The organism is Nocardiopsis sp. NPDC055551, from assembly GCF_053619415.1.
Genome location: NZ_JBSHJJ010000016.1, coordinates 56,873 through 113,333, shown reverse-complemented (window position 1 = coordinate 113,333; position 56,461 = coordinate 56,873). Strand labels below are relative to the sequence as shown.

The following is a 56,461-nucleotide window of genomic DNA, read 5'->3' as shown; positions in this document are numbered from 1 at the left end:
TTCGAGAGTGCCCGCCTCGGCCCGCTGCGCGCGTTGGGGCGCGCCCTTATCCAGGCGTAGTAGGGGGAGCGGGCCAGACCCGGAATCCGGCACAGCCGCCGGACGCCAAAGACGAAACCGAAGCGGCTCACGGTTTCGTCTCCTGCGCGAAATAGGCGGCTGCCTTGCGCAGGATCTCGCCGTTGATGCCGAGTCCGGCGACCCGGGTGCGGAGCCGTCTGTTGACGTCCCGGTCCCGAACTCCGGAGCACGAACGGAGCACGCGAACCGGGGAGGCGTCCGATGGTAGAGGGCGAGGTTCCCGGACGATTGCTCGTAATTCCCACGCGGGCGTGCTCCCTGCGGGTCTTGTGCCGGTCAGGCCTCGAAGAGGGGTTGTCCGATGAATTCTCCTTCCCCGCAGCCCGGGGGTATGGCGAAGACCGCTGAGCCGATGTGGGTGATCCATTCATTGAGCAGGTCGAGTTCGTCCAAGCGGCGCTGGATCGGGACGAACTGCCTTTCCGGGTCCTGCTGGTAGCAGGCGAACAACAGCCCGGCGTCGCCCTCGGTGCCGGACTCGTAGTTGTAGGCCCGGCGGAAGATCCTCTCGCCGGGGTCTTCGGAGCGGGCTCGGCGGATGTGGGCATACTCGGCGATCACCGGGAACCCCAGCGGGGTCACGGCGTCCAGATCCGGTTCGTCGTGCTCGTTCTCACAGGTGAGAGGCGCCCCGTTGTCGAGGCGGCGACCCACGGAGTCCTCGCGGCCTGGACGATCGAGACGGTCCCACTCGTCCAGGTCCATGGAGATACGGCGCAGGACCAGGGCGGTACCGCCGCGGAGCCAACCCGGGGCGTCCTCCCCGCACCAGACCAGTGGGTCGAAGTCGTCGTCGGGTGGCTCGGGGTTCACGGTGCCGTCGACCTGCCCCATGAGGTTGCGCATGGTCGTACCTTCGGGTTCGGTTCCGTGGGAACGGCGGAAGCCGTCCTGGGACCAGCGCACCGTGGCGAAGGCCCGGGTGTCCTTGATCAGCATCCGGGCGGCATGGGAGAGGGTGAGCGGGTCATCGCAGCACACCTGGAGCAGGAGGTCCCCATGAGACCAGCGGTCCTGCAACCGGTCGGTCTCGAAGTCCGGCAATGGCCCCAACCATGGGGGGAGTGACCGCGGGTCGACCCGTTCGACCAGCCCTGGTCCGAAGCCCAGGGTGATGGTCAACCCGGCAGGGGAGAGCGCGAGTTCGGGTTCGGTGTCGGCCAGGGCGGATCGGCCCTGGGTGAGCCGGGTGGCGTCGTCGGTGAGCAGGGACAGCAGTCGGCGCACGCCGTCGGCGTCGACGTCCCGATCCAGGTCGAAGCCGATGAACCGGGCATGCGCCTGGGGTGGGGTCGTGATCCCCGCCTGGTGCGTGCCGTGGAAGGGGTGGGTGCGGTCACCGTGCACCGGTTCCACATCGGGCGCGGCCTCCTCGGAGGGGCGCAGGGAACGGACCAGGGCGTCACCGCCGCTGAGGGCCACCGCGCCCGCGCCGGCGGCCGCGGCACCGCCCAGCAGGACACTTCGGCGTGAGGGACGGGAGGTGTCTTCGGTGGACTCCGGCATCAGTGTTCCTCGTCCTGCCCGGTGTCCCCATGGTCGCCGTGGTCGCCGTGGTCTTCGGAGTCTCCGTGGCCCTCATGGTCATCGTCGTAGTTCTCGTTGGCTCCCTCGAAATCCTTCACCGGAGCGGTGAACTCCTGAGTGGAGCCGTCCTCGAACTCCAGGGTGATGGTGATCTCCACACCGGGTTCCAGGTCTTCGGTCAGACCCATGATCATGATGTGGTCGGCTCCGGGGGACAACTCGTGCTCGGCCCCGGCGGCCACGGAGAACCCGCCGTCCTTCTCCTGCATGACCATGTTGCCGTCGTCCCCGCTGACGACCTCGTGGAGCTCCACCATGTCGGAGACCTCTTCGGCGTGGGCGGCGGTGATGGTCGCGTCCTGGTCGCCTTCGTTGGTCAGTACGCCGAAGGCGGCGGTCATCCCCTCGTCGGCCGCGGCGGCCTTGACCCAGGGGTCGGAGACGGTGATCGCTTCGGCTTGGAGGGCTGACTCCTCTTCCTCCGAGGGTGAGGCGGAGGAGCACGCTCCGAGGAACAGCGCGGCGCCGACGGCGGCCGGGAACAGAAGGAATCGGGTGGTCAGGGCGGTCATCGTGTTTCCGTTTCTTCTGGGGTGTGCTGCGTCGCAGGTCGACGCTCTTGACCGTTCGTGCGTCGCACGCGCAGGGCGCCCGCGTACAAAACGAGTCCGACCAGGGCTCCGATCAGTGCGAGTAACGCACTGCGCAGAAGACCGTTGGCGATTGCGCGCTCCCCCGCCTCACCGGAGGCGACCTCTTCGTCCTCGTCGGGCTCCTCTGCCGGAGCCGCGTCCAGAGACGGTGGCGGGGGCCCGCCCTCTCCCACGTGGAAGGTGAAGGTTCCGCTGATGGGGTGGCCGTCGCTGGAGACGACGCGCCAGCGCACCGCGTATCCGCCGTCCGTCAACTCGCCGAGCGGTTCGACACTGACGTCCGTGCCGTCGACCAGCGGCTCGGTCGTGTCCACGGTCTCGGCCTCAGAGTCCAGGACGACCACCGTGGTGGAGACGTCCATCACCTCCCCGCTGAAGTTCAGGACGATCTCTCGCGGTGAGGAGCCCAGACGCTGCTCGTCCTCAGGGCTGGAGGAGAGCAGGGTGTCGTGGGCGAACGCCGGTGCCGGTGTGAGCAGCACGAGGGCGGCGATAGCACCGAGTAGGCGTGGGATGCCCCGCATGAAACCTCCTGGACGATTGCGACGGGACGGTCTTCATCAAGAGAAGTCGTCCAAGAGGCGAAGGTGGTTCCCGGTGGCTTTTCGACATCGCCCCGGGCATCCGTTCACCGCGTGGGTCAAACCCGCAGACCGGTTCCCTGGCCGGAGGAGACGGCTCTGTGGCGTTCACGGTGGATCGGCGCCGACGGACCGGAGGGCTCCCCTCGGCCCATCGCCCCGGTTCCGAACCATCGATCGAGAGATGGTCGGAGACGGCCGCCTCACGCAATGACAGTCGTCTCGGAGAGTGGAGTGGGTCCCCCTCTTGGCATCCTCGGCTCTCTTTGGTACTCACTCGTGGCGGTGCGCTGTGGTCGGCGGGAACTTCGGGGCCTTCGAGGGCGACTGGTGAGGTAACGGACATCGGCGAGTGCTTTTCGACGGACCGAAGGCCGTTTCCCAGATGCCCAACCGAGGAACCCACGACCATGGCAGACACCACCCCACCACCCGACACCGCGCAGGCGCGGCCCAACACATGGGCACTCCTGCGACCCCTGATCCTGCGCCTGCACTTCTACGCCGGTGTCTTCGTCGCGCCCTTCATCCTGGTCGCCGCGGTCTCCGGGCTGTTGTACGTATGGACTCCGCAGTTGGAACAGGCCCTGTACACCGACCAATTGCACGTGGAACAGCAGGGCGAACCGATCACGCTCCAGGAACAGGTGTTGATCGCCCAGGAGGAGTTGCCCACGGGTGAGCTGAACGCGGTGCGTCCGGCCACGACCGCGACCGATTCGACCCGGGTGCTGTTCGACCTGCCAGAGCTTGGGGAGAGCCACCGGATGGCGGTCTTCGTCGACCCCTACGACGGTGACGTCCTGGGGGTGATGGAGTCCTACGGAACCAGTGGCGCACTGCCCGCACGGACCTGGATCGACCTGTTGCATCGAACCCTGCACCTGGGGGACGTCGGTCGTCTGTACAGCGAACTCGCGGCCAGTTGGCTCTGGGCCGTGGCCGCTGGTGGAGCCGTGATGTGGATAGCCCGAAACCGGCGCCGACGTGGGCTTCGCCGGGCGCTCGTACCCCAGGTCACCTCGTCGAGGGGCCGTGCCCGCTCCCTGTCGGTTCACGGGACCATCGGTCTGTGGGCGCTGATCGGCTTGTTCTTTCTCTCGGCGACCGGGCTCACCTGGTCTCAGCACGCCGGAACCAACATCACCGAACTCAGGGAACGGCTGGCCTGGACCACACCTTCGGTCTCCATCGAGGCGATCCCACAAACGCCCGGGGTCGATCTGGGGATCGACCGCGCGCTCGACACGGCACGTGATCACGGCTTGGACGGTCTGGTGGAGGTGGCCGTGCCACAGGACAGCACCTCCCTGTACACGGTGACCCAGATCGATCGGAGCTGGCCCTCCAGCGTGGAGGCGGTGGCCATCGCTCCGGACACCGGAGAGGTCACCGACACGGTGCGCTTCGAGGACTACTCCCTGATGGCCAAGCTGAGCCGGTGGGGGATCGACGCCCACATGGGGGTCCTCTTCGGGGTGCCGAACCAGATCGTGCTCACGGCTTTGGCGCTCGCTCTGATCACCGTGGTGGGCCTGGGATATCGGATGTGGTGGCAGCGGCGACCGACCCGGTCGAGCGCGTGGAGTCTGGGCCGCCCCTATCCCCGGGGGAGCTTTCGTGTGTTGCCCTGGTGGCTGAAGGGTGTCGTGATCGCCGTTGTTGTCGGGGTCGGCTGGGCTCTGCCCCTGCTGGGGCTCTCGCTCGTCGTGTTCCTCCTGGTGGATCTTGCCGTCGGCGCCTACCACCGTCGGCGAGGCTCCACAGGAACCCCGACCGGGGATGCGCCGGCCTCGGTCGAATCGAAAGTGTAGGTCTCTCCGCGAAGGCGGGGGTGGAACCGAAACCCGGTTCCACCCCGCGTCGTTGTGCCCCATGCGCCAAGGTGCGCGCCCGGGACGGAGCCGACTGAAGAGCACGAAGTCGGCGTCGGCGACGGCGGCCGGATCCGAGGTCACGGGCGGCGTCCCGGGCCGCGGAGTGCGCACCGGGACCGTCCACGGCGATCATCCCGCTGATGTTCCGGCGCAGACCCAGAACGGCGCGCAGCGGGGTGGACGTCGGGGGTTTTCGCTCGGGCACGGCCGACGATCACGTTCGGTGCTCCGATGCGGCCTCGTGGAGCATGTCGGCCAGGTCCCGCCTGCCGCGGGCGACCCGCGAACGGACGGTTCCTATCGGTGCTCCGGTCAGGGCCGCGGCCTCGGCGTAGGGCAGGCCGCAGATCTGGGTGAGGGTGAAGGCGGTACGCCGTTCCTCGGTCAGGTGACAGACCAGCGATAGGAGAGCCAGGTGCTCGTCGAATCGGCCCACGGCGGCCATGTCCCTGCTCCGTAGGGCGTGTTCCAAGGGTTCGCAGACCGGCCGACGGCGCTCGGCGCGGTATCGGTCGGCCACGGTGTGTCGGGCGACGGAGAACAACCACACCAGGATCGGTGCGCGACCGGTGTAACGGGACAGCCCGGTCAGGGCACGGGTGAAGGTCTCCTGGGTCAGGTCCTCGACCCAAGTGGCGTCGACGCGCACGGCGATGAACCGCGCCACGTCCGCACGGGTTCGGGTGAACAGCGTGTCCAACGCTCCGGGTACTCCTGCTCGGGCCCGTAGGGCCAGCACGGTCAGCTCGTGGTCCTTCGAATCGCGTTCGTCCACTGGAGAGGGAGAGCCGACCTGATTCGAGGCAGGGGAGATGGGGGTGGGTCGGGGGGAAGGCATACGGGTTCCTTCTGTCTTGCCCTCGTCGCACGACAAGGCCGATCCGCGACGGGACCGGCTCATCCGGTCGGTCCGGACAGGGCGCTGCGCGCTCGCATGGGCGATCAGCGGGGAAGGGGGAACGCACTCGGATGCGCGCATGGTGGAAGAAGCCGTATCGACGGCGCCTTCCGACCCGGTCCGTCACGAAGGGAAACAGGCAGGAGAGATGGCCCTCGACAAGCCGGCGCCGTCCGGGGCGGTACTCAGATGGTCACGGTGCTGGGCGGCCCGCGCAGAACGCGCACGTACCGCAGACAGGTACCGCGCGAGCCGGTGCCCCGCTCGTCTTTCGGTAGGGGTGATGCCGGTGCCCGGCGACGGGGAAGAACTCCGATGACGACGAGGAGGAGGCCGACGGTCGCCATCGCCATGAAACGCAGGAAGGCGAAGAGCCGCGTTTCCCCGGCCCCCAACCACCAGGCGCTGAGCACGGCCACCAGGACGTGAGCGGCCGGCATCGTCCAGGTCGGTGCGGATGCGGCGGCCTCGGTAGAGATCTGGTGGTGTCCACCGCCGGAGGAGGTGTAGCCGTAGGTGAGGTGGAGGGCCAGTTGGCTCCACAACATCCATGCGATGAGCGTGCCTCGGCTCTGCGGCCGGTTCGAGGCGGCCCAGGCGATCCCGAACACGAGCACCATGCCCAGGAGCAGACCACCGAGGGGGACCTCGTCCCCCGAACTCGAGCGATGGGAGTGTGCGGACACAGTGGCGCACACCAGGGTGAACATCCCGGCGCGTAACAGGCGGCACGGTTGTCGGTCGGTCATCGCACACGTATCGTGCCACTCGGTGACGATCGGGCCAAGAGTGGTTCTGGCTCGAACTTCTCAGCCGCCCTCATTCAGCGTCGCGGGAGAAACCGAGGCGAGTTCGGCCCGCCGAGGACCGTCCCGGGAACGAAGTCTCGGCGGCGAGGGCAAGGCCCCACCGCCGATTCCTGGCCGATCAGCTGCCGCAGGGCGTCGCGGTCGACCTTCCCGGCGGGGTCGATCGGCGATCCTGAGCACCATCGAACACGCTGACCACCCCCGACCCGGACGTGGGACCGAATCAGAGAACTTCTCCGTGTTTCTCCGATCTTCGATGGCCGGAAAGGGTGAGCGGGGGTGCCGACGGGTTCCCCGGACGTCCCGTCATGTGACTCGGCTCGCGTCATACTCTCTCGCTCCCTCCCGTCGAGGGTCGGCCGCCGCACGGTCTGCGGTCGGGGCCGATGAGGAAGGACCGAGGGGGCGTTCGGGACCGCGCTTGCCCGAACACCCCCATGAAATCCGACCATCGTCCACACACCTGTTCCGGTGGCCGCATGCGGTGGACCGAGGTGACCGCGGTGCCGCGACCGGGCTGGTGGAGCAGACCGGATCTCGGATCGATTCGAGTGTGTCCAGCGGCGGAGGCTCCGTGTTTCCTCGATGCCGCGGGATTCGGTACACCGGACCGTCCTCTGTGGCGAGCGCAACCGAACGCTCACAGTAGAAGTCGTCCCTGTCGGTGAAGAGGTTCCCGACCAACGGAAGTTTTCCCGGACTTCGTTGGTCGGCATCGCCGTGGTGCCCATCCCTGTCCGTGTGCGGGGCCTTCCGGGTCCAGGATCAGGAGGTCCAGGAGTTCCACGGCCAGGGGCCGGAGCCGGTACAGGAACACCGTCCCTCCCCGTGGTGAGCCCACGAGAACGGCCGTGCGCAGCCGCCGTAGACGATGGGAGGCCAGGTTCTGCCGGATCGAGCAGATCCACGTCAGAGCGCTGACGCGGAACTCGTCGCCTCCGCGATGGCTTGCGCGCGGAAGCGCTACCCGGCGGTTGTTCAGTGGTGCCCCCCGTGCCCGTGATCCGTGTCGTCGTGACCGTCACCGCTGCCCAGCGGCTCGACCGGTACATCGAACTCGACCACCGCACCGCTGCCGAACCCAAGGGTCACGGAGATCTCCTCTCCCGGTTCGAGTGGAGCGTCGATGTCATTGATCATGATGTGGTGACCGCCGTCCACGAGCTCGGTCGACCCTCCCGCGGGAAGGGGGATCTCCTCGACCACTCGCATCTGCGCGGCCCCCGATTCCGTGGTCTCGGTACTGCACAGGTCGGCGTCCTCCGAGGCGCTCGTGGACACGTCCACGATCGGGTCGTCGGACTCGGAGGTGTTGTGCGCCCGTAGATAGAGCACGCCGACCTCGGGATTGGCCGGTTCGGGGATCCACGCCTCGGTGATCCGGATATGTTCCTGTTCGGCTTGGCCCCTGTCACTGTGCTCAGATCCCTGGGCTTGGACCTCGTCGGGTGCACCACACGCGGTCAGCCCCGCAACGAAAAGGGACGCCGTGGCGAGCGCGACAGCCCAGCGGCCGCCGGTGAAGGTGTGACCGTTCATGTGTCTTCCGTTTCTGCGGGAGCATCTCTTCTCCCCTATCCAGTCGTTCGCACGCGGTCCGAAGTTCCGGACGAGGGGCCACTCACCGAACAACTCCTGACCGAGCCGGGCCTCCCGGTCTTCGAGCGGCGGGATCGCGAAGAGCCGCGCCGCCGACCGGGCCGACGGTGGCGCGGGCGGTCGGACCGGTCGGTAAGGCCAAGCCCAGAGCCGCCAGGAGCGTTTTCGTCGCGGTCACGTGGTTCACGTCGGGTCTCGCTCTCACGTCGGGTACGGGAAGGTGTTCACTCCGCGGCACGGAGCATCTCGATCAGGTGCTGTCTGGCGCGTGCCACCCGTGAGCGCACCGTCCCCACCGGGACCTTGAGCAGTTCGGCCGCCTCGGCGTAGGGCAGGCCCTCGACCTGGGTCAGGACGAAGGCACGCCGCCGGTCGGGAAGGAGCTGATCCAGCAGGGACCACAGGGCCAGGTACTCGTCGAACCGGCCGTTCTTCGCGAGGGAGCGCGGGTCCTCCAGAGGAGGGAAGGACTCCGCCCGGGGGGTGCGTGCCTGGAGGCGGTAGCGGTCGGCCACGGTGTAGCGGGCCACGGAGAACAGCCAGGAGCGCACCGAGGAGCCCGGCGAAGCGCGGCAACCCCCGCAGTGCCCTGGAGAACGTCTCCTGGGTGAGGTCCTCGACCCATTCGGAGGTGACCCGCCCCGCGATGAAGCGGGTGACGTCCGTTCGGGTCAGCGTGAACAGGGACTCCAAGGCCTCGGCGTGCCCGGATCGCGCCTGGGCGACCAGAAGGCCCGGCACATCGGCGGACGGGGGCGAGTGCGGAACGGTGTCCGGGGCGGTTTCGTCGACGTGGTGGTCGGTTGGCCACATTCCTCGGGAACCGGCCCGTTCAGGGAAACGACTCCGATGGTGTGGCGGATAGGTGGGAGGACGTCGATCCGGAGCGGGGGTCGGTGGAGGTGACGCCCAAGAGCGCGGCGGAACGCACGGCCTCGTTGGTGTTGCGGGAAGCGGATCAGACGTCGTTCTCGCGCACGAGATGGGTGAGCTTTCGGCCGAAGAACACCACGACGGTCAGAGTGACCACGCTCACCAAGGCATAGGGGGCGCGAAGCGCGTCCGCCTGGCTCATGTGCGGGGACAGGAAGGACACGATCACGCCGCCGAGCGCCATGCCCACAGCGCTCATGCCCCAGGTGACGGTGCGCATCGCGGCGTTCACCCGGCCCAGCAGGTGATCCGGCGTGATCCTCTGGCGAATGGAGGTCATGGAGACCCCGTATCCCAACACCAGACCGCCCGCGAGGAAGTACACCCCGGCCACCACCGGCGTGACCGGAAACAGCGCCACGGCCAGGTACAGGAGTCCGCTTCCGGTCAGGCACACCACCGGCAGGGTGCCGTATGGGAGAACCGAGCGCAGCCACGAAACGATCTGGCCGCCGACGATCCCCCCGATCGCCGCGAAGGCCATGAGCAGCCCGAAGCCGGCCGAACCGAGGCCCAGGGTGTCGCGGACGAACAGGACCTGTGTGGAGAGCATGGTCGCGAAGGCGGTGTTGACGAACACCGCCACAACCGCCACGGCTCGCAGAAGCGGCTGATTCCACAGAGCCCGCACACCCTCGACCAGGTCCGACCCCGCACTACGGAGCCCTCGTGGGCCGGGGAGCGCGGTGAGGGAGGCGCCGGCCGGAGGAGCGGTGGCGCGCACTCGCAACAAAGCCACGACCGACACCGCCAGCGCACCGATGTTGCACAGGAACGGGACGAACAACCCGAGCGTCAGCACGAAACCGCCCAGAGGACGGCCACCGAACTCCTGCGCCACCAGGGCCCCGGATCGGAGGTTTCCGTTCGCACGTTCCAGCCGCTCCTTGGCCACCAAGGAGGCCACCGTGGTCTCGGCCGCCGTGTCGTAACAGACTTCGAGTGCACCAAAGGCCAGTGCGAACACCGCCAGGAGGGGGACGGACACCCAGCCGAAGAACACCACGACGGCGAGAAGTACCCAGAGCAGCATGCGCAGGGAATTAGCGGCGACCATCAGCGTGAACCTGGGTACTCGGTCCACCAGGACCCCGGCGGGAAGCGCCAGAAACAGCCAGGGCAGTCGCCCGAAAGTAGCCACTAATGCCACGAGAGCGGCATTATCTGGAGCCAATGAAGACGCGAGCCACGGTATCGCGACCATCGCCACGCCGTCGCTGAGATTGGAGGTCAGCGACGCGGCCCAGAAGGCCCAGAAACTTCCACCGAGTGGCGCCGTCGACACCTTGCTCGGGGAGCCGGGCATGGATTCAACACCGATCTTCCTGGCGAACAGGTGTTTCGGGTCGATCCCGAACAGAGGCACCGGAACGCCGCGTCAGGTTAACAGAGAAGTCATGCTGATCAAGGTCGTCGAACTTATCCGGGGGCAGGTCAGAGAGCGCTCGTGCAGGCCGGGAACGGGTGCCCCTGATCGAATCGGTGGACATCTGTCACGGGAATGTCCAGTGGATGGATCGGGTATCGTTCATCAGCGAAAAGCGATTCACCGTGGAACGCTATGACGAGATCGATAGCGGATATTCCGTCGCCGCCGAGGTGATCCCAACGATTTTCAGGTCGGGCTCCCATGCTCGAAATGAGTAAGTACAAGGGCGGCTCCGGCGACATCCCCGATCTTGCCGGGGCCGGCGGTGATGGGCTGGAGCAGCCGCCATCGCTGGGTGACCAGCGCGAATCCGTGCTCGCCCAGACGACGCACACCCCACTGGAGCTTGTTGAGGGTGCGGTTGTCCAGGGTCGACAGTGGGCCCTGGCACGCCCGCCTCGTGACATGGTGCAGGTCCGGGGCCTGATCGGCAAGGACGGCGGTGGCTTCGTCGATGTGGCGATAGCCGGTGGATCGGCCGATGCCGTGATCGCGAGCGGTCGGTCCCCTCACGGAGGTGGCGCAGCGCCATGAACGCCTGGTGGTGGCAGGACGGGGCACGGGTCCCCTCGCGGGTGCCGCGCGGCTTGTGTTCGGTGGCCACAAGGCGGGAGAGGAAGAGGACGACTTCCCTGGGGACGTCGAGGACGGCACGATGGGTGACCACGTGGAGTCTTTCACGGTAGTCCGGCAAGATTCGACGCCTCGTCTTCTACCCGGGGCTCCACGTCTATGTTCGCTGAACGGTCATATCTTCCACGCGGTCCGGTTCACGGCTTTCAATTCAAAGTCGCGGGGATCACCTCATCGTGCTATCGCGCCGACCGGGCGAGTCGGAAACCCAGGTCGTCGATGCGAAAGGTCGGATGGCTTTTGCGTCGGCAGGACGCCCTGCACGCTCGGGGCAGGTCGTGGGCGCCTCCACCGCGGAAAACCCGATATGGACCGTAGACCGCAGGGTTATAGGTGTCCCAGCACCACTCCCATACGTTGCCGATCATGTCGTGGAGTCCCCAGGCGTTCGGGGTCCGTGTGGCGACGTCGTGCACCTCGTCCTTGGAATTCCCGCGGTGCCAGGCGATGTCGTCCAGCTCGCCATACCGCACCCCGGGGGTCCCCGCCCGGCAGGCGTACTCCCACTCCGCCTCGGACGGGAGACGGTAGCCGTCCGCCTCCCGGTCGCAACCCACGTCCTCCGCGTTCGGTTCGTCGATCTCCGTGTAGCAGGGTTCGAGCCCTTCCGACAGCGAGAGCAGGTTGCAAAAGCGCACGGCGTCGATCCAGGAGACCTCGGTCACCGGCTTGCGCCGTTTCGCGTCGATCTCCGGTGCCTCGCCCCGCACGGCCCCGTACAGCTCGCGGGTGACCGGGTGCGGCGCCAGACGGAACGCGGCCACATCGACGCTCCAGCCCGTCATGGTGCCTTCGTCGCGCAGTCTGATCTGGCCGCTGGGCAAACCGATGAGCGCTACGGAGCTCGTGGTGGCCGACGTTCGTTCAAGACTCATGGGAATTGTTTCCGTGTTCGGGCGGGGCCGGGCTCCGCCGGCCGCGCGAGAAGAACCGCTCCTCCAACCGCTCTGCGGGCACGGATACGACTTCGGAGCCGAGGAAAACCGCGCCGATGAGGTCATACGCATCCTCCGTGGTGACCACCTCGGGTCCGCCCGAATCGCACATCAGGACCTGGAAGCCACCGCGTTCCTGAATTCGATCCGCCATTATTCGCATTCTGCGCGATGAGTCTGACGCTTTGCTCGTCAAACCTATCGGTAACCGTTCGGGTGTGTGGAATGGGTCGACCGGTTCTCCTTGGAGGCGGAACCCGGGACCACCGCAATGAGGCGGACGGATCGTTCCTCGTGGCGCCCCGCCGCAACGGCCGGATGTGGTCGATGGTGTGCACCATCCGCGCTCCTTGGCATACGGCGCCGGGGCGGGCTCACGACGAGACGGTGAGCCCGACCCGTACCGGACTCATCTCGAAGGGTCGGAGACCTTCCCGTAGCCGAGTGCCCCCCAGAAGTCGCCACGCACGTAGCGCTGCTCGGGCTCGGGTTCGAAGTCCCAACGGCGCACCCGCCCCTTCCGCAGCGCCTCGGCGACGAGACGGCGACTCGCCTGGCTCGCGAGCACGTCGGATTCCAGGCGAGGGATGTCGTATCGCGCCTGGAGCGCCGTCCGCATCTCCCGAACGATCTCCGCGCATTCGGGCGCCGCCGCGCGATTGCGTAGTTCGTCCGGATCCACCGAGAGATCGAAGAACTGCTCCGGATCGCCAGGGCACAGCACGTATTTCAGGTGCCCTCGCACCAACGTCAACTGGGGTCGCAACGTGCCCTCCGCGAGGTACTCGATCACGATGTCGCGATCCTCGGGGCTTGCTTCGCCCGCGCGCTCTTGACGCGCTGTCTCCAACAGCGACCGCCCGTCCTGCCCGCTCACCGCGGGGGCACCCGAGAGCTCCAGCAGGGTCGGCATCAGATCGAGCAGGCAGACCGTGTTGGCGAAGCGTCCCCTGGGCACCAGGTGCTCAGGTCCGTGCACGATCATCGGTACCCGCGAGGACTGCTCGTACGGTGACATCTTGTACCAGAGGCCCTTCTCGCCCAGCATGTCACCGTGGTCGCTCGTGACGATGATGACGGTCTCGTCGGCCAGCCCGAGCTCCTCGACGCGTTCGCGAACGCGGCCGACGTGGTCATCGATGTAGTTCACCGCGGCGTAGTACGCGCGGCGGGCCCTGCGTACCTCTTCGATACCGGGCTCCCGTACGTCGAACCCGCTCATCGCCCGCAGTCGATGACTGTGCGGATCCTGCTCGGGGTCGGGAACCTCGGGATGGGCCGGATCGGGGATCTCGACGTCGGCGAACCGGTCCCAGTGCTCGCGTGGCGGCTCGTACGGATCATGCGGATGAATGAACGAGGTGACCATCAGGAAGGGCAGGTTCTCTCCCGCGGCCTGGTTGACACGGACCCTGTCGTTGAGGTGCCGCAGGGTACGGAAACCCACCTCGTCGTCGAAGTCCTGCTGCACCGTCGCCTTCGAGACTCCGGCGCCGAACACCGCTTCGGCGTCGTGATACCACTGAAGCCGGTTCTCCGGTCGGCGATCCCAATCGGGCACCATGTCGAGGTCGGCCGGGTAGACGTCGGTGGTCAGCCTCTCCTCGAAACCGTGCCGCTGGTCCGGTCCGATGAAGTGCATCCTGCCGATCAGCGCGGTGTGGTACCCGATCGCTCGCAACCGGTGAGCGAAGGTCGGTTCGGAGGCCGCGAAATCGGCTCCGTTGTCATAGCAGCCGATCGCCGAGGGCATGCGGCCGGTCATCATCGACGCACGCGAGGGGGCGCACAGCGGAGTGTTGCAGTACGCACGATCGAACACCGCCCCCTCGTCGGCGAGGGCGTCGATGTTCGGGGTCCTCGCGGACTGGTCACCATAGGCACCGAGAGCCTGAGCCGCCATCTGATCGGCTTGGATCACGATGATGTTCGGTCTATTCCGAGTCATGAGTCTTCCTTCCAACGAGACGGAACAAGGGGGTCCGAATGAGTTGCTGTGGTCCCGAACGCGACACGACCGGCCGACGGCCGGGGGGCTTGACGGGCGCCGACGGCAGGATGCTGGAGCGCCTCGCCGCCACCGCGAGCGACGATCTGCGGATGGTCGGCCTCGCCGGAGGCACGTTCCTCATGGGCAGCACGGATCGGTTCGCCTACCCCGAAGACGGGGAGGGACCCGTTCGCCAGGAGCGGGTGGGGCCGTTCGCCATCGCCCCGACGACGGTGACGGTGGCCGAGTTCGCCGCCTTCGTGCTCGACACCGGGTACCGCAGTGAAGCCGAGAGGTTGGGAGACTCCCTCGTGTTCCAGGGGCTGCTGCCCGAGAGGCTGCGCAGCGGTGCCCCGGCGGTCGCGCAGGCGCCATGGTGGCGTCGGGTCGAGGGTGCCTGCTGGCACCGGCCCGAAGGACCCGGGTCCTCGGTGGAGTCCCGCGGCGCACACCCGGTCACCCACGTCTCGCAGCGGGACGCGATGGCCTACGCCCAGTGGGTCGGTGCCCGGCTTCCGACGGAGACCGAGTGGGAGTTCGCTTCGCGCGGCGGGCTCGAACAGCGACCCTTCCCCTGGGGCGCCGTACGAGAACCGGAGGGAGTGCCCCGCATGAACACCTTCCCCGGTGATTTCCCGGATGGGCCGACCGGTGTGGTGGGCACCGTGCCCGCCGTGTCGTTCGCACCCAACGCCTACGGGTTGCACAACACCACGGGCAATGTCTGGGAGTGGACCGAGAGCGTCTTCGGCGATACCGATGGACGACCTGTGCTGCGAGGCGGATCGTACATGTGCCACGCGTCGTACTGCCGTCGATACCGCACCTCCGCGCGCATCGCGGCGACCGCGGACACGACCCTCGGCCACGCGGGTCTTCGCCTGGCCCTCGACGTCGGCTGATGGGCGGGGGCCCAGGGTGATGGAGTCAGCGGTCCTCATAGCCGTCGGCCCACTCCCCGGTCCCGAAGTCGTAGCCGACCGGTTCGCCCTCCTCATTGGTGCGCTGGTACCACTCGGTGTAACTCTCGTCGGTGGAGTCGATGTCGGCGCCCGCCCCACCCCCGGGCGGGGATTCCACGACCTTCAATGAGAAGTCGTCGCCGTACCGATCCACTCCCTCGGTCACGGCGTTGTTCACCGCGGTCTCGACATAGCGCATGCGTAGCGTGAGCGGATCGGTACGCAATTCCTTGAACCACGCGATGATGGCGACGAGCAGCACGAGCGCGAACGGCACCGCTGTGACGATCACGAGCTGCTGCAACCCTTCCAGTGCCAGTGCGTCACCGAGAAGGAGCATCACGATCGCGATTCCCGACATGACAAGGCCCCAGAAGACGACCACCCAACGGCGGGGCTTTTGATCTCCCTGTGTGGTGAGCATCCCCATCACGACCGAAGCGGAATCGGCGGCGGTGATGAAGAAGATCGCGAGCACCAGGATCACGACATAGGGCAGCCATTCGACATACGGCAGATTTTCGATGAGGGTGAAGAGCACCTCGGGTGCGGGCATGTCATCGGTGAACCCGTCCGCGCCGTCCCGGTACATCCAGATGGAGGTTCCGCCCATCACCCCGTATGCGATGAAGAGCAGCGAAGACGGAATGAGGATCGTGCCGAGGACGAACTGACGGATGCTGCGACCGCGGGAAATACGTGCGATGAAGATGCCCACGAAGGGCGACCAGGAGATCCACCACGCCCAATAGTAGACGGTCCACAACGATTGGAATTCCTGTGTATCCGCACCCCACGAGAGTGAGCGACCCATCATGTCGAACATGGAGCCGAGATACTCCATGATCGCCGAGGGAAGCAGATTCATGAGGAACAGCGTGGGGCCGAGGAAGAGCACGATCACGATCATGCCGATCGTGAGTACGATGTTGATGTTCGACAGGTAGCGGATGCCCCGGGAGACCCCCGAGACGGCCGAAATGATAAAGCCGATGGTCAAAATCGCGATGATGACGACCAGAGTGTCGTTCGTGAGCTCCCCGGCACCCGAGATGACACTGACACCGGAGCCGATCTGCATGGCCGCGATACCGAGAGCGGCGGCGGTGCCGAAGAGTGTTGCGATGATCGCGAAGATGTCGACGAGTTTTCCGGCAAAGCCCTCCGTGAGCCGCTGCCCGAACAATGCGCGGAAGATCGAGGACATGAGCAGGGAGCGACCACGGCGATATGCCGCGTAGGCGACAGAGCCGCCGACCAGCGCGTAGATGGCCCACGCGTGAAAGCCCCAGTGATAGTACATCTGGGCAAGGGCGGTGTGCACCGCCTCTACCGACTCGGCCTCGCTGGTCAGTGGAGGCGGCGAGATGAAGTAGCCGAGGGGCTCTGAAGGACCCCAGAAGAGGACCGCCACACCCAGTCCGGCGGCGAACAGCATCGCAGTCCAGGAGAACGTACTGAACTCGGGCCTCTCGCCGTCCTTGCCGAGCGGAATGTTCCCGTAGGGCGAGAGCGCTATGCCCAAGAGGGAGACGAGCACGACGATGGCCACGACATTGAACATCCACCCGAGGTTGTCGGTCGACCAATAGAAGGCCGTTTCAGCGACCCCGGCGACGCTTTCCGGTGACAAGACGCCCCAGATGACGAAAGCGACCGTCAGTGAGCCGGCGATCGCGAACACGAGCCAGTCGACTCGGTATCGGCGACGCTGCTCGTCGATGGCGATGCCTGGAACCAGGACCGGGTGCGTGTCGTGGGGATACCCGGGATGCTTGTAGTCCAGGCTACCGAACGCCGTGGTGCCAGTCCGATTCTGCGGGCTCAAGGATTCATCGTTTTCCTTGGCGTCCTTGCGACCTTTTCGGCGGCGGCTTGGTTCGTCTCTTCCCGGGTTCGAGTTCTCGGGCATTACAAACACGGCCTCCTCGTGAATATTCGGGCAGAGGCGCAGGTCGGGTCCGCGAAGACGCGAGTGCGCGTTAGGAAGGTTGATCAGGGAGATTGAAAGGGCAGGGGTGGCTCTGTCGAATGCCGGCAGAAGTAGGACACCCTACTGGCGAGGGTGCCGCAGAATGACACACGTGTATCTCTGTGCGCATGTCGTTGTCGGAAAGTGTCGGTCACCGTTCCTGGCAATTTCGATTCGATGCCCCCGGAGCGCTCTCGGTCAGGGTTCGCCGCCCTGCCAACCGATCGCCGCTCCTTCCCACGAGTCGTTCTCGTGGCCGACCGTGTCAGGAGAGGTGCGCAGGCCGGTCGGGTCGCGAAGTACGGCTCGAACCGTAGGGCCCGTCTTGAGCCCGTGCCTGGATCGGCGCTGCCCCAACAATGCAAATTCCGACATATTTGATGTAGGATAACTGTGGCGCACGCCACTGTCAACTCTTCGGATCGTGGTCCGAGGATTGAATCGTCTTGCATTTCTGTTTCGGGATCGATGTCATGATCGTGCTTGATGTTCTGAAGAGCAGGGCTTTCTTGCGTCTTCGAATTCGGCCGTCCGTGAGGTCCTCATGAAGTGAAGTCCTACAAGAAGCGGTCTGCCACGAACTGAAAGAGAAGTTCGGTCTGTCGGCGCAGCCGGTGGTGCGGGTCATTGGCAAGGTGTGTGATGCCTACACCACCCGACGGGCGAACCCGGAGGCCGGGAACCTGGCAGGGAAGGCTCCGCGCGCCGTAAGTGAGCCGAGTCCATGCCGGCCTTCTTTCGCCTCGATGCGGCTCAGCCCTTCGACCGCCGGTGCCTGCTCTGGCGGATGGACGCCCGGACGGTGTCGATCTGGACCGTGTCCGGGCGGTCGAAGAATCTGGGCTTCGGCCACGGGTGGTCGACGAGTGCCGGTGTGTCCTGGTGAATCGCCTGCTCGTATCGCCACCCGTCTCGTGCCGTGGCGATACAGGGCGGGTGGGCGTCTGGAAGTGGCCGTCGCGCCCGCGGTGGAAATGGTCAGCGGGGGAGTAGTTCGTCGATGAGTCCTTCGACGCGTTCGCGGATGTCATCGCGGATGGGGCGGACGGCTTCCACGCCCTGTCCCGCGGGGTCGGGGAGTTCCCAGTCGAGGTAGCGCTTGCCGGGAAAGAACGGGCAGGTATCGCCGCAGCCCATCGTCACGCACACGTCGGAGGCCTCGACAGCGTCGACGGTGAGGACCTTGGGGTTCTGGTCGGTGATGTCGACGCCGACCTCGGCCATGGCCGCGACGACCGCGGGGTTGAGCGTGTCGGCGGGGGCCGAGCCGGCCGAGCGGACCTCGATCCGATCCTCGGACAGGTGGCGTAGCCAGGCGGCGGCCATCTGGGAGCGTCCGGCGTTGTGCACGCAGACGAACAGGACGGACGGCTTGCCGGTGCCGGTCATGGCGGGTGTTCCTCTACTTCGGATCGACGGAAAACGCATCAGGGGAAGCTGATGAGATAATATCAGCGTATGATGACGTCAGTCGATACTGATTCAATGAAGGCCCTGGCCGACCCGCTCAGAATGCGGATCGTGTCCCTGCTCGCCCACGAGACCCTGTGCACCACCCACCTGGTGGAGGAGACCGGAGCCCGCCAGACCAACCTGTCCAACCACCTGCGCCTGCTGCGCGAGGCCGGGGTGGTGGAGACCGAACCATGCGGCCGGTTCACCTACTACCGGTTGCGCCCGGAGGCCCTGGAGGCGCTCTCCGAAGGGCTGTCCGCGTTGGCCGCCATCGCCCGCTCCACTGACGCCGCGCAGAACAAGCGGGCCTGTTGATGGGGCGCTCGGAGAGCACCACACGTGAGATCAGCGCCTCCGCGGTGGCGAAGCTGTCCACCCTGGACCGGTTCCTGGCCGTGTGGATTCTGCTCGCCATGGCCGTCGGCCTGGGCCTGGGACGACTGGTTCCCGGTCTGAACGAACTCCTGGCCGCGCTGGAGGTCGGCGGGATCTCCCTGCCCATCGCCCTGGGGCTGCTGGTCATGATGTACCCGGTGCTGGCCAAGGTCCGCTATGACCGCTTGGACACCGTCACCCGCGACCGCCGCCTGCTCCTGTCCTCCCTGGTGATCAACTGGGTGGTCGGCCCGGCGGTGATGTTCGCGCTGGCCTGGATCTTCCTGGCGGACCTACCCGAGTTCCGCACCGGACTGATCATCGTCGGCCTGGCCCGCTGTATCGCCATGGTCGTCATCTGGAACGACCTGGCGTGCGGGCATCGCGAGGCCGCCGCCGTACTGGTGGCCCTGAACTCGGTCTTCCAGGTCTTGCTCTTCGGTGCGCTGGGCTGGTTCTACCTGGACCTGCTGCCCGGATGGCTGGGCCTGGACACCGGCGGGCTGGATGTGTCCCCCTGGTCGATCGCGCTGAACGTGGTGATCTTCCTCGGCATTCCTCTCGCCGTGGGGTTCCTCACGCGCCGGCTCGGTGAGGGGAAGATGGGACGCGAGCGCTACGAAACCCACTTCCTGCCCCGGATCGGGCCGTGGGCGCTCTACGGGCTGCTGTTCACCATCGTGCTGCTCTTCGCCTTGCAGGGGGAGCGGATCATCGGCCAACCGCTGGACGTGGCCCGCATCGCGGTGCCACTGTTGGCCTACTTCGTCCTGATGTGGTTCGGTACCTTCGCCTTCGCCAAGGCGATCGGGATGGACTACGACCGCACCACCACGCTGGCCTTCACCGCGGCGGGCAACAACTTCGAGCTGGCCATCGCGGTGGCGATCACGACCTTCGGGGTCACCTCCGGTCAGGCACTGGCCGGGGTGGTCGGTCCGCTCATCGAGGTCCCGGTGCTCATCGCCCTGGTCTACGTCTCCCTGGCCTGGCGCAAGCGCTTCACCCCCGAACGCCGGTAGGGGAGTGTTCTCGGGAACGCAGGCCTCGTATCGGCAGGTCTGCGTTCCCGAGCCCCGGCCTTGCCCCCATGGTTTCGGACTTCCCGGACGACCGGGAAAGGACGACCATGCCCACCGAAGGACACCGTGTCGACGTCGTCGTGTCCGGGCCGGTTCATGTGAACCATCGGTGGAGGTCCCGACCCAGAGGCCGCTGGTTCGCTCAGGCCACCGGGGTCACGAGATCCGGCCCGGTTCACCCGGCCCGACCTGCTGTGCAGGGCCGGAGCAGCAACCGCTCTCAGCGGTCAGGACTGATTCCTCGGAGGATTCCGTGGGACTCTCGTGCCGAGAGAGAACCAGTGGTTCGGACACGCTCAGGTCACCGCAGCACCCGCCCTGTTCCGTGGCGGGCTCCCGCACGGCCTCGGGTGCGGGGCCGCAACAACCATCGGCGTCGGCCTTGGTGGCGGTGGGGTCGTCGAACAGCCCGGCCCCGCCACAGACCCCGGTCTCGGGCAGGACCAGCTCCACACGGGCCGCGCCCTCGTGGTCCCCGGCCAGGTGCGCGGCGATGCTGCGCACCTGCTCGTACCCGGTCAGTGCCAGGAAGGTCGGGGCGCGCCCGTAGGACTTCATTCCCGCCAGGAAGAACCCGTCCTCGGGGTGGGAGAGTTCGGCCGCGCCGTGCGGGTAAACGGTGCCGCAGGAGTGCCGGTTGGGGTCGATGAGCGGGGCCAGCTCCACCGGTGCCTGGAGAGTGGGATCCAGACCCAGGCGCACCTCGGACAGCAAGGACAGGTCGGGCCGGAACCCGGTCAGCGCCACGATCTCGTCCACCGGCTCCAGCTCGCGACCGTCCTCGCCGACCAGGACCAGGCGGTCCTCCACCGATCGCACCTGGGCGGTACGGAAGCCGGTCACCACCTCGACGTGTCCCGCCTCGACGGCGGCGCGGGCTCGCCGGCCCAGGGCACCTCGTTCGACGAGCCGGTCGGCCGTGCCCCCGCCGAAGGCGTCCCCGACCTCGCCGCGACGCAGTACCCACACCGCTTTCGTCCCCGGTTTCTCCTGGGCCATCGCGGCCAGGGCCACCAGCGCGGTCAGCGCCGAGTGCCCGCGCCCGACCACGGCGGTGGTCCGTCCGGCATGACGGATCCGGGTCTTCTCCTCGCCAAGGTCGGGGATCCGGTAGGAGATCCGCTCGGCCGCGGCGGCCTCGCCCAGTGCGGGCAGGCCGTCACCGCCCACCGGGTTGGGGGTGCGCCAGGTGCCGGAGGCGTCCACGACCGCATGGGCCGACAGCCGCTCCTGGCCATCACGGGTTCGCACGTGCACGATGAAGGGCTGCTCGGCGCGTCCGGCGTCCACGACGCGGTCCCGACCGAGACGGCTCACCCCGGTCACCTCGGCGCCGAAGCGGACCCGGTCGCCGAGGGCCTCGGCCAGGGGAGCGAGGTAGTCCTCGACCCACTCGTGGCCGGTCGGGTACCCGTCGTCGTCCGGGCGTCGCCAACCGGTGGCGGCGAGTGGCTTCTCCGCTGCCGGGTCGACCAGGTCGCGCCACTTCGAGAAGAGCCGCACGTGCCCCCACTCGGACACCGCCGCCCCGGCTCGGTCGCCCTTCTCCAGGACCAGGACCGGAAGGTCACGTGCGATCAGTTCCGCTGCCGCCGCCAGTCCTGCGGGTCCGGCTCCGATCACCACGACGGGACGTTCGTCGGCCATGACACACCTCTTTCATCGACTGTTGTCTATGGATCGTGACTTTATCGATGGTCATCGATGGACGCAACCATTGATCGTCGTCGATAATGAGGACATGACCCTTGTGCCTCTCGAACACACCGAACGTTCGCTTCCCTCGGTCGACGCCGAGACCTACGCCGCCTGGTTCGCCTGCCTGGCCGAACCGATGCGAGTGCGTCTCCTGCACGCCATCGCCACCGGCCCCGGCTCGGTCAGTGTGGGGGAACTGGCCGGGCTCGTGGGCGTTCGCCAGCCCACCGTCTCCCACCACCTGCGCAAACTCGCCGACGTGGGCTTCGTGACCCTCACCAAGGTGGGCACCTCCACCCGGGTCGCCATCAACCCCGCCTGCTGCACCGGACTGCCCCACGCCGCCGACGTGGTGATGGGCGTACTCAACGCCCGACCGTGCTGTCCCACCGACCTGCCCGCCGACGTCACCACCCGTGCCATGGCCGAGATGGACCTGGAGACGGTCCGGGAGATCTACGCCCAGGGCATCGCCACCGGGCACGCCACCTTCGAGACCGAGGTACCCGACGCCGAAGCCCTGAGGGACAAGTGGATCGACGGGCACCGCTGGGTCGCCGAGGCCGATGGAAGGGTGGTCGGCTGGGCCGCGGCCGCACCGGCCTCCGGTCGAGCGGTCTACGCCGGGGTGGCCGAGGCATCGGTGTACGTCGCCGAAGACGCGCGTGGACGCGGTGTGGGCAAGGTCTTGCTCCACCGCCAGGTCACCGAGGCCGACACCGGCGGTCTATGGACACTCCAGACCTCGATCTTCCCCGAGAACCGAGCCAGTCTGGCCCTGCACCACCAGGCGGGCTTTCGCACCGTGGGCGTGCGCGAGCGGATCGCCCGACTCCACGGCCGATGGCGCGACACCGTTCTGCTGGAACGTCGTGGCGGCGCGGGATCGGACACGGAGGCCTCCCGCGCCGACGACGCGGACCGCTCGACCGTTTGATCGAGTCACCCCACGCAGGAGCCGCCGGAGCGCCCCGTCACACGGCCGGGTGAACCTGCGCCGACCGGCGTCCACATGGAACGGAGGGGTTCCTTCGAGAACCCTCGCACGGTCAGTGGTAGTCGAAGGCCCGGTCCCAGTCCTCGTCGGCACCGAACAGGCTTCGCGGCTTGACGAAATCGTCGGTGCGGTTCAGGACGGACTCCGGCACGAGTTCTCCCTGGGCCCTGCCGCGGACCCGGCACTCCACTCCCAGCGCGGCGCGCAGGGCGTCCTCGAATTCGGCGGCCGCCCGGTCCGCGTGCTCGGGCACCGCCTCCACCTCCACCTCCAGGTGGTCGGATGTGGTGCGGGCCCGCCAGAAGAGGACACCGTAGCGCTCCGGGAGCGAGAAGACCGCGGCCTCCAAACGGGACTGGGACACCTGGGCGATCCCGGTGCCGCGCACCTCGACCTCCCGTCCCAGCACTTCGACGGTCGGCAGCCACCAACCGCACTCGCACGCCTCCTCGCGGATCCGCACCCGGTCCGCCAGGTCGTAGCGCACCAGGGGCATCGCCTCGCGGTAGAGCGTGGTGATGACCAGGTGGCCCATGCCGGTGCGCGAACTACGACCCGTGGCCGGGTCGTACACCTGGGGGAGGAACCGGTCCGCCCACAGGTGCAATCGCCCTTGGGGGCACTCTCCCGCCAGCGAACCGGTCTCGGTGGACCCGTAGTCCTGGATCACGGGGATCCCACCCCACAGACGGCTGATGGCCGCGCGGCGGGCCGGGTCAAGGACTCGCCGGCCACGAGCAGGGAACGCAGGGACGGGAAGTCCCGTCCCGGGTCCATCCCGGCGAATCGGGCCGCCGCGCCCCACAACAGGCACTCGGTGGGCAGGCTCCAGGCCACGGTGACGTCGAGGTCGCGCAGTAGGCGGACGACCCGGGCACCGGTCACCACGGTCGCGCCCCGTGCCCTGGCCGCCCGGTGCGCCTGATGGCCGGTGGTGAGCATGGCGTAGGGCGTGCGCACCATGACGGTGTCGGCCGGGCCCAGGTCCACCCGGCTGCGGGCGAACCGGTCGGCCACGTCCTCCCAATCGCCGTCGGTGAAGTACGAGGCGGTCGGAGCACCGGAGGTGCCGCTGGACTCGTGGTAGGTGGCCAACCGTTCCCGCTCCACGGCCAGCAGACCGAAGGGGTAGGCGTCGCGCAGGTCCGACTTGCCGGTCACCGGTAGGTCCGAGAGGCCGTCGATCCCGGTCATCGAGGACGGGGTACGGAGTCGCCCTTGGTGGAAAGGCGTTCCGAGCGCCCGCTCCAGGGTCCACGCCACCCGTTCCTCCTGGAGCCGGTGGAGTTCGTCGAAGCCGCGCCAGTCCCCCAGAACGGGTAGGTCGCGTGCGAGTGCGGTCCTCACTTGGTCTCCTCGTCGATCAAGCGGTGGGTGTTGGTCCAGAGCACCCGGCGCGACACGTCCTCGGGAAGGCCCAGGAGCCGGTATTCGACCAGTTCGGCTTCGGGGTGCTGGAGCGGGTACTCACTGCCGAACAGCACGCGGTCGGGCCCCAGACGCTCCAACGCCGCTCGGATCACCGCGGTGTAGCCGCCGGAGGTCTCCAGGAGGATGTCGGGATCGGGCGCGATCTGGTCGATCCCGTGCAGATCCATGTCCCCGCCGCCCGCGTGTCCGAGCACGAACACCGTCCCGGGGAACCGCCCGGCCAACCGGACCAGGTCCGCCACGCCGAACCCGGGGCGGCCCAGACAGTGCAGGTAGACATGGTGTCCGACCTGTGCGGCGACCTCCACCAACGCCTCCGTCCGAGGGTCGTCCAGAGCGACCCCGTGTACGCCCGGCGCGAGTTTGAGCCCCCGGAACCCGGAGGCCGCCTCACGGTAGGGCGCGGCGCCGCCGTGCGGGTTCGCGAAGAAGAGGGGGATGAGCCGCCCCCGCGCCGTTTTCGCGGCGGACAGCACGGTTTCGTTGTCGGCGTCGTTCAGTCTCTGCCCGCCCTGGGCGATCTGGCGGGACAGCACGTCCGGGTCGACCACGCCGCCCGCCATCACGATGGTTCGGTCGATCCCACAGGAGTCCATGGTGGCCGGCAGCCGTTCGGTGGCCCCCGGAACGGGGGCCAGGTGCGCGTGCGCGTCGAAGATCCTCCCGGTCATGGTGCCCCCGCATTCCCTCGGGCGGAGGTCAGGTCGAGCACGAACCGGTACCGGGCCTTCTTGGCCGCCATCCGCGCGAAGGCCTCGCCGATCCGCTCCACGGGCACGGTCTCCACCTCGGCCGTGATCCCATGTAGTGCGCAGAAGTCGAGCATCTCCCGGGTCTCGGCGATCCCGCCGAACATCGAGGAGGTCAGCGCGGCCCTGCGGCCGGCCAGGAGGACACCGACCACCGGTGGGGTCGGGCCGAGCGAGCCCATCAGCGCGTACGTGCCGTCGCGGCGCAACAGTTCCAGGTAGGGGTTCAGGTCGTGGGGCGTGCCGATGGTGCTCAGCAGCAGGTCGAAACCACCGGACCAGCGCCCCATCGCCTCCCGGTCGGTGGACACGAGTACGTCGTCCGCGCCGAGCCGGAGGGCATCGTCGCGTGCCGTACACGTCGGCCGTGTCCACGAAGTTGATGCCGGCGTCCAGGGCTCGGTGGATGATGGGCGCGGCGTCCTCGTCGTCGGTTCCTCCCCAGGGCCCGAGCATCATCGTGCCCAGGCAGAACGGATTCACCCTGATTCCGGTGTTGCCCAAGGGTCGCAGGCGCATGATTCCTCACTTCTCCTCGTCGGTCGGGCGCGATCACCGTCGCAGAGCATCCCGCCCGCGCACCTCACGTGTTCACCTGATTTCGGGTGGTCCCCGGCGGTGGGACGGGTACGGGGCGCATCGGACCGGGAGGCTCTGGCGAGGTTTCGGGATGTTCGTCGGATCAGTGGGGTGTGAGGCGCGGACGTGTCCGGACCGCCATGGAGAGGACGAGCATGAGTTCCATCCGGACGCCCCTGAGCGACCTGCGCTTCGAGATCAGCCACCGCTTCCGCCCCTTCGACCTCATCGCGCCGGGGTTCGTCGTGTTCGACACCGACGATCCCGAGGTCTTGAACGGCGGTGCCGGGTGAACGGTGCTCACCGGGCACGCACCGGTCGCCCCCTTCTCGACCGTTCTCGTGGACGTCGGCGCCGACCCGGTCGGGGGAGCCGCGGCGGCGGCACGGTGACGGCGGGGCTTCGCAGCGGTGAGGAGGGCTCGGGGGACGGGGTCGTGGTCGTCTACGACGCCGGGGTCGGTCAGGTCCGGCTGGAGGTGACCGTGGATGGCACAACGACCGTTGCGGCGGACGCGCCGGTCCGTCCGGTCCTGCCTCACCAGCTGGCCGTCACCGTCACCGGCAACGTCGTGACCGCGCTGGTCCGTGACGAGGGAGCGGAGTGGGGCGACCCGCTGTTGGGCAGGGGCGCCGACGTGCGCACCCTGGTGGACCTACGGGACCCGGGGCTCCTGGGGCGGTGGGAGTACGCCTTCGGAGTGTCGGGCGCCGGGCTGCGACGGGTGCGCGCGGGCTACTTCGGTCAGGTGGGCCTGCGCGATCCACAGCTGATCACCCACGCCGACGGGCGCCCCTACACACGCGACGGCCGGTTCTTCCTCACCGCCGGGTGCGCCGGGATGGGCTTCGCGCAGGAGGCGCACTGGGCGGTGTGGGAGTTCGACCCCGATGCGCCGGACCGGATGCGGCAGACCGCCAAGTTGTTCTTCGCCCATGACGGCATCGTGACCGGGGACAACGCAGGGCACGTGGTCTACGACGAGGCCTCTGGCCACTTCTCCCTGGTGGTGTGCGGGGGAGACCTCCCCACCCCGGGGGTGCACGTACGGTGCGCGCGTACCGACGCGGATCTGCTCACGGGGGTGCACGTCATCCCGAACACACGGTTGGCCGCGCCGTCCACCCTGAGCGCCTGGGAGCCGTCGCTGGCCAGGATCGACGGGCGCTGGCACGTGCTCTACGCCGACGTCGTCCGGTTGGCGCCCGAACTGGAGTTCCGTCCCGTCCTCGCCGTGTCCGAACCCGGGGCGGATCTGTCCGCGCCCATGACGGTCGCCGCCGTGGACACGGTCTCTCGGCGCACGGAGGGTTGCGTGCTGCGGCACGTGGGCGGCGGGTGGTGGGCGTTGGCCACCGACGACGCCCAACGCGTGTACAAGGTCTATGACATGGACCTGCGGAGGCTGGGGGAGATCGACGCGCCCTACGTCTCGGGGGGACCACATCCCCAGGCGTTCCCCGTCTCCTCCGAACCCGGTGCCGACTGGGTCATGGTGACCTTCGACGACGAGCAGTACGCCCAGGACGTCCTGGGGTACGGCACCGAGGGGAACGTGGTGGTCATGCGCGCTCCTGGAGCTCGCCGATCCGTTCCTGGAGCCGGGCGTTGATCCGCCGGTTGAACTCCAGGAGCAGGTCGCGCTCCTCCTTGGAGTATTGCTCGATGGTCTCGGTGTAGGAGTGCCCGAGGGCGTCGAAGGTCGCGGTCAGCCGGGCGTACGCGCCGTCGCGGACGAGTTCGACAACGACCTTCCTGCGATCCGTCGCGTCGCGGCCGCGTCGGACGAACCCCGCCCTCTCCAAGCGGTCGACGACGGCGGTGATGGCTCCGCCGCGCGACAGCCCCACGTGCCCGGCCAGCTCGCCGGGGCTCATCGGACCGTTCTTGTCGAGGGCGCCCAAGCAGGTGATGTCGGTGATGTTGATGCCCGCGTACGCCGCGAGGGCCGAGTGGAACCGCACGGACAGGGAGGCTCCCACACGGAGTTCCTCGTAGAGGGCCTTGGTGTCGTCCTGGGGCGTTGACACTGCGCTCACTCTTCCCATAATCTCTCCAAAATAGAGAGACACTAAAGTAGTCATTCTCTAAGTTGCCTTATTTCTGATCCTACCTTCCTGCAGCGGAGTCCACCATGACGGAAGTGCACACCCCACCCATGGCCCGAAGCGGCAAGAGGTGGGTGGTCCTGGGGGTGGTCCTCCTCGCCCTGTTCATGGACCTCGCCGACGCGACCATCGTCAACATCGTCCTGCCCCGTCTCCAGAGCAGCCTCGGCGCCGAGTACTCGGCGGCCCAGTGGATCCTGGCGGGCTACTCCCTGACCTTCGCGCTGGCCCTGATCACCGGCGGGCGCCTCGGCGACATCCTCGGCCGCAAGCGGATGTTCCTCATCGGGATGGCCGGCTTCACGGTGGCCTCGGTGGTGTGCGGCGCCGCGCCCACGGCCGAGGTGCTCATCGCCGGCCGGCTCGCCCAGGGCCTCACCGCGGCCCTGATGGTTCCCCAGGTGATGTCGATCATCATCGTGCTGTTCGACCACAAAGACCGGGCGAAGGCCTTCGTCTTCTACGGCATCACACTCAGCCTGGCCAACGTCAGCGGCCCGCTCCTGGGCGCGGTCCTCGCCGAGGCCGACATCTTCGGCCTGGGCTGGCGCGCCATCTTCTACGTCAACGTCCCGCTGGGCGCGCTCGCCATCGCCCTGGCCCTGTGGCTCATGCCCGAGAACAGGGCCACCGACCCGCTCCGTCTCGACCCGATCGGCATCGTCCTCGTCAGCCTGGCGATGTTCGCCCTCATGTTCCCGCTCATCCAGGGGCGTGAACGCGGCTGGGACGCGCTGTCGCTGGGCCTGCTCGTCGCCTCCGTCCCACTCATGATCCTGTTCGTCCTGCACCAGAGGAACAGGGACCGCACCACGGGTTCGGCACTGGTGCCGCCGTCCCTTTTCACCCACCGTTCCTTCACGGCCGGGGCCGTCGTGATGTTCGTTCTCTTCTCCGGCCTGGCCTCACTCTTCCTCGTCCTGACCTACAACCTCCAACTCGGCCAGGGCTGGACACCGATGCTCACCGCCGTCGCCGTGGTCGGCTGGCCCGTCGGCATCACCCTGATGTCCGGGGTCGCCCAGGCCTACGCCACCACCCACGGGCGCCGCGTGATCGGTATGGGCCTGGCGGTCATGTTGCTCGGCGTGCTCGCCCTGATCGGTGTCCTGTCCGTCATCGGCCCGGCCGCGACCTGGTGGCAGGTCGCGCTACCGGTACTCGTCACCGGCCTGGGAATGGGCATGTGCGTTCCCATCCTGGCCAGTGTCGTACTGGCCGATGTGGGGGAGGAGAACGCCGGTGCCGGGTCCGGCGTCGCCAACGCCGTCATGCAGCTCGGCACGGCCATGGGTGTGGCCGTGGTCGGCGTGCTCTTCTTCTGGCTCGCCACCGGAGACCCCGCGGGACCGAACCGCGGCGAGGCGTTCTCCGACGCCGCCGCCACGACGCTCTGGTACAACGCCGGGGCCTTCCTGATCGCCCTGATCCTGGTCCCCCTGCTGCCCCGCGCAGCCCAACCGGAGCCCGGGGCCCCGCCCACGGCTTCGGCGACTACCGGACCATCGTCGACGTCGGCGGCGGCGACGGGACCCTGCTCAGCCGCATCCTGTCGGAGAACCCCCGGGCGCGAGGGGTGGTACTCGAAACGCCTCAGGTCGCCGAGCAGGCCCGCGCCCTCATCGAGGAACGCGGACTGAGCGGTCGCTGCGAGGTGGTCGAGGGAGACTTCTTCGAGGGAGTGCCGCCGGGAGCGGACGCCTACCTGCTCAAGAGCGTGGTGCACAACTGGAGCGAGGAGTCCTGTGTACGAATCCTCCGCAACTGCCGCTCCGCGATGGGCCGGGGAAGTCGCCTGCTCCTGGTCGAACCGGTCCTGTCCGAACGCGCGGACCCCGGCGCGGAGATGGCCTTGGAGAGCGCGCTGAGCGACCTGAACATGCTGGTTCTGACCGCCGGAGGCGTCGAACGTACCCTCGCGGACTTCACCGTGCTCCTGGAGGCCTCCGGTCTCCGGTTGTGTACGGTCTCCGACCGGGTCGCCGGAACCGATTTCCGCGTGATCGAGGCCGACCCCGTCTGATCACCGATCCGGGGGCGCCGACCGCGTACAGGTACCGGGACGAGAAGAGACCGATGGCGGGGGCGTCCCCCGAGAACAGTGCGGTCCGCGTGGGCGGTCGCTCGGCAACCGACCACGCGGACCGACTGGTGGGCGCCCCACGGGACGAAGACGTCGATGGCGGGGGCCTCACCCGACGGGCTTGCCTGAGTGCACCAGGGAGAAGAGGTCCTTGGGGTCCTCCGGGTCGGCCACCAGGTCGATGAACGTCTGCAGTTCCGTCCCGGTGGTGGAGTCCCGCAGGAATCGCAGCGCGGAGAAGTCGGCGATGGCGAAGCCGACCGAGTCGAAGATGGTGATCTCCTCCTCGTCGCGGCGTCCGCCCTCCGCGCCGGTGAGCACCCGCCAGAACTCGACGACGGGGAAGTCCGGCTCCATCTGCTGGATCTCCCCCTCGACGCGGGTCTGCTCGGTGTACTCCACGAACACCCGTGCCCGACGGAGGATCTCGGCGTCCAGTTCGGTCTTGCCCGGGCAGTCGCCGCCCACCGCGTTGACGTGCGCACCGGGTCGGACCTGCTCGGAGCCCAGAACCGTGTTCCGGGCCTTGTCGGCCGTGCAGGTGGTGATGATGTCCGCTCCGGCCACGGCCTCGTCGGTGGAGGAGATCTCGGTCACCCGGAAGCCCAGGGGCTCCAGGTTGCGGCGCAGCTTCCCGACGGCGGCGGGGGCCACGTCGAAGACGCGCAGGTCCTCGATGCCCAGAGCGGCCCTGAAGGCCAGTGCCTGGAACTCCGCCTGGGAGCCGGCGCCGATCATGGCCATGCGCCGCGCGTCCGTGCGGGCCAGGGCCTTGGCGGTCATGGCCGAGGTCGCGGCGGTACGCAGCGCGGTCAACAGGGTCATCTCGGCGAGGAAGGTCGGATAGCCGTTGTCCACGTCGGCCAGGACCCCGAAGGCGGTGATCGTCTGGAATCCGCGGGCGGGGTTGAAAGGGTGGCCGTTGACGTATGTCAACTTCACCCGAGCCTTAAAGGGTCGGGCTTGGAGGTGTAGGGGCTTAACCCCGGATGTTGGACACGGGGGTGATTGATTACGCCGCGATCGCCAGCGTAGACGCTCTGGAGACCTCGAAGTCGTTCGGAGACACGTTCTGGAGCCTCTTTGGCGGCTACCGTAAGGTCAAGTTGAAACGTAGTTCGGGAAAGGGTGTCTGGTTTGTCTGTTTCTCAACTAGTGCTGTGGCCGGAAAGGTTCGCCCGGGTGTCCTCACGCTGCGATGGGTAGCGGTCGGCCTCCCCAGCGAACACCTTTTTCGCTGCGCACCCGGGCGCGTTCTCGGCGTTGGGCCGCGAGCACGTCCGGGTCGCGGGCATTGGCGTTGCGCCATCGCAGGTAGGCGTGCAGCGCCCGTGTCTGGACCGTGTGGTTGGGGTGGTGGGAGTTGGCGATGGTGAACTGGCGCAAAGGTCCGAAGTGCGCCTCGATCGGGTTGGCCCAGGAGGCGTAGGTGGGGGTGAAGCACAACTCGCCCTTGTTCCTGGCCGCCCAGGTGCGGATCTTGGGGCCCTTGTGCGCGGACAGGTTGTCCATGATCACGTAGACGGGTGCGCCGTCCGGTCGTGCGGCCCGGATCGACTTCAGGGCCTTGAGCGTGTTCGCGCCGCCTTTGCGCCGGTGGTTGACGCCCCACAGGGTGTCGTCTCCCACCGAGTAGCAGCCGTGGAAGTAGGTGATGCCATGGGTGCGCCGGTAGGTGGCCGCGATCCGGTCCGGCAGATTCTTGCGGGCCCAGCCCGAGCCTGGGGTGGGGCGGATGCCCAGCGGTCCGAACTCGTCGAAGGCGAAGACCCGGTCGGGGAAGTGCTCCATGACGTGCTCGATGCGGTCGAGTTTGGCATCGGCCTCGGGGTCGGGTGAGTCCTTCCAGGTCGTGGTGCGTTGGAAGGTGACACCGTGCTGGTGGAGCAGGGTCCGTAGGGTCTCGCGGCCGATGCGCAGGCCTGGTCCGGGGCGGTGGGCCAGGTAGGCGGTGAGTTTGCGCAGCGACCAGCGGGTGAAGGGCCGGCCGAGTTTGGTCGGGCGGGTCGTGGCCGTGTGGATGACGAGGTCTTCCTCATCGGGGGTGAGTAGGCGGGGACGGCCTCCCGCCCATTTAGGGTCCAGGCAGCTCAGCCCTTGGGTGTTGAAGGCGTGGATGACCTCGCGCACGGTCTTTTCGTCAGCGGCGACCAGGCGGGCGATGACCGGGACGGTGTTGCCGCTGGAGGAGGCCAGGATGATCATCGCCCGCCGGTAGCGCACGGTGTTGGTGCTGCCCCGGCGGACGATGCGTTGGAGTTTTTGGCCCTCAGGGTTGGTGAGTCTGCGGGCTTTGAGGGGTGCGGACACCGCGGCTCCCAGGATCGACTGCTGTCGTGGTCAACCCTGGCACCGATCACTGACCCGGGCGAACGTTTCCGGCCACAGCACTAGTTGCAGATTCGGGCCCTCACGCCAGATGAACTCGCAGGTCAGCGAGACTGCTCCCCGCGCACGCGGGGATGGCCCTGGGCGGCCATCTCTCGATTCCGTGGAGAAATGCTGCTCCCCGCGCACGCGGGGATGGCCCCTCACCGAAGCGGTGCAGATCCTCTTCGGTGAGCTGCTCCCCGCGCACGCGGGGATGGCCCCGCTCTGCGGTTGCAGAAGGAAGCCGCGGAGGGCTGCTCCCCGCGCACGCGGGGATGGCCCCCAGCGGGATGATCCCGAGGATCGCAAGGACCGCTGCTCCCCGCGCACGCGGGGATGGACCCGGTCTGCTCGCCAGCCCTTACGGGCTCGGTCCCTGCTCCCCGCGCATGCGGGGGTTGGGTCCGTACCCGCTTCGCGCAAACTAACGAACTCGACCCCGAGAGGTTCCGTGCCGTCATGGGGCCGGTTTCGGGGGAAGCATCACCTGAACGTCGGTGCTCCAATCGTGCGTTTTCCGGGTTTGGTCACCTCACGGTGCTAAACATGGCTCACACCTCGAACATCTGCACCAGGAGTGGCCCATGTTCTTCGAACACCTCACCGAGTTCGGTGGCCTGCCGGTATTCGACTACGCGTCTCCGGAAGAGCTGTCGGCTTCGACCCCCCGGTACGAACGTGACCACGTGGACGCCGACGCGCAGAACACGGCCCTTCGAAACCCCGATGCCTACGCGTGGCGGTTCCAGGTCGAGTCCTTCGAACCCGAGGAGGAGTTCGCCGACCACTTCGGCTCCTTCGTGGCGGCGACGGACACCACCGTGGTGAAGGCCATCGTGATCGGAGCCGCGGGCGATTCCGAGTTGGACGAACCCGGCGCCCCCGCCCGTGACGCGCTCCTGGAACACGCGGACCGGTTCCCCGGGCTCAGGTCACTGTTCATCGGCGACCTCATCTCAGAAGAAGCCGAACTGTCCTGGATCCACCAGCCGGACCTGGCCCCGGTCCTGGCCGCCTACCCGAACCTGACCGAGTTCGCCGTGCGCGGCACCGGCGACCCCTACCTCAACCCGGGCAGCCATCTGGGGTTGGACATCGGACGCCACGACGCGCTGCGCACCCTCACCGTGCAGACCGGTGGCCTGCCCGCGCGAGTCGCCCGCGGCATCGACGGCTCCGACCTGCCCGAGCTGGAGCACCTGGAACTGTGGTTGGGGGTCGGACAATATCGGGGCGACACCTACCCGCGGGACCTGTCCCGCACCCTGTCGGGGGAGGCGTTCCCGCGCCTGCTCCACCTGGGGCTTCGCAACGCCGAGGACACCGACCTGTGGGTGCGCGCCCTGGCGGAGGCTCCCGTGGTGGGTCGGTTGCGTTCGCTGGACCTGTCGATGGGCACGCTCACCGACGAGGGCGCCGAAGTACTGATGGACGTCCCGGTCTTCCGTGATCTGGCCCGGTTGGACCTGAGCCACCACTACATGTCCGAGGACATGGAGCGGCGGGTCCGCGAGGTCTTCGCGGAGGCCGACGTCGAGCTGGGCGCGGAGGAACGGCAGGTCGAGGAGGGCGATTGGCGTTTCCCGTCCGCCACCGAATGAGACGGGGGTCGTACCGAGTGCGGACGTGCCACTTCTGGAGGCTCAGTCGCCGGTGGAACCCTTGGCGGCGCGGTCCTCACGGCGACGCAGCGCCATGTCCGACAGGGCGGCGAGCCCGAAGGCGATGATCATGGCGGCGAGCACGCCCAGGACCAGGACGGCGGTACCGAAGGAGGTCGGGTCGATCATGGGGGTCTCCTAACGAGAGGTGGTCCGACGCTCCCAACCGTAATAGGCGTTAACTTTCGAACCCACTGTTAGCGCCAGTGAAAAGCGCCATATTCCGAAGACACGAACGTCCGATCCAACGAAAGAGGGGCCCAGGCACAAGGCCTCGGACCCCCACTCGACATCGAGCGGCGACTACAGGATCGATCCCGGCGCGTACGCGGCGGCCTCGGGGTGCTCGGCCAATACGGCGTCCACTCGCGCCACCACGTCGGCGACCTGGTCGGCGGCGGCGCCGGTGAACGTGATCCGGTCGGCCAACAGGGCGTCCAGGGCGGCCCGGTCCAGCGGGAAGCGCTCGTCCTCGGCCAGCCGGTCCAACAGCCGGTTGCCCGCACCCTCCTGACGCATCGCCAGCGCGGAACCCACCGCGTGCTCCTTGATGAGCTCGTGGGCGCTCTCGCGCCCCACACCGGCGCGCACCGCCGCCATCAGCATCTTGGTGGTGGCCAGGAACGGCAGGTAGCGGTCCAGCTCCGCGGAGATCACCGCGGGGAAGGCGCCGAACTCGTCCAGCACCGTCAGCATGGTCTCCACCAGCCCGTCGAAGGCGAAGAACGCGTCCGGCAGCGCCACCCGGCGCACCACCGAGCACGACACGTCGCCCTCGTTCCACTGGTCGCCGGCCAGCTCACCGGTCATGGACGCGTACCCGCGCAGGATCACGGTCAGCCCGTTGACCCGCTCGCACGAACGCGTGTTCATCTTGTGCGGCATCGCCGACGAGCCGACCTGGCCCTCGGCGAAGCCCTCGGTGACCAGCTCGTGTCCGGCCATCAACCGGATGGTCTTGGCCAGCGAGGAGGGTCCGGCGGCCAACTGCACCAGCGCGGTCAGCACCTCGAAGTCCAAGGAGCGCGGGTACACCTGGCCCACGCTGGTGAACCGCCGCTCGAACCCCAGGTGGGCGGCCACCTCGTTCTCCAGGGAGGTCAGCGCCTCGCGGTCGCCGCCGAGCAGGTCCAACATGTCCTGGGCGGTCCCGACCGGGCCCTTGATCCCGCGCAGCGGGTAGCGGGCGATGAGCTCCTCCAACCGCCCGTACGCCACCAACACCTCGTCGGTGATCGAGGCGAATCGCTTGCCGAGCGTGGTCGCCTGCGCGGCCACGTTGTGCGAACGGCCGGCCATGACGGTCTCGCCGTACTCCGCGGACAGGCGGCCCAGCCGGGCCAGCAGTGCCACGACGCGGTCGCGCGCCAGTAGCAGGCTGTCGCGTACCTGCAACTGCTCGACGTTCTCGGTCAGGTCGCGCGAGGTCATGCCCTTGTGCACGTGCTCGTGGCCGGCGAGGGCGTTGAACTCCTCGATCCGGGCCTTGACGTCGTGCCGGGTGACACGCTCGCGCTCGGCGATGGAGGCCAGGTCGACCTGTTCCAGGACCTTCTCGTAGTCCTCGACCACACCGACGGGCACGTCCACGCCCAAACGCGCCTGGGCACGCAGTACGGCCAGCCACAGTCGCCGTTCGGCGACCACCTTGTACTCGGGGGACCACAGCCGGGTCAGTTCCGCCGAAGCGTAACGGGCGGCCAGGACATCGGGGATGACGGGTTTCGCGCTCACGTCGGCCCACCCTACCGGCCTGAACTGCGATGCCGTCGGCCGGGCCGGACCTCGACGGTAGGGCCGGCCCTACCGCGAACCGATGGGTTCGGCGGATGTTCCCGCGCCCACACCGCGCCCTAGCGTTGACACCATGAGCTCCCGAAGCGTCCCCGACGCCCGAACCGCCACCCTGCCACGGGCCCTGGCCGGCCCGCGCTACCTGATCAGCGGCTGGATCTGGCGTGTCGTGGCCTACACCCTGACCACCCTCCTGGTCGGCGGGGCACTCGCGATGGTCTCGCTCCCGCTGTACACGCCGGTGATCGTGGGCCTGGCCGTGATCAGCGAGGGGGAGACCTTCGCCTCGGTCGCGCTCCTGCTCATCGCTTTGTTGATGGTGCTGTGCTTCGGCCCGCTCATCGCCATCCCGCTCGGAGCGCTGGAACGGCGCCGGCTCCGGCTCGTCCTGCCGGGCCCGGCGGGCAGCGGACACCGCGATCCGCCCGCCGGACTGTGGGGATGGGTCCGCACCCGCTACTCCGAGGCCGCGACCTGGCGCGAGGTGGCCTACGCGGTGGTGATGCTCGTCCTGTTCGTCGTCACCCTGTCACTGGTCGGGTTCCTGCTGGCCATCATGCTCGGCCTCGCGGCGAGTCCACTCATCCTCACCGCCCCGGAGGAAGCGCCGCTGAGCATGGGCCCGTTCCAGCTCTACACCAGCCAGGAGGCCCTGCCCTTCGCCCTGGCCTCACCCCTGCTGGCGGTCGCGTTGTTGTACGGCTGCGGCCTGCTGTCCTACGGGCACGGGGTCGTCGCCCGGTCCCTGCTGGTCGGTCCGCCCAAGGAGGAGCTCTACGCCGAACTCGGCCAGGTCACCGAGTCCCGGGCCCGCCTGGTCAACGCCTTCGAGTACGAACGCCGCCGCATCGAACGCGACCTGCACGACGGCGCCCAACAGCGACTCGTGGCGCTCAGCATGGACCTGGGCATGGCCCGGGTCGACCTCGACGAGGACTCACCCGCCGATCGGCGGGTGGTGGCAGCCCAGGTCAAGGCCGACGAACTCATCGACGAGATCCGCGAACTCGTGCGCGGCATCCACCCGCGCGTGCTCACCGACCGCGGCCTGCCCTCCGCCCTGGCCGAACTCGCCGACCACTGTCCGGTTCCGGTCACCGTCAACGCCGATCTGCCACGACGCCAACCCCCGCACGTGGAGGGCACCGCCTACTTCGTGGTGGCCGAGGCCCTCACCAACGCCTACAAGCACACCGAGGCCAACGCCGTCACCGTCCACGCCGACCTGCGAGAAGGACCCCGCGGCGACGTGCTCACGGTGGAGATCACCGACTACGGCCCCGGCGGCGCCGACCCCTCGCGCGGCAGCGGCCTGACCGGTATGGCGGACCGGGTCGCCGTAATGGGCGGCACAATGGACCTGTCCAGCCCCATGGGAGGGCCGACCAGGATTCGAGTGGAGCTGCCTTGCACGACCGACCAGCCGCAGAGCCAGAGGTGACCCGGGTACCGACAGTGCTCGCCGAGGACGGTGTGCTGTTGCGCGAGGGCCTGGTCGGGGTGCTCGAACGCTTCGGCTTCCCCGTGGTGGCCGCCGTCGGTGACGGTGAGGAACTGATCGCGGCCGTGGACGAACACCGCCCCGGGCTGGTCGTCACCGACATCCGCATGCCGCCCGACTTCACCGACGAGGGCCTACGCGCCGCCGTGCGACTGCGTCGCACCCACCCCGGCCTGGCCGTGGTGGCGCTCAGCCAGTACGTGGAGCTGAGCTACGCCACCGAACTGCTGGACTCCGGGGACGGGGAAGGCGTCGGCTACCTGCTCAAGCAGCGGGTGGGCGACGTTCGCGAGTTCGCGTCGGTGCTGCGCAACGTGGTCGAGGGGGCCACCTTCGTCGACCCCGAGGTGGTGCGCCAACTGCTGCGCCGTAGCGCCGACCCGTTGCAGCGCCTCACCGCCCGCGAACGCGAGGTGCTCGAACACATGGCCGAGGGGCACTCCAACGGGGCGATCGCGCGCAAGCTCGTGGTCAGCGACGCCGCCGTGGGCAAGCACGTGGGCAACATCCTGGCCAAGCTGGACCTGCCGCCCGACGACGGTGTGCACCGTCGGGTCCAAGCGGTCCTGGCGTTCCTGCGCGCCCAGGTCGGCTGAGGCCGCGGACCGGGCAGGCCGGAGGGACAGCGCCTCCGGCACCCGGTTCCCACCTGGCTGGGGTGTAGGTGATGAAACGGGGGGAAAGTCCCTGGAAGGGTGGGTCGGACGGGTCGACGTTTCGAGACGACGGCCTCGCGGCACAGCCCGACCCCGGCGCGAACCCCTTCCCCTTGCGCACACCCCGAGGAGAGCCGGATGCAACCGACGGTCGCCGCCCCCGAGAGCGTCACCTGGCGCGTACACCTGGACCGCTCGATGTGGGTGGCCGGAGTACGAGCCCTGATGCTCCAGGCGCTGCACCCGATCGCCATGCAGGGGGTGTGGCAGCGCTCCGACTTCCGAAGCGACCCCACCGGCCGCCTGCTGCGCACCGCCCACTTCATCGCGGTCACCACCTACGGCAGCCACACCGAGGCCGAGACCCTGGGCGAACACATTCGTCGGGTGCACCGCGCCCTGAGCTTCACCGACCCCGCCACCGGGCGCCTGCACCGGGTCGACCAGCACGACCTGCTGGTGTGGGTGCACTGCGCCGAGGTCACGTCCTACCTGGAGACCACCGTGCGCGCCGGGCTCGAACTGAGCCCCGCCGACATGGACCGCTACCTGGACGAACAGTCGCTCACCGCCGGCTACGTGGGGCTGTCCCGCGACGACGTGCCGCGCAACGTCGCCGACATGCGCCGCTACCTGGCGGCCGTGCGACCCGAACTCAAGGTCACCGAAGAGGCCCGCCAGGCGGTCCGTTTCCTGCTATGGCCCAAGGTCCCCGAGCAACTGGCCTGGCTGGCCCCGCTCAAACCACTGTGGCTGCCGGTGGGCGCCCTGTCCTACACGACCCTGCCCGCCTGGGCCCGCCACGCCTACGGGATGATCCCCCAGATCCCGGGTGCCGGCACCACGGCCACCGCGGCGCTGCGCCTGATGCGCTCCGGTCTCAACCGGGTGCCGGAGAACCTCTACAACAAGGTCTTCGACGAGGCCACCGTGCTCAGCGCCGAGGAGGCCGAACAGCGGCTGCTGGACGCCGGATACCGGATGGAGAACGGTTCCGGTGCGTTGCGTTCGCTGACCCGGTTCAGCCCGCCGCGGCCGGCCCTGGCCACCGCGCGTCGCGTGGGCGCCGAGGCCCCGGAGGCCGCCGACCGGAGCGGATAACCTGAGGTCAGGACCCGATCGAAGACGCTCGGGGGTGAGGGGAATCAAACGCAGGAAGCGGTGGTACGTGCTCCTCATGGGCACGTGCCTGGTGCTGTTCGCCGCGTCCGCGCCCGTCTACCACTTCTTCGGGACCGGGTGGGCGGTGGCCATGTGCGTGGTGGCCTCGGTGCTGCCACCGATCGCGATGACGGTGGGCAACATCGCCGACCCGGACGACCCGCGCGACCACGACAACCGCTATGGGCCCAACGCCGAATGAGGCCGGGGCCGCCCACGCCGGGGAAGGACGTCGGGGTCCACGATCGACCAAGGGCCCCAGGGGCCTCCCGGTTCCCATGCGGGCTCTTCGCCAACGCGGCGAGGTGCCGTACCGAACGTCGCGACGGCTGGACCTTGGCCTACACGCCCTGGCGGCCCAGGACGCGACGCAGCGCCGCCAGCACCAGCTCGGCCCGGTTCAGGCGGGCGTTGTGGCCCATCAGCCCGATCCGCCACACCGTCGACGCGTAAGGACCCACACCCGCGCCGATCTCCAGGTCGTACTCGCGCAGCAGCCGCTCACGGACCTTGCCCGAATCCACACCCTCGGGCACCCGTACCGACGTCAACTGTGCCAGTCGGTGCCCCTCGGCGGCGAACAGCTCCAGACCCATCTCCTGCAGGCCCTCGCGCAGGTGCGCCCCGACCGCCGCGTGACGGGCGGCCACCGCCTCCATGCCCTCCTCCTCGACGCGGGCCAGCGCCGCGTCCAGGGAGGCCACCATCGCGGTGGGGGCGGTGTGGTGGTAGGCGCGACCGCTCGGGCCACCGCGCACGTACGCGCCGAGCAGTCCCAGGTCCAGGTACCAGACCGGCGGAGAGGGGACACGCTGCTCCCAGGCGCGTTCGGAGAAGGTGAAGGGAGCCAGCCCCGGCGCCACGCCCAGACACTTCTGGGTGCCGGAGTAGGCGATGTCGACCTTCCACTCGTCCAGGTCCATGGGCATGCCGCCCAGGGACGTGACGCAGTCGGCCAGCAGCAGGGTGTCGTCGGAGCGCTCACGCAGGGCCCGGCCCAGGGCGCCGATGTCGCTGACCACACCGGTGGAGGTCTCGGCGTGCACCGCCGCGACCAGGGCGGGCGCGGGGTGGGCGTCCAGCACCCGCTGGGTGTCGACGGGTCGTCCCCACTCGTGGTCCACCCGGATCACGTGCGCGCCGTAGCGCGAGGCGACCTCGCACATGCGTTCACCGAACAGCCCGTTGACGGCGACGACCACCTGGTCGCCGGGGCGCACGGTGTTGGCGAAGGCCGCCTCCATGCCCAGGGAACCGGTGCCCGAGAGCGGCAGTGTGAGCGGATTCTCGGTGCCCCACAGGGAACGCAGCCGTCCAGAGGCGCGTTCCAACATGGCGAGGAACTCCGGGTCGAGGTGACCGAGGAGCGGGGCGGCCAGGCCCAGGGTCGCCTCGGGGTAGGGGTTGCTCGGCCCCGGTCCCAGCAGGATGCGTTCGGTGACTGACATGGGCACACACTAACCAGAGCCGTATGAGAACGGGGCAAGCGGGGGCTCATCTGTGTCTCATGCGACATTCGGTTCGTAGGTGTCGGGCCGTAGTATTCCGGCGGACGAAAAGACGCCCACACCGACTCCGGAGGCGGGTGGGCGTGAACGTGGGAGAGGGGAGCGGCATGACCGAGACGGCACGGGCCGAGAGCACCCGGCTCGAACCCGGGCGGGTGCGGATGCTGAGGGTGGAACACGACGATCCCCGCGTCCAGGGGCTGCTCGACGGCCTGCTGGGCGAGTACACCGAACGCTACGGAGCAGAGGGGGCCGCCGCCGAACTGGGCCGATACCCCGTCACCGAGTTCGTCGCGCCCCTGGGGCGTATGGTCCTGGCCGAACTGGACGGTGAGATCGTCGCCGGTGGCGCGCTGCGTCCCTACCGTCCGGAACCCGACGGGGCGCCGAGCACGGTCGAGTTCAAACGGATCTGGACCTCGGCGGCGCACCGCCGCAAGGGCCTGGGCCGGCTCATCATGACCGCGCTGGAGGACGCCGCCCGCGACCTCGGCTACCACTCCGTGATCCTCTTCACCGGGCCCTCCCAGCCCGAGGCCGTGGCCCTCTACGAACGGATCGGCTACAGGTGGGTGGACCCGACCACCATCGAGGACCTGCCCTACCCCAAGGCCGTCCCCTTCGCCCACGACCTTCGTCCCTGACCACGGGCGTTTTCGACCGGCACGTTATGGGCAGCGCTATGTCCCGGGGTCGGGCGCGGTTCCGCCCGGCCCCCTACGATGGACGACAAGGCCGTCACCAACGGCAGGTCACAGAGCTTTTTACGCCCTTCCGGCGAACTCGACGAGGAGAGTGCACGACGTGAGCGAGCAGCAGCGCCCCCAGGCCGAGACGGACGCCCCCGTGTTCAGTCCACGTAAGAACGGCCAGGCGCAGTCGGTCTCCGACGAGCTCGCCGGGTGGATGCGCACCGGTTGGGCCGACACCGAGATGCGCGACCTGGAGCCGATCGAGCAGGCCGAGCACACCGCCCGCCGTCGCGCGACGATCGGCGCCGCCTTCCCCGGCGACCGTCTGGTCATCCCCTCCGGCCAGTACCTGACCCGCTCCAACGACACCGAATACCCCTTCCGCGCCGCCACGAACTACGCCTACCTGACCGGTGACACCACCGACGGCAACTGCCTGGTGCTCACCCCGAAGGCCGACGGCGGCCACGACGTGGTGCTCTACCTCAAGCCGCGCTCCAACCGCGACAACGGCGAGTTCTGGCTCGGTGGCTACGGCGAGCTGTGGACCGGCCGCCGCAACAGCCTGGAGGAGGCCGCCGCCCTGCTGGGCGTGGCCACCGCCGACGTGCGCACCCTGCCCGCCGCCCTGCGCGCCGACGCCACCGTCACCACGCGCGTCGTGCGCGGCCACGACGCCGAGATCGACGCCGTCGTGGACGAACTGCGCGCCGACACCGACGAGGAGTCGCGCGCCAAGTCCGTCAAGCTCGACGAGGACCTGGGCGTCGCCCTGGCCGACCACCGTCTGGTCAAGGACGAGTGGGAGATCGCCCAGCTGCAGCTGGCCGTGGACGCCACCACGCGCGGCTTCGGTGACGTGGCCAAGGCGCTGCCGCAGGCCAAGGACACCTCCGAGCGTTACGTCGAGGGCACCTTCTTCCTGCGCGCCCGCGTGGAGGGCAACGACGTCGGCTACGGCACCATTGCCGCCTCCGGCGCCAACGCCACCACCCTGCACTGGACCCGCAACGACGGGCCCGTGCGCGAGGGCGACCTGCTGCTGCTCGACGCCGGCGTGGAGACCACCACCCTCTACACCGCCGACGTCACCCGCACCATGCCGGTCTCGGGCACCTTCACCGACCTGCAGCGCAAGGTCTACGACCTGGTGTACGCGGCCCAGGAGGCCGGTATCGCCGCCGTCGCCCCGGGCAAGCCCTTCACCGCCTTCCACGAGGCCTCCCAGCGCGTGCTCGCCGAGGGTCTGGTCGAGTGGGGCCTGCTGGAGGGCCCGGTCGAGCGCGTCCTGGAACTGGGTCTGCAGCGTCGCTACACCCTGCACGGCACCGGTCACATGCTCGGCCTGGACGTGCACGACTGCGCGGTCTCCCGCCAGGAGGCGCACCTGTACGGCGACCTGAAGCCGGGCATGGTGCTCACCGTCGAGCCGGGCCTGTACTTCCAGCCCGACGACCTGACCGTCCCCGAGGAGCTGCGCGGTATCGGCGTGCGCATCGAGGACGACGTCCTGGTCACCGAGGACGGCCGCACCGTGATGTCGGCCGGTCTGCCGCGTTCCTCGGCCGACGTCGAGGCCTGGCTGGCCGAGCGTCTTCCGCGCTGAGCGGTGTTCTCCCGGGGCCCGCGCTCGGCTTCGGCCCGTTCGGGCGCCGAAGCAGAACCCGACCCCGGAACCGTCCGGTGGGCCCGTCTCCCGTGGGGAGGCGGGCCCACCGTCGTTCTCAGGGGTTTCGGGGGGCTCTGGGAGCTTGGTCGAACCGGACGAAGGACCGCAGCGAGGGCCGGTGCTCATGCGCCTCGACCAACCCCAACGCCTCGTAGAAGGCGCGCTGGCCGTCCTCGTCGTCGGTGAGCAGTACCCGTTGGCGAACCCCCTCGTACCCGGAGAACAGCTCGTCCATCAACCGCCGACCCAGGCCGGTGCGTTGTTCGTCCGGGTGGACCAGGATGTCCTGGACGTGGACCACCGTGGCGCCGTCCGAGATCGACCGGACCAACCCCACGAGGCGGTCCTCCCGGCGGGCGACCACCAATCGGTGCGAGCCGCCCAACGCCCGCATCAGCACCTCTGGAGCCTCGGTGTAGGCGGTCCAACCGACCGCCCCGTACAGATCCAGTACCTCGGCGCGTTCCAAGTCCTCGGCCGCGCACACACTCACTCGAACCACGTCCCGTGTCTCCTTCGCTCACCGACGATGGCCCGGAAGTCTGTCAGGTTCGCCCGCCGTGTTCCAGAGCGTGGCCGGCATCGGGTGGATCGACCGGGCGGGTGGACGCACACGACGATCCGGCTCCTGCACGGAAGGGACCGATCCGATTTCCGGTACCGTTACCGGACAAGCGATGTGGACCGGTCATCGGGGCCGTCTTCCCCAAGGGGAGGACGGCCCCTCGCCGCAACAGATAACGTCGTGGTGGCGTGGAAGTACCCAGGAACGACGGGGAGGGCGACTCGTGCGCGCGGAACGGCTGTGGCGCAGGGGGTTGCGGTTTCCGCGCCTGTTCCTGGCGGACCGGACGGTCCTCGTGCACGGCGACGTGGACCTCAGTACCGACCCGCGCAAGTCGCGCTACGAGGCGCGGGCCTTCGACACCCGTTCGCTGCGTCCCCTGGGGACCGCGTTCGAGGCGCAGGGGCCGGTGAACCTGGCCGTGTCCCCCGAGGGGGAGGACTGGCCCGGTACCGTCCTGGTGCAGGCCTCACGCCGGTCGGTGAGCGTACGCGACCCCCGCACCGGCGTCCCGCTGTTGGAGACCGACCTGGCCGAACCCGGGGAGCGCTGGCCCGACGACGTCGCCCTGAGGGTGGTGGACAAGCAGGCGGTGGTCTTCCTCTTCGGTGAGGACGGTGACGGCGGCACCCGATGGTGGGCGGTGGACCCCTACACCGGGGCGACCGTGCCGGACCTGACCGACTCCAGACCAGGCCACGAGGCCCGCGGCGAACGCATGTCCTTCGCCGGCGACTATCTGGTGGCGCCCGGCCAGGACCCGGGCTTCGACCCGGTGATCCTCGCCGACTACGAACACCCGCGCGAGCGGGTCTACCTGATGGAGGACGGCGAGTACCTGGGCGAGGTGGAGAGCCACGCCGACTCCGAGACGGTGGCCGCCCGGGTGGGCGGGCGCTCCCTGCTCGCGGTCGCCGGACGCGTGCACTCCCTGCCCGCCCTGGAACTGGTCGCCGAACTGGGCGGTCCGCGCACCCTGACCTCACTGGTGGAATGGGACGGCGAGGCGGTCGCCGTCTACCAGGAGGAGGAGGCCCGCCCCGACGGCCTGGGCGGCTGGTACCTGGACGAGTTGCGGGTGCGTCGGCTGGATCGGCCCGGACAACCCGTGACGGAGGTCCCCGGGACCTGGCCGGGCGAGCTGGAGGATCTGGTAGCCGCCCCGGACGGGGTCATCGTCCTGGCCACCACCGAGGGCGTCCACGCCCTGCACATGCGGCCTTGAACAGGACGGCCCCGGCCGTCCCGCCGAATTCTGGGGCCTTGGACCCCGGACTCCGGACTTCGGGCCTCACAGGGTCTCTCGGAGCGCCCGCAGTCCGGCGGCCGCGTACTCCCCGACGGCCTCACCGGCCCGGTCCCGCCCGCCGCCCTCGGCCCCCTGCCTGCCGCGGTAGGCGATGCCCTGGGCGATGACCGCCGACTTCAGGTGGGCCAGACCCAGGTGGAAACCCCAGTCGCGAAGAGCGCGTCCGGACACCCGCGAGTACATGTGCGCGATCTCGTCGGCGGTGGGCAGCCGGTCGCTGTTCCACGCGGCCGGTTCGCCCAACACCAGGTCCAGTCCGGGACGCCGGTACACGCACATCATGGCGATGTCGGCCAGCGGGTCTCCGAGGGTGGACAGCTCCCAATCGACCACCGCGTGGATCCGCCCCGCGTCATGGTGGTCCAGCATCACGTTGTCGATGCGGTAGTCGCCGTGCACGATCGCGTGCGCCGAGGATTCGGGTACGGCGTCCGCCAGCACCCGGCACAGTCGGTCCAGGTCGGGCAGATCCCCGTCGCGCACCCGCTCCCACTGGCGACCCCACAAACGCACCTGGCGTTCCAGGAACCCGTGCGGTCGGCCGTGCGAGGCCAGCCCGACGGCCTCGTGGTCGACCGCGTGCAGGCGGGCCAGCACCCGCACCAGGCTCCGGACACAGACGGCGACCTGTTCGTCGTCCAGGTCGGCCAGCTGGTCGCGAGTGCGCACCACCCGGGCGTCGACGTGGGAGAACACGGAGAAGGGCGCCCCGATGACGGACGAGTCCTCGCACAGGGCCACGGCGTCGGCGACGGGGACCTCGGAGCCGCCCAGGGCGTCCACCACACGGAACTCCCGCCCCATGTCGTGGGCCGAGGGGGTCAACCCCGCGGTCGGGGGCCTGCGCAACACCCACCGCGGCCCCGTGGCGTCGTCGATCCGGTAGGTCAGGTTGGACTTTCCACCGCTGATGGGTTCGGCGCGCAAGGTCCCCTCGACCTCGGTGCCGGAACGCTCCAGGTAGGCGGCCAGTGCGGTCGTGTCGAGCGGGGGAGCGTGTGTCATCGTGGTCCCTCCCCGGCCTCGTGGGCTCGGCGGGCCCCGCGAGACCACCCGCTTGGCGATCGACCAACGGTGGACCTCGGAGGGCCCGTCGTAGACGCGGAAGGGGCGTACCTCGCGCAGCAACCGGGCCAGGGGCAGGTCGTCACTGACCCCGAGTCCGCCGCACAGCTGGATCGAACGGTCCACGACCCGGTGGATCGCCTCGGCGGCGAACGTCTTGGCGATGGAGGTGGAGGTCCGGGCGTCCACCCCGGTGTCCAACTCCCAACAGGCCTGGAGCAGTAGGGAGCGGGTGGCCGCGATGTCGATCTCGTTGTCGGCGATCATCTGCTGGGCCAGACCCAGGTCGCCCAACCGGGAACCGAACAGCTCCCGCCGGCAGGCCCGGTCCACCGCGATGTCCTGGGCGCGCCGCGCACTGCCCAACCAGCGCATCACGTGGGTCATGCGTGCCGGGCCGAGCCGCACCTGCGCGTAGGAGAACCCCTCGTCGACCTCACCGAGGACGTTCTCGTCGGGCACGAACAGGCCGTCGAAAGTCACCTCGCAGTGCCCGCCGAGCATGGAGGAGTCCATGGTCCGGACGTGGCGGCCCACGGTGAGGCCGGGCGCGTCGGTGTCGGTGAGGAACATGGTCGCGCCGCCACGGTCACCGGGCCGGCCCGAGGTCCGTGCCATCACGATGAGGAATCCGGCCCCGTCGGCGCCGGTGATGAAGGTCTTGTGGCCGTCGATCCGCCATCCGCCCGCCGTTCGCGTGGCGGTGGTCGACAGGGCGGAGGGGTCGGCGCCCGCGCCGGGGGAGGGCTCGGTCATGGCGAAGGCGGAACGTACCTCGCCTCGGCACAGCGGGCCCAGGTAGCGTTCGCGCTGAACGGGGTCGGCGACGCGTTCCAACATGTGGACGTTGCCCTCGTCGGGTGCGGCGATGTTGAGCGCGGTCGGGCCGAACACCGACAGGCCCGCCGCCTCGAACACGGGTGCGCGGTCGCGCAGGTCCAGCCCCTGACCGCCGAACTCCACTGGGCAGTGCGGCGCGAAGACCCCGGCCTCGCGGGCCCGCCGTTGCAGGCGCAGGCGCAGGGTGTCGCCGCCGGCCCCGGCGATGTCGCCGTCGTGTTCCTCCTCCACGGGGAGCACGGTCGTGCGCACGAAGTCCCGTGTCGCCCGGGCGAGGTCGGTCGCCCTCGCGGTGTGCCCCAGATCGATCACGCAATCCTCCACCCGGTAACCGACCGAGCGATCGCTCGGTCACGTGGACGGCAGATTGTCACGGCCCTCGGGTGGCTGTCAACGCTCTCCCGGCGCGGGGGCGGGGTTTCAGGGGGTGCGGGGCCGGGTGGGGGCGGCGCCCACGGTGGCGCGGGCCAGCGTGAGGTAGCGGTCGACGAGCCGGTCGGGGGAGAGTTCGCCGTCGGGCCGGAACCAGGAGGCCACGGCCACGCACATGGTGGTCACGGCCCGGCCGGCGTCACGCGGGTATGGGGTGGTGAACACCCCCGCCTCCCGACCACGCGCGATGACGTCGTCGACCATGCGCTGTTGTTCGTCGCGCAGGGCGACGTAGGAGGTGCGCAGGTCGGGGGTCATGCTCCGGATCTCGGTCGAGGCCACGAAGGCCTGTGGTCTGCGGTGCATGTGGAAGCGCAGCAGGCACTCGATCAGGTTGTCGAACCGGAGGTCGGGGTCCTGCCCGGCCTCCTCCACGGCCCGGCCGGTGTGGTCCAGCAACTCGTGCATCGCCGCCATGACCAGGCCCTCCAGCAGGGCCTGCTTGGACCGGTAGTGGTGGTACAGGCCGGGCACGGACAGCCCCGCGTGTTCGGCGACCCTTCGGATGCTCGTGCCGTGGTAGCCCTGCTCGACGAAGCACTCCAGGGCCGCCGCGAGGGGTGGTGAGAGCCGCTGCTCCCCGAACGAACGCCACGATCCCGACACCGCACTCCTCGCTTCCGTAAGGCTTCGAGCTGAAAGGTACCGGTAGGAACCGGGTTCCGTCGTCGCCGCTCGGGATCCGAGGACGTATTGACAGGTGGTCTTGTGGTCCACAACACTACGGACCACTGACCGAGCGATCGTTCGGTCGGTGTCGTGAGCGTCGACGTTTCCACGAGGAGAAGAGGGACTCGACTTGCCACAGCCCACCACCATCGTCCAGGCCTGGCGCCACCGCGTCGACCGGAACCCGGACGCCCCCGCCATCGCCTACTTCGACCGCGTCATGACCGCACGGGAGGTCGACGAGGCCTCGGACGCCCTCGCGGTCGCCCTGGCGAAGAGGGGCGTGGGGCCGGGGGACCGCGTCGGGGTCCGGCTCCAGAACATCCCGCAGTACGCACTGAGCATGCTCGCCCTGTGGAAACTCGGCGCCGCGCTCCTGGTCCTCAACCCGATGTACCGCGGTGAGGAACTGCGCCGCCTGATCGAGGACGCCGAACCGGTCGGCCTCATCAGCGCCGACGACACCCTGGCCGAGACCCGCACCGCGCTGGAGGGAAGCTCCGTCCGGTGGTTGCTCGGCACCTCCGACCTGGACCTGCAGTCCCGCGACGACACCCGGGTGTTCTCTCCCGGGCCGCGACCGGACCCCTCCCCGGACGGCGATCTCGTGGAGTCGATCCGCGCACACGCCGGTCGCCGGCCGGCCCCGGTCGACCTCGACGGGGACTCCGTGGCCCTGTTGGCCTACACCTCCGGGACCACCGGGCCGCCCAAGGGCGCGATGAACACGCACGCCAACGTTCTGGCCGTCACCTCCACCTTCGCCGCCCACGTGGGGCTGAGAGAAGGCGACGTCGTCCTGGCGGTGGCCCCGCTCTTCCACATCACCGGGGCGGTGATCAACGCCGCGCTGGCGCTGTTGGGCGACACGCTGCTGGTGTTCGCCCACCGCTTCCACCCGGGAGTGGTGCTCGACGCCTTCGCCGAACACCGCGTCACCTTCACCATCGGATCCATCACCGTCTTCAACGCCCTGTACGAGCATCCGGACGCCACCGCCGAACACTTCGCCTCGGCGCGCCTGCTCTACTCCGGAGGCGCCCCCATCCCGCCGGCCACCGTCGACAGGTTCCAGGATCGCTTCGGCGTGTACATCCACAACGCCTACGGGATGACCGAGACGACCTCCGGCGTCATCGCGGTGCCTCCGGGCGAACACGCACCGGTCGATCCCACGAGTGGCTCGCTGTCCATCGGCCGGGCCCTGCCGCACCTGAGCGCACGCGTCGTCGGCCCGGACGGCGCTCCCGTCCCCGCCGGAACACAGGGCGAACTCGAACTGTCCGGGCCCCAGGTGGTGCCCGGTTACTGGCGCAATCCCGAGGCCACCGCCCACACCTTCCCCTCGGGGCGACTCCGCACCGGGGACGGGGCCGTCATCGACGAGGACGGATGGGTGTACCTGGTCGACCGGCTCAAGGACCAGATCAACGTCTCCGGTTACAAGGTGTGGCCGCGCGAGGTCGAGGACGCGCTCTACCGGCACCCCGCCGTTCACGAGGTCGCGGTGGTCGGCCGCCCCGACTCCTACCAGGGCGAATCCGTGGTCGCCCACGTCTCCCTCGCCGCGGGCGCCCAGGCCACCGAGGAGGAACTCATCGCGTTCGCCCGAGAGCACCTCGCCGCCTACAAACGCCCGCGCGAGGTCCACATCGTCCCATCCCTGCCCAAGACACTCACCGGCAAGATCCGGCGGCGCGCCCTGCGTGAGGCCGCCGCCACCGAAGCACAAGGAGACCCCTCGTGAGCGCGACCACCCCCGGTAGGGTCGACGAACCACCCGCCCGCACACTCCGATCCAAGCGCAAGTCCCTGCTGGCCAGCACGGTCGGCAACGTCCTGGAGTGGTACGAGTGGAGCGCCTACGCGGTCTTCACCCCCTTCATCGCCGCCGTCATCGGTTTGTTGGGTGTGGATACCCCGTCCTTCAGGGTGGGGAGGAAACACCTTCTTCTTTCCGCGTTCGGGGTGTGTACCGGCTTTCAGGCTGCTAAAACATGATCCATGGCCAGGAAGACCGTGAAGCGGGCGTTCAAGTACCGCTTCTACCCCACCCAGGTGCAGGCGGCGCAGCTGTCGCGCACGTTCGGGTGTGTGCGCCTGGTCTACAACAAAGCCCTCGCCGCCCGTTCCCAGGCCTGGGATCAGCACCGGGAGCGGGTGGGCTACTCCGCGACCTCGGCCCTGCTCACCGGTTGGAAGAAGACCAACGATCTGGCCTTTCTCACCGAGGTGTCCAGTGTCCCGCTCCAACAGGGGCTGCGGCATCTGCAAGGGGCGTTCTCGAACTTCTTCGCGGGTCGCGCCCGCTATCCGCGATTCAAATCGAAGAAGAGGTCGCGGGCCTCGGCGGAGTACACCCCGAGCGCGTTCCGCTACCGGGACGGGAAGCTCACCCTGGCCAAGATGGACCAGCCGTTGGACATCGTGTGGTCGCGCCCCCTTCCCGAGGGTGCTTCACCGTCCACGGTGACCGTCTCGCGGGACTCGGTGGGGCGCTGGTTCGTGTCGCTGTTGTGCCAGGACACCATCACAGCCGCCCCGACCTCTGAGGGCGTGGTCGGGGTGGACGCGGGTCTGACTTCCCTGGTGACGTTGTCCACGGGGGAGAAGATCACCAACCCCCGCCACGAAAGCCGTGATCGGGCCAAGTTGGTCAAGGCGCAACGGTCCCTGTCCCGTAAGGCCAGGGGCAGCGTGAACCGGGCCAAGGCCCGGGTCAAGGTCGCGCGGGTACACGCCCGTATCACCGATCGCAGGAAGGACTTCCTGCACCAGCTCACCACTCGTCTCGTCCACGAAAACCAAGTGGTCGTGATCGAGGACCTGACCGTCCGAAACTTGGTCAAGAACCGCACACTGGCCCGGGCCATCTCGGACGCGGCCTGGACACAGTTGCGGTCGATGTTGGAGTACAAAGCGGACTGGTATGGGCGGGAGTTGGTCGTGGTGGACCGGTTCTTCCCCTCGACCAGGATGTGCTCGACGCCTGGGTGTGGGCATGTGCGTGGCCGGTTGCCGTTGAACGTGCGCACCTGGACGTGTGAGCGTTGCGGTGTCACCCATGACCGTGACGTGAACGCGGCGATCAATCTCAAGGCCGCCGGGCCGGCGGTATCTGCCTGCGGAGCCGGTGTGAGACCTCAACGGGAGTCCTCCCGGACGAGGCGGTCGGCGTTGAAACAGGAAGGCCACGGGGCGACCCGTGACGGGGCGGAAGCCTCGAACCACCGATAGGTGGTTGCCGAAATCCCCCGCCTTCAGGCGTGGGGAGGAAGTCAACAAGGAGACCAAGGGGACCGAGCTCACGGAGAACTGATGGCGTCGGTGGGGCCGGGCGATCCGGGGGACCTGGTGGCCTCAACGGGGCATCGCCCCGGCCGCCCACCGTCGCGGGGGCGTACCTACTCGGCACGCGGATCCGATGTGTACGCCCTTCCTGGTTTTGAGGCGTTACCGCGTGGGCGTCCTCCCGGTGATCCGAACGCCCAGGGCCCCACCTCGGGCGTGCGACCACGGTCCCCGGCACGTCGTTCGGCTCCGGAGCGGCCGGCCGGTGCGATACTCGCCGCACCCACGTCGAGGAGACGACCATGAACACTTCACGGACCCTGGCACGTTCCCTGGCCCTGGGGTTGGCATCGGGGGCACGTGGAACCCTGGGACCCTGCGCGCCACTGTTGGCCCGAGACGAAGGACGAACGCTCCGACGCGGACTGTTGGCGCTGACCATCACCGGTGAACTCGTGGCGGACAAGACGCCGGGCATTCCGCCCCGCACGTCGGGGCCGGTCCTGCTGTCGCGCGCGATCGCCGGAGCCTGGGGCGGGGCCCTGCTCGCCCGGAACCTGGGCGGCCCCGTGCCACCGGCCGTCGCCGTCGCCGCGCTGGCGGCCCCGGTGGGCGCGGCGGTGGGGGTGTGGTGGCGTTCCTGGTGGAGTGGGTCCCGTCCGGCCTGGGAGGGCGCGGTCATCGAGGACGCCGTGGCGCTCGCCCTGGCGTGGTGCGCGGTCTCCGGAACTCCTCGGGGGGTGTGACCTTGAGCCTGCGCGGAGGGCGCGCATGGCGCCCACCGTGCGCGCCCCCCGCGGTGAAGGCCCTCAGTCCTCGAAGGTCCGCAGTACCTTGAACTCCACCCCGGCCCGGGGCAGTCGCTCGATCAGCGCCTCGCCCATCGCCACCGCCGAGGTCACCTGCCCGGAGGTTTCGGGCAACTCGTCCCGCCACAGGCACAACGCGGACTCGGCGAGCATGCCCGAGGTCGCCGCGTACCCCGGATCGCCGCCCGACACCAGGGTGTGCACCCGACGACCACCACCCGAACCCACGAAGTGCACGGTGAACCAACCACCGGCCAACTGTTCCTCGCTGGGGCCCTCGCCGGGGGAGCGCAGCGACAGCAACCGCTCGCGCAACGCCGGAACCTGGGCGGCCGCCATCATTCCGGCGGCGCCACCGGCCGCGCCCACCGCGCTGGTCAGATGACGAAACGCCCCGTAGTGCCCGTAGCTGAAGTCGGGGCCGTAACGCTCCAACGCCGCCGCCGAACGCGCCACCACCCGCGGGTCCAGGCTGGGGAGCGGCAGTGTCCAACCCCGGGCCAACCGGGTGCGCGGGATTCCGCTCCGGTCGACGCGCACCCTGCGGCCCCGCGGCCCTGTCTCCATCGCCCGGCGGTCCCGTGCGGCGGACACCAGACCCACGGCGTCGGAGAAGGCGCCCACCGCCGAGCGCAGCGTGCCACCCGAGGCCGTGCCCTGCGCGCGCACGAACCCCTCCACGTGTAGGGGCACGCCTTCGGGCAGTCGCCCGACGGTGAAGAGCACACCCAGGTCGTGGGGGAGGGAATCGAAGCCGCAGGCGTGCACGATCCGCGCGCCCGTGCTCTGGGCGGTGGCGTGATGGCGTACGTACATGCGGTCCACGAAGGCCGGCTCACCGCACAGGTCCACGTAGTCGGTGCCCTCCGCCGCGCACGCCGCCACCAAGGGCTCGCCGTACTCCGCGTAGGGGCCGACCGTGGTGATGACCACCCGGGCGGACGCGGCCAGGGTCCGGATGGAGGCGGTGTCGTCGACATCGGCCAACAGCAGGTCCGGGGTGGGCCGGTCCGGGTCGATCTCGGCCAACTCGGCCCGCACGGCCTCCAACTTGTCGATGTTGCGCCCGGCCAACGCCCACCGCAGCTCGCGGGGGGCGTTCTCCGCCAGGTACTCGGCGGTCAGTGCTCCGGTGTACCCGGTCGCGCCGAACAGGACGATGTCGTAACCGCGTTGCATGTCTTCCTTGTCGGTAGGCCTTCGCGTCGCTCGTGGTGTCAAAGTCTGACAGGTGGGCGTCACGGGGGTGGAGCCGGCGGTGTGGACCCGCCGATGATCGGGTAGGCCGCCCCGGCGAGAACACCGATGACCCTGGGAAGAGGACCTGTGACATCCCTGATCGATCTGCACGGCACCGCGATGGAGGAGTTCGACCGCAGGGTGAAGGCGGTACGGCTCACCGACTGGGCCCTGCCCACCCCGTGTTCGGACTGGGACGTGCACGACCTGGTCGACCACCTGACCACCGAGCAGTTGTGGGTGCCCCATCTGTTGGGCGGCGCCCGTGTCGAGGACGTGGGCGATCGGTTCGACGGCGACAACCTCGGGGAGGAACCGCTCGCGACCTGGACCGTGGCGGCGCGTGAGGCCCGCACGGCGTGGCTGGCCCCGTCCGCGCTGGAACAGCGGGTCCACCTGTCCTTCGGGGAGTCCCCGGCCGAGCTGTACCTGTGGCAGATGACCTTCGACCTGGCCGTGCACGCCTGGGACCTGGCCCGGGCCATCGGGGCGGACGAGCGCCTCGACCCCGACCTGGTCGCCGAGCTGCTCACGTGGACGAAGGGACAGGAAAAGGAGTTGGCGGCGAGCGGGCTGTTCGCCGACCCGGTCCCGGTGGGGGAGGACGCCGATCCACGGACCCGCCTGCTCGCCCTCACCGGACGTCGGGTCTGAGGATTGGGGGGGCGTCCGCCGCGGCGCCCCCTTCCTCGGGCTCGGCCCGATTCGGCCTCGGTCGCCTGGTCGGGGACCCATCGCAGCACGTCGCCGGGCTGACGGCCGAGCGTATGGCCGATCGCGTCGAGCGTGGTGAACCGCACCGCCTTGGCCCGGCCGTTCTTGAGCACGGCGACGTTGGCGGGCGCAAGACCCGTCGGGCGAGTGGGGGCTTGTTCATATATGCCAGGCGGAGTATATTCCTCATGTGGCATATACAGTGTTCGAGGTGATCGCCGAACCGCGTCGTCGTCAGATCCTGGACCATCTGCGAGAGCGTGGCGAGAGCGTGGTGGGGGACCTGGTGGAACAGCTCGACCTGTCCCAGCCCACGGTCTCCAAACACCTGCGCATCCTGCGTGAAGCCGGGTTCGTGAGGGTGCGCCAAGAGGCCCAGCGTCGTTGGTACCGCCTCGGTCTCGACCCGTTCCTCGAAGTGGAGGACTGGCTGGGGCCCTACCGACGACTGTGGGAGGAACGCCTCGACGACTTGGCGGCTCACCTGGACACGATGCCGGACGAGGACGGAGCAGAGGGGGATGGGGCATGAGCGAGCCGGGACTGCGATCTCTGGGCGACGACCGGTGGACACTCACACTGGTGCGGGCGCTCGACCACCCGCCCGAGAAGGTCTGGCGGGCGATCACCGAACCCCGTCACCTGGCGCGGTGGTACCCGATGGCGGCCGAACACCTGGACCTGAGGGTCGGCGGTGCCATCACCTTCCGAGACGAGGAGGGGACCGAACTGCCGGCCGAGGTCACCGAGGTCGAACCCGGACGGGTCTTCGCCTTCCGTGAGTTCGACGTCGAGACGGGTGAGCACCACCTGCGACTCGGTCTGGAGGCCGACGGCGAGGGCGGTTGCCGGCTCACACTGACCCACACCTTCATCGGTGGCGACTGGGCGGAACGGACCGAGACCGGTTGGTTGATGTGTCTCGACGAACTCGAACGTGCCCTGGCCGAGGGCGAATGAACGTGAGCGGGGTCCGTGCTCGACGGACCCCGCCCGACTAACCCACCGGCTCCGGTTCCTTGATCCGTCGCGGCTCGGTCGAGGCGATGATCCCCTGTTCGACGGCCATCTCCCGGGCCAGGCGCGGGGCGCCCCACAACGGTGGCAGCAGCGCCAGGCCCGCCGGCACCGCCGTGACCACGATGACGGACTGCAACGCCTGCACCCCGTTGTCACCGACGGTCAACAGCACCACCGCGGTGACGCCCATGCCCACACACCAGAACGCCCGTACCAGGGCGTGCGGTTCGCCCTCGCGCATGCTGGACGCCGAGACCGCGTAGGACATCGCGTCCAGGGTGGCGGCGAAGAAGATCAGCGTCACCACGATCATGATCACCGCCAGGACCGAACTGAACGGCAACGCCTGGACGATGGACAGGGCCGCCGCTGCCAGACCGTGTTCGGCGTAGGGGTCGGAGATCACGCCCGGGTCGCTCTGTTCCAGCCACAGGCCGGTGCCGCCCAGGGCGGTGAACCACACCATGGTCACCACCGACGGCAGCACGGTGGCGCCCACGTAGATCTCCCGGATCGTGCGGCCCTTGGAGACCCGCGCGATGAAGATCGCCATCAGTGGTCCGAACCCGATGAACCAACCGAAGAAGAACAGCGTCCAGTACCCCAGCCAGGCGTCGTCGCCGCGGTACAACGACATGGGTACGAACTCGCGTACGTGCACGGCGCTCGCCTGGAGGAACAGGTCGATGACGTAGGGCAGTGAGGCCAGTCCGACGATCGAGACGATGAGCACCAGCGCGGCCCAGACGTTGATCCGGCTCAGCAACTGGATGCCCTTGTCCACCCCGCTGAGTACCGAGATCGTGGCGATCAGCGTCAATCCCCCGATGAGTACCACCTGGGTGCCGTATCCGGAGTCGAATCCGAACATCTCGGCGCCGATGTAGGACATCTGCAGGCCCAGGAACCCGATCGGGCCGACCGTCCCGGCGACCACCGCCAGCACACAGCTGATGTCGGCGACCGTGCCCAGCCAGTGGGTGCGCACACGCTCGCCCAACAGCGGCCAGAGCAGGGTGCGCGGACGCAGCGGCAGGCCCTTCTCCACCCCGCGCATCATCACCAACGTGGCCAACGAACCACCGATCGCCCAGCCGACGAAACCCCAGTGGGTGAAGGTCTGCGCCAACGCGATCGCGGCGCCGTCCATGCCACCGGAGACGTCGTCGTACTGCGGCGGTGGGTCGACGTAGTGGGCCAGTGGTTCGGCGGCCGCCCAGAACACCCCGCCCGCGGCCAGCAGCGTGGTCAGGACCATCGCCACCCACCGGAACCAGCCGAACTCGGGGGCGACGGGACCGCCCATCCGCACCCGGCCGTACCGGGAGAACGCCAGGACGGTGGCGACCACCAGGGTGGCCAGGAGCAGGACCTGCCAGTACGCGCCGAACCAGTGGGTCGACCAGGCGAAGGCCGCGTCGACCATGGTGTTCATCATGGCGGGCCGGGTCAGGGCGAGCAGGACGAACAGGACCAGCAGGCCACCGGAGACACCGATGACCCAGGGGTCGGGTCGGCGCCCGGTTTCACGCACACGGGTGCGCAAGGTGGAGGACATGAAGAAGTGGAGTCTCCTCTGTCGGAGAACGGAACCGGGCGCGCCAACGGGCGGTCCGGGAAAGAGAAAGCCGTCGAATCCGTCACTGCGACGCCGAAGCGGGGGACGGCAACGGGCCCCGACGACGGGGCGGCCCGAAGGAGTCTACGTGCGTTCACCAGTGGGGACGCGATCGAGGAGAGTGGCGCCGAACACGCGGGGGTGTGGTCCTAAGCGCTATCGTCCGGCTCCTCGGCGAGGAGCCGGACCACCTCGTCGTAGGCGTCGAGCCGTTCGGTGAGGCGCTCTACGACGGTCCCGGTCACGTCCGGGAGACCAGGTGGGGTCCCCGGTGGAGTTCCAGGGTGTGCCGACGCCGCGCGTGACGGTGTCACCGAACACGAGGCCGGTGGACCGACGTTCCGGTTCCGGGGGCGACCGATCCTTGCGGGTACCGTCGTTCGGGTGACCGAAGGTCCGTTCATGGACCCTGGGCGAACGTAGGAGCCGCCATGACCGAATC

General features: G+C 68.8%; 53 protein-coding genes, 4 pseudogenes and 1 CRISPR repeat array (1 of these 58 only partly in view). Of the genes and pseudogenes, 25 read left to right on the top strand and 32 right to left on the bottom strand.

Annotated features, from left to right (window positions below):
- Positions 1-127: 127 nt before the first annotated feature.
- The 4 genes from ACWGSK_RS25670 to ACWGSK_RS25655 all read right to left on the bottom strand — a co-directional run bounded on the left by ACWGSK_RS25670 (position 128) and on the right by ACWGSK_RS25655 (position 2,785).
- Positions 128-262: a hypothetical protein gene (locus tag ACWGSK_RS25670; RefSeq protein WP_358511313.1), complete on the bottom strand. Its 135-nt coding sequence runs from the start codon at positions 260-262 to the stop codon at positions 128-130.
- 95 nt (positions 263-357) lie between these two features.
- Positions 358-1,587: a Dyp-type peroxidase gene (locus tag ACWGSK_RS25665; RefSeq protein WP_452456987.1), complete on the bottom strand. Its 1,230-nt coding sequence runs from the start codon at positions 1,585-1,587 to the stop codon at positions 358-360.
- Entirely contained in the window at positions 1,587-2,180 is a 594-nt protein-coding gene (locus ACWGSK_RS25660) for a copper chaperone PCu(A)C (protein WP_452456986.1), read from the bottom strand. Before ACWGSK_RS25660 ends, ACWGSK_RS25665 begins: the two co-directional genes overlap by 1 nt.
- Complete coding sequence (locus ACWGSK_RS25655) at positions 2,177-2,785, bottom strand: copper resistance CopC family protein (RefSeq protein ID WP_452456985.1); 609 nt, start codon at positions 2,783-2,785, stop codon at positions 2,177-2,179. Before ACWGSK_RS25655 ends, ACWGSK_RS25660 begins: the two co-directional genes overlap by 4 nt.
- A gap of 467 nt (positions 2,786-3,252) precedes the next feature.
- Here ACWGSK_RS25655 and ACWGSK_RS25650 point away from each other — a divergent pair, with 467 nt between their 5' ends.
- Entirely contained in the window at positions 3,253-4,656 is a 1,404-nt protein-coding gene (locus tag ACWGSK_RS25650) for a PepSY-associated TM helix domain-containing protein (RefSeq protein WP_358511302.1), read from the top strand.
- 277 nt (positions 4,657-4,933) lie between these two features.
- Here ACWGSK_RS25650 and ACWGSK_RS25645 read toward each other — a convergent pair whose 3' ends face one another.
- From ACWGSK_RS25645 to betC, 8 genes are all read right to left on the bottom strand, one after another.
- A complete protein-coding gene (locus tag ACWGSK_RS25645) occupies positions 4,934-5,557 on the bottom strand; it encodes a sigma-70 family RNA polymerase sigma factor (protein WP_358511299.1) in 624 nt (207 codons plus the stop codon).
- Positions 5,558-5,802: 245 nt separating this feature from the next.
- On the bottom strand, positions 5,803-6,366 hold the full coding sequence (locus tag ACWGSK_RS25640; RefSeq protein WP_358511296.1) for a hypothetical protein: 564 nt from the start codon (positions 6,364-6,366) through the stop codon (positions 5,803-5,805).
- Between the two features lie 1,038 nt (positions 6,367-7,404).
- On the bottom strand, positions 7,405-7,965 hold the full coding sequence (locus ACWGSK_RS25635) for a copper chaperone PCu(A)C (protein WP_358511293.1): 561 nt from the start codon (positions 7,963-7,965) through the stop codon (positions 7,405-7,407).
- Positions 7,966-8,249: 284 nt separating this feature from the next.
- The gene (locus ACWGSK_RS25630; protein WP_452456984.1) at positions 8,250-8,576 is read right to left on the bottom strand and encodes an RNA polymerase sigma factor; all 327 of its coding nucleotides are present in this window, start codon (positions 8,574-8,576) and stop codon (positions 8,250-8,252) included.
- A 407-nt stretch (positions 8,577-8,983) separates the two neighbouring features.
- Entirely contained in the window at positions 8,984-10,264 is a 1,281-nt protein-coding gene (locus tag ACWGSK_RS25625) for an MFS transporter (RefSeq protein ID WP_358511286.1), read from the bottom strand.
- Positions 10,265-10,573: 309 nt separating this feature from the next.
- On the bottom strand, positions 10,574-10,900 hold the full coding sequence (locus ACWGSK_RS25620) for a hypothetical protein (RefSeq protein ID WP_452456983.1): 327 nt from the start codon (positions 10,898-10,900) through the stop codon (positions 10,574-10,576).
- 299 nt (positions 10,901-11,199) lie between these two features.
- Positions 11,200-11,895 carry a formylglycine-generating enzyme family protein gene (locus ACWGSK_RS25615; protein WP_358511281.1) on the bottom strand — a complete coding sequence of 232 codons (696 nt, stop codon included), beginning with the start codon at positions 11,893-11,895 and terminating at the stop codon, positions 11,200-11,202.
- Between the two features lie 469 nt (positions 11,896-12,364).
- Positions 12,365-13,903 carry a choline-sulfatase gene (betC, locus tag ACWGSK_RS25610; protein ID WP_358511278.1) on the bottom strand — a complete coding sequence of 513 codons (1,539 nt, stop codon included), beginning with the start codon at positions 13,901-13,903 and terminating at the stop codon, positions 12,365-12,367.
- Between the two features lie 38 nt (positions 13,904-13,941).
- Here betC and ACWGSK_RS25605 point away from each other — a divergent pair, with 38 nt between their 5' ends.
- Positions 13,942-14,847, top strand: a complete 906-nt coding sequence (locus ACWGSK_RS25605) for a formylglycine-generating enzyme family protein (RefSeq protein ID WP_358511275.1) — start codon at positions 13,942-13,944, stop codon at positions 14,845-14,847.
- Between the two features lie 25 nt (positions 14,848-14,872).
- Here the strand turns inward: ACWGSK_RS25605 and ACWGSK_RS25600 are convergent, their stop codons facing one another.
- Entirely contained in the window at positions 14,873-16,819 is a 1,947-nt protein-coding gene (locus ACWGSK_RS25600; protein WP_358511273.1) for a BCCT family transporter, read from the bottom strand.
- Positions 16,820-17,857: 1,038 nt separating this feature from the next.
- Positions 17,858-18,268: an arsenate reductase ArsC gene (locus ACWGSK_RS25595; RefSeq protein ID WP_452456982.1), complete on the bottom strand. Its 411-nt coding sequence runs from the start codon at positions 18,266-18,268 to the stop codon at positions 17,858-17,860.
- 96 nt (positions 18,269-18,364) lie between these two features.
- Here ACWGSK_RS25595 and ACWGSK_RS25590 point away from each other — a divergent pair, with 96 nt between their 5' ends.
- Both ACWGSK_RS25590 and arsB read left to right on the top strand, forming a co-directional pair.
- A complete protein-coding gene (locus ACWGSK_RS25590) occupies positions 18,365-18,649 on the top strand; it encodes an ArsR/SmtB family transcription factor (protein ID WP_452456981.1) in 285 nt (94 codons plus the stop codon).
- On the top strand, positions 18,649-19,731 hold the full coding sequence (arsB, locus tag ACWGSK_RS25585; protein WP_452456980.1) for an ACR3 family arsenite efflux transporter: 1,083 nt from the start codon (positions 18,649-18,651) through the stop codon (positions 19,729-19,731). Before ACWGSK_RS25590 ends, arsB begins: the two co-directional genes overlap by 1 nt.
- A 216-nt stretch (positions 19,732-19,947) precedes the next feature.
- Here the strand turns inward: arsB and ACWGSK_RS25580 are convergent, their stop codons facing one another.
- Complete coding sequence (locus tag ACWGSK_RS25580; protein WP_452456979.1) at positions 19,948-21,438, bottom strand: FAD-dependent oxidoreductase; 1,491 nt, start codon at positions 21,436-21,438, stop codon at positions 19,948-19,950.
- A gap of 94 nt (positions 21,439-21,532) precedes the next feature.
- On the opposite strand from ACWGSK_RS25580, the gene ACWGSK_RS25575 reads away from it, so the two are divergent.
- Positions 21,533-22,426, top strand: coding sequence for a helix-turn-helix domain-containing GNAT family N-acetyltransferase (locus ACWGSK_RS25575; protein WP_452456978.1), 894 nt, complete (start codon positions 21,533-21,535; stop codon positions 22,424-22,426).
- Between the two features lie 112 nt (positions 22,427-22,538).
- On the opposite strand, the gene ACWGSK_RS25570 is transcribed toward ACWGSK_RS25575, so the two are convergent.
- The 5 genes and pseudogenes from ACWGSK_RS25570 to ACWGSK_RS25550 all read right to left on the bottom strand — a co-directional run.
- On the bottom strand, positions 22,539-23,156 hold the full coding sequence (locus tag ACWGSK_RS25570) for a phenylacetate--CoA ligase family protein (protein ID WP_452456977.1): 618 nt from the start codon (positions 23,154-23,156) through the stop codon (positions 22,539-22,541).
- Complete coding sequence (locus tag ACWGSK_RS25565) at positions 23,153-23,833, bottom strand: phenylacetate--CoA ligase family protein (RefSeq protein WP_452456976.1); 681 nt, start codon at positions 23,831-23,833, stop codon at positions 23,153-23,155. Before ACWGSK_RS25565 ends, ACWGSK_RS25570 begins: the two co-directional genes overlap by 4 nt.
- Positions 23,830-24,588 (bottom strand): amidohydrolase family protein, encoded by a 759-nt coding sequence (locus tag ACWGSK_RS25560; protein WP_452457018.1) that lies wholly within the window; start codon positions 24,586-24,588, stop codon positions 23,830-23,832. Before ACWGSK_RS25560 ends, ACWGSK_RS25565 begins: the two co-directional genes overlap by 4 nt.
- A pseudogene (locus ACWGSK_RS25555) lies at positions 24,585-25,004 on the bottom strand (zinc-binding dehydrogenase); the annotation flags it as partial. The pseudogene ACWGSK_RS25555 and the gene ACWGSK_RS25560, both read right to left, overlap by 4 nt.
- A 25-nt stretch (positions 25,005-25,029) precedes the next feature.
- A pseudogene (locus tag ACWGSK_RS25550) lies at positions 25,030-25,125 on the bottom strand (aldo/keto reductase); the annotation flags it as partial.
- Between the two features lie 275 nt (positions 25,126-25,400).
- On the opposite strand from ACWGSK_RS25550, the gene ACWGSK_RS25545 reads away from it, so the two are divergent.
- Positions 25,401-25,538, top strand: a complete 138-nt coding sequence (locus ACWGSK_RS25545) for a hypothetical protein (RefSeq protein WP_452456975.1) — start codon at positions 25,401-25,403, stop codon at positions 25,536-25,538.
- Between the two features lie 95 nt (positions 25,539-25,633).
- The gene (locus ACWGSK_RS25540; RefSeq protein WP_452456974.1) at positions 25,634-26,857 is read left to right on the top strand and encodes a hypothetical protein; all 1,224 of its coding nucleotides are present in this window, start codon (positions 25,634-25,636) and stop codon (positions 26,855-26,857) included.
- On the opposite strand, the gene ACWGSK_RS25535 is transcribed toward ACWGSK_RS25540, so the two are convergent.
- Entirely contained in the window at positions 26,808-27,284 is a 477-nt protein-coding gene (locus ACWGSK_RS25535; RefSeq protein WP_452456973.1) for a MarR family winged helix-turn-helix transcriptional regulator, read from the bottom strand. The genes ACWGSK_RS25540 and ACWGSK_RS25535 overlap by 50 nt on opposite strands.
- A 95-nt stretch (positions 27,285-27,379) precedes the next feature.
- On the opposite strand from ACWGSK_RS25535, the gene ACWGSK_RS25530 reads away from it, so the two are divergent.
- The gene (locus tag ACWGSK_RS25530) at positions 27,380-28,993 is read left to right on the top strand and encodes an MFS transporter (RefSeq protein ID WP_452456972.1); all 1,614 of its coding nucleotides are present in this window, start codon (positions 27,380-27,382) and stop codon (positions 28,991-28,993) included.
- Positions 28,888-29,376: a methyltransferase gene (locus ACWGSK_RS25525; protein ID WP_452457017.1), complete on the top strand. Its 489-nt coding sequence runs from the start codon at positions 28,888-28,890 to the stop codon at positions 29,374-29,376. The genes ACWGSK_RS25530 and ACWGSK_RS25525 overlap by 106 nt, the downstream gene beginning before the upstream one ends.
- Positions 29,377-29,544: 168 nt before the next feature.
- Here ACWGSK_RS25525 and ACWGSK_RS25520 read toward each other — a convergent pair whose 3' ends face one another.
- Positions 29,545-30,378, bottom strand: a complete 834-nt coding sequence (locus ACWGSK_RS25520; RefSeq protein ID WP_452456971.1) for an ornithine cyclodeaminase — start codon at positions 30,376-30,378, stop codon at positions 29,545-29,547.
- 246 nt (positions 30,379-30,624) lie between these two features.
- Entirely contained in the window at positions 30,625-31,746 is a 1,122-nt protein-coding gene (locus ACWGSK_RS25515) for an IS630 family transposase (RefSeq protein WP_452456970.1), read from the bottom strand.
- A gap of 130 nt (positions 31,747-31,876) precedes the next feature.
- A CRISPR array of direct repeats spans positions 31,877-32,150; the repeat unit is 30 nt; unit sequence GCTGCTCCCCGCGCACGCGGGGATGGCCCC.
- Between the two features lie 240 nt (positions 32,151-32,390).
- Here ACWGSK_RS25515 and ACWGSK_RS25510 point away from each other — a divergent pair.
- Positions 32,391-33,344, top strand: a pseudogene (locus tag ACWGSK_RS25510) (STM4015 family protein); the annotation flags it as partial.
- Positions 33,345-33,449: 105 nt separating this feature from the next.
- Here the strand turns inward: ACWGSK_RS25510 and ACWGSK_RS25505 are convergent.
- Together ACWGSK_RS25505 and purB are read right to left on the bottom strand one after the other, a co-directional pair.
- A complete protein-coding gene (locus tag ACWGSK_RS25505) occupies positions 33,450-33,596 on the bottom strand; it encodes a hypothetical protein (protein WP_358514167.1) in 147 nt (48 codons plus the stop codon).
- 174 nt (positions 33,597-33,770) lie between these two features.
- Positions 33,771-35,201, bottom strand: a complete 1,431-nt coding sequence (gene purB, locus ACWGSK_RS25500; protein WP_452456969.1) for an adenylosuccinate lyase — start codon at positions 35,199-35,201, stop codon at positions 33,771-33,773.
- Positions 35,202-35,334: 133 nt separating this feature from the next.
- Between purB and ACWGSK_RS25495 the strand changes: the two genes are divergently transcribed.
- From ACWGSK_RS25495 to ACWGSK_RS25480, 4 genes are all read left to right on the top strand, one after another.
- Positions 35,335-36,702 (top strand): sensor histidine kinase, encoded by a 1,368-nt coding sequence (locus ACWGSK_RS25495; protein WP_452456968.1) that lies wholly within the window; start codon positions 35,335-35,337, stop codon positions 36,700-36,702.
- Positions 36,669-37,358, top strand: coding sequence for a response regulator transcription factor (locus ACWGSK_RS25490; protein ID WP_452456967.1), 690 nt, complete (start codon positions 36,669-36,671; stop codon positions 37,356-37,358). Before ACWGSK_RS25495 ends, ACWGSK_RS25490 begins: the two co-directional genes overlap by 34 nt.
- Positions 37,359-37,556: 198 nt before the next feature.
- On the top strand, positions 37,557-38,519 hold the full coding sequence (locus ACWGSK_RS25485; protein ID WP_452456966.1) for an oxygenase MpaB family protein: 963 nt from the start codon (positions 37,557-37,559) through the stop codon (positions 38,517-38,519).
- 34 nt (positions 38,520-38,553) lie between these two features.
- Complete coding sequence (locus tag ACWGSK_RS25480; RefSeq protein WP_452456965.1) at positions 38,554-38,781, top strand: DUF3099 domain-containing protein; 228 nt, start codon at positions 38,554-38,556, stop codon at positions 38,779-38,781.
- Between the two features lie 139 nt (positions 38,782-38,920).
- Here the strand turns inward: ACWGSK_RS25480 and ACWGSK_RS25475 are convergent, their stop codons facing one another.
- Positions 38,921-40,027, bottom strand: a complete 1,107-nt coding sequence (locus ACWGSK_RS25475) for a pyridoxal-phosphate-dependent aminotransferase family protein (RefSeq protein WP_452456964.1) — start codon at positions 40,025-40,027, stop codon at positions 38,921-38,923.
- Positions 40,028-40,194: 167 nt separating this feature from the next.
- On the opposite strand from ACWGSK_RS25475, the gene ACWGSK_RS25470 reads away from it, so the two are divergent.
- Together ACWGSK_RS25470 and ACWGSK_RS25465 are read left to right on the top strand one after the other, a co-directional pair.
- Positions 40,195-40,731 carry a GNAT family N-acetyltransferase gene (locus ACWGSK_RS25470; RefSeq protein WP_452456963.1) on the top strand — a complete coding sequence of 179 codons (537 nt, stop codon included), beginning with the start codon at positions 40,195-40,197 and terminating at the stop codon, positions 40,729-40,731.
- Between the two features lie 160 nt (positions 40,732-40,891).
- A complete protein-coding gene (locus tag ACWGSK_RS25465; RefSeq protein WP_452456962.1) occupies positions 40,892-42,385 on the top strand; it encodes an aminopeptidase P family protein in 1,494 nt (497 codons plus the stop codon).
- Between the two features lie 118 nt (positions 42,386-42,503).
- On the opposite strand, the gene ACWGSK_RS25460 is transcribed toward ACWGSK_RS25465, so the two are convergent.
- Positions 42,504-42,950 (bottom strand): GNAT family N-acetyltransferase, encoded by a 447-nt coding sequence (locus ACWGSK_RS25460; protein ID WP_358514149.1) that lies wholly within the window; start codon positions 42,948-42,950, stop codon positions 42,504-42,506.
- Between the two features lie 286 nt (positions 42,951-43,236).
- On the opposite strand from ACWGSK_RS25460, the gene ACWGSK_RS25455 reads away from it, so the two are divergent.
- Positions 43,237-44,238, top strand: coding sequence for a hypothetical protein (locus ACWGSK_RS25455; RefSeq protein WP_452456961.1), 1,002 nt, complete (start codon positions 43,237-43,239; stop codon positions 44,236-44,238).
- A 66-nt stretch (positions 44,239-44,304) separates the two neighbouring features.
- Here the strand turns inward: ACWGSK_RS25455 and ACWGSK_RS25450 are convergent, their stop codons facing one another.
- Together ACWGSK_RS25450 and ACWGSK_RS25445 are read right to left on the bottom strand one after the other, a co-directional pair.
- On the bottom strand, positions 44,305-46,539 hold the full coding sequence (locus ACWGSK_RS25450; protein WP_452456960.1) for a phosphotransferase: 2,235 nt from the start codon (positions 46,537-46,539) through the stop codon (positions 44,305-44,307).
- A gap of 108 nt (positions 46,540-46,647) precedes the next feature.
- Positions 46,648-47,265: a TetR/AcrR family transcriptional regulator gene (locus ACWGSK_RS25445; RefSeq protein WP_358514141.1), complete on the bottom strand. Its 618-nt coding sequence runs from the start codon at positions 47,263-47,265 to the stop codon at positions 46,648-46,650.
- Positions 47,266-47,458: 193 nt separating this feature from the next.
- On the opposite strand from ACWGSK_RS25445, the gene ACWGSK_RS25440 reads away from it, so the two are divergent.
- The 4 genes from ACWGSK_RS25440 to ACWGSK_RS25425 all read left to right on the top strand — a co-directional run bounded on the left by ACWGSK_RS25440 (position 47,459) and on the right by ACWGSK_RS25425 (position 51,365).
- Positions 47,459-49,075: a class I adenylate-forming enzyme family protein gene (locus ACWGSK_RS25440; RefSeq protein WP_452456959.1), complete on the top strand. Its 1,617-nt coding sequence runs from the start codon at positions 47,459-47,461 to the stop codon at positions 49,073-49,075.
- Complete coding sequence (locus tag ACWGSK_RS25435) at positions 49,072-49,329, top strand: hypothetical protein (RefSeq protein ID WP_358514137.1); 258 nt, start codon at positions 49,072-49,074, stop codon at positions 49,327-49,329. The genes ACWGSK_RS25440 and ACWGSK_RS25435 overlap by 4 nt, the downstream gene beginning before the upstream one ends.
- A gap of 3 nt (positions 49,330-49,332) precedes the next feature.
- Entirely contained in the window at positions 49,333-50,565 is a 1,233-nt protein-coding gene (locus ACWGSK_RS25430; protein WP_452456958.1) for an RNA-guided endonuclease InsQ/TnpB family protein, read from the top strand.
- 356 nt (positions 50,566-50,921) lie between these two features.
- Entirely contained in the window at positions 50,922-51,365 is a 444-nt protein-coding gene (locus ACWGSK_RS25425; protein ID WP_452456957.1) for a hypothetical protein, read from the top strand.
- Between the two features lie 63 nt (positions 51,366-51,428).
- On the opposite strand, the gene ACWGSK_RS25420 is transcribed toward ACWGSK_RS25425, so the two are convergent.
- Positions 51,429-52,607: a saccharopine dehydrogenase family protein gene (locus tag ACWGSK_RS25420; RefSeq protein WP_452456956.1), complete on the bottom strand. Its 1,179-nt coding sequence runs from the start codon at positions 52,605-52,607 to the stop codon at positions 51,429-51,431.
- 147 nt (positions 52,608-52,754) lie between these two features.
- Between ACWGSK_RS25420 and ACWGSK_RS25415 the strand changes: the two genes are divergently transcribed.
- Complete coding sequence (locus tag ACWGSK_RS25415; protein WP_452456955.1) at positions 52,755-53,321, top strand: TIGR03086 family metal-binding protein; 567 nt, start codon at positions 52,755-52,757, stop codon at positions 53,319-53,321.
- Between the two features lie 80 nt (positions 53,322-53,401).
- On the opposite strand, the pseudogene ACWGSK_RS25410 reads toward ACWGSK_RS25415, so the two are convergent.
- Positions 53,402-53,578 (bottom strand): annotated as a pseudogene (locus tag ACWGSK_RS25410) (helix-turn-helix domain-containing protein); the annotation flags it as partial.
- Here ACWGSK_RS25410 and ACWGSK_RS25405 point away from each other — a divergent pair.
- Both ACWGSK_RS25405 and ACWGSK_RS25400 read left to right on the top strand, forming a co-directional pair.
- Positions 53,572-53,913: an ArsR/SmtB family transcription factor gene (locus ACWGSK_RS25405; protein ID WP_358514127.1), complete on the top strand. Its 342-nt coding sequence runs from the start codon at positions 53,572-53,574 to the stop codon at positions 53,911-53,913. The pseudogene ACWGSK_RS25410 and the gene ACWGSK_RS25405 overlap by 7 nt on opposite strands.
- Positions 53,910-54,341, top strand: coding sequence for an SRPBCC domain-containing protein (locus ACWGSK_RS25400; protein WP_358514125.1), 432 nt, complete (start codon positions 53,910-53,912; stop codon positions 54,339-54,341). The genes ACWGSK_RS25405 and ACWGSK_RS25400 overlap by 4 nt, the downstream gene beginning before the upstream one ends.
- Positions 54,342-54,378: 37 nt before the next feature.
- On the opposite strand, the gene ACWGSK_RS25395 is transcribed toward ACWGSK_RS25400, so the two are convergent.
- The gene (locus ACWGSK_RS25395) at positions 54,379-55,959 is read right to left on the bottom strand and encodes a BCCT family transporter (RefSeq protein WP_358514123.1); all 1,581 of its coding nucleotides are present in this window, start codon (positions 55,957-55,959) and stop codon (positions 54,379-54,381) included.
- Between the two features lie 491 nt (positions 55,960-56,450).
- Here ACWGSK_RS25395 and ACWGSK_RS25390 point away from each other — a divergent pair, with 491 nt between their 5' ends.
- Positions 56,451-56,461: the beginning of a carboxylesterase family protein gene (locus tag ACWGSK_RS25390; RefSeq protein ID WP_358514121.1), read on the top strand. It continues 1,342 nt past the right edge of the window; 11 of the gene's 1,353 nt are visible here — the first part of the coding sequence; its start codon is at positions 56,451-56,453; the stop codon falls past the right edge of the window.

Coding starts and splice junctions, on each gene's coding strand:
- ACWGSK_RS25665 (WP_452456987.1), bottom strand. CDS start 1,587: ATGCCGGAGTCCACCGAAGACACCTCCCGTCCCTCACGCCGAAGTGTC.
- ACWGSK_RS25660 (WP_452456986.1), bottom strand. CDS start 2,180: ATGACCGCCCTGACCACCCGATTCCTTCTGTTCCCGGCCGCCGTCGGC.
- ACWGSK_RS25655 (WP_452456985.1), bottom strand. CDS start 2,785: ATGCGGGGCATCCCACGCCTACTCGGTGCTATCGCCGCCCTCGTGCTG.
- ACWGSK_RS25650 (WP_358511302.1), top strand. CDS start 3,253: ATGGCAGACACCACCCCACCACCCGACACCGCGCAGGCGCGGCCCAAC.
- ACWGSK_RS25645 (WP_358511299.1), bottom strand. CDS start 5,557: ATGCCTTCCCCCCGACCCACCCCCATCTCCCCTGCCTCGAATCAGGTC.
- ACWGSK_RS25640 (WP_358511296.1), bottom strand. CDS start 6,366: ATGACCGACCGACAACCGTGCCGCCTGTTACGCGCCGGGATGTTCACC.
- ACWGSK_RS25635 (WP_358511293.1), bottom strand. CDS start 7,965: ATGAACGGTCACACCTTCACCGGCGGCCGCTGGGCTGTCGCGCTCGCC.
- ACWGSK_RS25625 (WP_358511286.1), bottom strand. CDS start 10,264: ATGCCCGGCTCCCCGAGCAAGGTGTCGACGGCGCCACTCGGTGGAAGT.
- ACWGSK_RS25615 (WP_358511281.1), bottom strand. CDS start 11,895: ATGAGTCTTGAACGAACGTCGGCCACCACGAGCTCCGTAGCGCTCATC.
- betC (WP_358511278.1), bottom strand. CDS start 13,903: ATGACTCGGAATAGACCGAACATCATCGTGATCCAAGCCGATCAGATG.
- ACWGSK_RS25605 (WP_358511275.1), top strand. CDS start 13,942: ATGAGTTGCTGTGGTCCCGAACGCGACACGACCGGCCGACGGCCGGGG.
- ACWGSK_RS25600 (WP_358511273.1), bottom strand. CDS start 16,819: ATGCCCGAGAACTCGAACCCGGGAAGAGACGAACCAAGCCGCCGCCGA.
- ACWGSK_RS25595 (WP_452456982.1), bottom strand. CDS start 18,268: ATGACCGGCACCGGCAAGCCGTCCGTCCTGTTCGTCTGCGTGCACAAC.
- ACWGSK_RS25590 (WP_452456981.1), top strand. CDS start 18,365: ATGAAGGCCCTGGCCGACCCGCTCAGAATGCGGATCGTGTCCCTGCTC.
- arsB (WP_452456980.1), top strand. CDS start 18,649: ATGGGGCGCTCGGAGAGCACCACACGTGAGATCAGCGCCTCCGCGGTG.
- ACWGSK_RS25580 (WP_452456979.1), bottom strand. CDS start 21,438: ATGGCCGACGAACGTCCCGTCGTGGTGATCGGAGCCGGACCCGCAGGA.
- ACWGSK_RS25575 (WP_452456978.1), top strand. CDS start 21,533: ATGACCCTTGTGCCTCTCGAACACACCGAACGTTCGCTTCCCTCGGTC.
- ACWGSK_RS25560 (WP_452457018.1), bottom strand. CDS start 24,588: ATGACCGGGAGGATCTTCGACGCGCACGCGCACCTGGCCCCCGTTCCG.
- ACWGSK_RS25545 (WP_452456975.1), top strand. CDS start 25,401: ATGAGTTCCATCCGGACGCCCCTGAGCGACCTGCGCTTCGAGATCAGC.
- ACWGSK_RS25530 (WP_452456972.1), top strand. CDS start 27,380: ATGACGGAAGTGCACACCCCACCCATGGCCCGAAGCGGCAAGAGGTGG.
- ACWGSK_RS25505 (WP_358514167.1), bottom strand. CDS start 33,596: ATGATCGACCCGACCTCCTTCGGTACCGCCGTCCTGGTCCTGGGCGTG.
- ACWGSK_RS25495 (WP_452456968.1), top strand. CDS start 35,335: ATGAGCTCCCGAAGCGTCCCCGACGCCCGAACCGCCACCCTGCCACGG.
- ACWGSK_RS25485 (WP_452456966.1), top strand. CDS start 37,557: ATGCAACCGACGGTCGCCGCCCCCGAGAGCGTCACCTGGCGCGTACAC.
- ACWGSK_RS25475 (WP_452456964.1), bottom strand. CDS start 40,027: ATGTCAGTCACCGAACGCATCCTGCTGGGACCGGGGCCGAGCAACCCC.
- ACWGSK_RS25470 (WP_452456963.1), top strand. CDS start 40,195: ATGACCGAGACGGCACGGGCCGAGAGCACCCGGCTCGAACCCGGGCGG.
- ACWGSK_RS25430 (WP_452456958.1), top strand. CDS start 49,333: ATGGCCAGGAAGACCGTGAAGCGGGCGTTCAAGTACCGCTTCTACCCC.
- ACWGSK_RS25425 (WP_452456957.1), top strand. CDS start 50,922: ATGAACACTTCACGGACCCTGGCACGTTCCCTGGCCCTGGGGTTGGCA.
- ACWGSK_RS25420 (WP_452456956.1), bottom strand. CDS start 52,607: ATGCAACGCGGTTACGACATCGTCCTGTTCGGCGCGACCGGGTACACC.
- ACWGSK_RS25400 (WP_358514125.1), top strand. CDS start 53,910: ATGAGCGAGCCGGGACTGCGATCTCTGGGCGACGACCGGTGGACACTC.
- ACWGSK_RS25395 (WP_358514123.1), bottom strand. CDS start 55,959: ATGTCCTCCACCTTGCGCACCCGTGTGCGTGAAACCGGGCGCCGACCC.